Source organism: Robbsia andropogonis, assembly GCF_000970345.1.
GTDB classification, from domain to species: domain Bacteria; phylum Pseudomonadota; class Gammaproteobacteria; order Burkholderiales; family Burkholderiaceae; genus Robbsia; species Robbsia andropogonis.
Map to the genome: position 1 here is coordinate 230,687 of NZ_LAQU01000002.1, position 57,671 is coordinate 288,357.

Genomic DNA, 57,671 nt, shown 5'->3' on the forward strand with positions numbered 1-57,671 from the left:
CGCGGGTCCTGCCTCGTTCATCAGAAAATCGGGGCCTGCAGGATCATTCGCCAAGCCGAGCTTTGCTGCCTTATCGACGAGCGGAATAGCGGCTTGCCGACTTTCGGCGGCCTGGAGCAGTAGCGCATCTTTCTGGGCGTCTTTTTGCGGGTCCTTCTCCATGAGGGCGTGAGCCTGCTTCGCGACCTGCAAGTAGTCTTTCATCTTGCTATCGTAAATGCCCTGCTGCACGGTCATGCGCGGCATGTCAGTGAGGATAATAAGATTACGCATTGCGGACGATGCATCCTGAGCATCGTTCAGTGCCCGTGACAAGGTGTTCGCCTCAGCCGTACCGAAGTCAATACTTTGCGTAAGCGCATCATTGAGTTGCTTTAGCTTGACCACGCCAACGATGGCAACCACCAGAAGCACGCAAAGGACCGCGCCGAAACCCAACGCGAGCCTTGTTCCTACTTTTATACGGGATAAATCCATCATGATTGCTATTTTTTTCGTAGGGATTGTTTGTTTTCCAATGGCGTAATGCCATGCCAATGGTTTACGGCAAAGACTGAACTTTCTTTATCGTCGAACGTCTTTAGGGGACAAAAAAATAAGGCCATGCTGTTGTGTTCACATAGGAGACAGGTACAGCACTGCTAAGTCGTACGACTTGCATGACCATTTACATCCGTAGTTACCTATCAAGCGGTTGCGTAGGCAATCCTTGCTTCCCTGTGCTTACCGTCGTCGGCCGTAGACGAATGTCCCGCAGACGGCAACTGGAATTTAGCTACCGCTTCGACAAGTGCCTGCGCCTGCTGCTGCAGGCTTGCCGTCGCCGCAGCGGCCTCCTCTACCAGCGCTGCGTTCTGCTGCGTCACACTGTCCATCTGGCTCACGGCCACGTTGACCTGCTCAACCCCAACGCCCTGCTCGGTACTCGCCGCGGCAATTTCGGATACCACCGCCGAGACGCGTCCGATGGAAGAAACCAGTGCATGAATACGGCCGCCCGCTTGCTGCGCCAAAGACGAGCCTTCGGTGATTTGAGAGACGCTGGCGGTAACCAGTGTCTTTATCTCTTTGGCTGCACTCGCACTGCGCTGGGCGAGCGCGCGCACCTCGCTTGCCACCACGGCAAACCCACGCCCCTGTTCGCCGGCGCGCGCCGCTTCAACCGCCGCATTTAGCGCAAGGATGTTCGTCTGGAACGCGATGCTTTCGATAACCCCGATGATCTGCGTGACTTCCTCGGACCGAGTGGCAATGGACTGCATTGTCTCCACAACCTGGTCGACTGCCACCCCACCCTGCGTGGCTGATCCGCTCACGTCCTGCGCCAGCCGGTTCGCCTCGGCGGCACTGTGGGAATTCTGCTTGATCGCTGTCGCAAATTGCCCAATCGATGCGGCAGTCTCTCCCAGCGACGCCGCCTGCTGCTCGGTTCTGCTGGACAGATCCTCGTTTCCAGATGCAATTTCGCGGCTAGCCACACCGATCGTCTCGGCGTTCTGGCGTACATTGGCAACAATACTGGAGAGACTGCTGTTCATATTGCGCAATGCGGTAAGTAATATCGCGAGTTCATCGGACCCTTCTACATCAACAACGGATCGAAGGTCGCCCGCCGCGACACGCCGCGCCACATCCAGCGCCTGATCCAACGGACGGGTTATCGACAGAACAATGGCGCGCGCGAACCACGCTGCCAAACAGGCAATTCCGAAAATCGACAACAGTAAAATAGTTTCGGTCCGACGTAAGTCACTGAATTGCGTCTCCAGCAATTCACGCAATACCGTGACGCCCACAGCATTGAACGCAAATTGCGCATCGATTGCCGATGTCATCGCCCGCCGATAGTCGCTTGCACTAAGTGTGGCCAAGTCGGCATTGACGATATTGTCGTCGGCCATCTTGATGGCCGTATTAGCCTGATCCACGGCGGTCTTGAAAGCCATGCCCAAACGATCGCGCAATCTAGGATCGGCTTTGAACGCCTTTCCAATAGATCTCGTCATCTCCTGATGATGCTCGCGCGCACGTTCGATCAGGTTTCGGATGGCTTCGCGGTCGGCAAGCGTAATCGTGCTCGCCGCCAGGACCGCGGTGCCGCGAGCACGTAGTTTTCCAAGTTCTTCGGATGAGGCGGGCAACCCAATCAGCAATCCCGATATCAATTGATAACTGTCCAGGTTCGAGTCCAGACTGAGTTCGTAGTTATCAAGCAAAAGGTCATTTACATCAAACATCTTTGATAACAACGCCGTGTGCGACTTATAGATTTCAAGTGCGTTCCTCGGCGTCTTTATCGAATCGGCTTTCACTGCCGCCCAATCGCGCTGCACCTCGGCGAGTGCGGCAACCAGTTCGGCATTATCGGTTGTTGCAAGCGACTTCTGCAACGTATCAAGCAATTGGTCGATCTGTCGGGCCTTTTCGTCCTGGGCCGCCCCTGCGGAAGGGTCTATTGCTAGCCCGCGATGTTGTTGTATCGCCTGCAACACGGCCAGCCATTGCTGTGCGGGTGCAACTCCGTCCATCTCGTGCCTGATCTGTGCCACCGCTTTATTCGCCTCGCGCCGGTAAAACGCTGTCGGCGCCGAAACAAGGACAAGCGCTATCGTGCCAAGCAAGAAAAACTTCCGCCGCAAGCGTAGTTTTCTCAAAATATTTGTCATTCGAATCTTCTCTTTTTTGCGGGGCAACATGCAAACGGCATGAGAGCCCTTCTTGTAATACATATTATGTATGCCGAAATACTATTCCCGCATGACTGCTTGTTGGACGCGCGCGGCGCATGTCTCGCAAACCCGTCGATCTTGCGTGGCACGTCAATTCTTATACGGTGCCGACTGGGTCGATGTGCCTACGATGATACGGTCTCGCGATCCGCTCATTTCGGATGAAACCTGCCCAGACTCCTTCTTTCGTAAGTCATTCGTAGTCGACGGGTTAACCCCATCAGGCTTCCAGAGCCTCGAAAAAATCGCCGCGTCACCTAGCGGGGAAAAGCCATTGCGCGTGGCATAGCTTCGCGGCAGTTCATCATGAAGCCCACTCCGAAACCAAATTTGGTAATTTGGCAACGAGTACCCCGATATTTGCACCGCTGCGACATGCAATGCATGGCACATTCACGAAGATGAACACAAGGCATCACCCGCGGCTTGCCAGTTGCGAAAATTGTAACGCAGCCGCGGAAAATTGATAGAAGTGAATGCGGTCGTTGCTGCAACACCACTGATAATGACTAGGGAAACCACCATTCTTCAAGCGTCACGCAGCGTTCCATAAAACCGAAACGCCTATGCATTCCATATAAATGGTAAAAATGAGAGGAAAACCTGCATTATGTTCCTGCAAGCAAGTGAGGACACGTAACTCTTACCGAATAAATGCAGCTGTCCATGGCATCTCCAGTTATCAAGATGAGAGGAACAAGATGCTGCCGCGGCAACTCGTCGGATAATATGCGGGCGCGATTCGACATCCCCATGAGCGGTTCATCACGAAATAGCAGCAAGCATGATCAGATCTACTGGTTATTTTCTACCGTTCGGTCACTCGTCGCGCCATCACCGGCGTTGACAACCCGGCGTGGCTCTATCAATAACAGCTTTACCTCGCTGTTTTCGCGAGGCTTGTGTTCGACATCCTTTGGTACCACCGCCATTTAACCCGCGCGCAACACGATCAATCCATCGTCCGCCGACGCGCCGCGAAAATAGATACGCAACGCCACGTCGAGGACGACGAACGTCTCATCAGTATCAGCGCGGCGACGCCATTCGAATTCGCTTTCGACCATCACTACTTTAAATTGGTGGTCGCTCATTCCCGCAACGACACCGTGCTGCTAATACCCTTCAATTTTCCCGATCTTGTCGATTAGATCGATGGCTTGCCATTGGCCGCGCTTCGTTGATAGGTGGCGTGTAGGCTAGGTCCGAACAACACTGACACCTGCTGCTTCCAAGTCGGCGGAGAATGCTTCGCTCGTGTCGCTCTCGACAATGATTGTTTGCGCGAGCGTCACGTCGCCTATAGCATAAGCCGACGCCGCATTGAGCTTTTCCATCGACGCCAGGACGATTGTCTCGGCAGAGCGCGCGGCAAGCGCGCGTTTCACATATGCCTCTTCAAGGTCGCCGGTGCTGAGCCCTTCGGTCAGATGCACGCCAGTCACGCCCATGAAGTAAAGATCCGCACGAATGTGAGACATCGCTTCAATAGCGGCGGACCCCACATTCACAATCGAATGTTTATAAAGTTTGCCTCCAATCATGATGACCTCGATTGCCGGATGATCGACTAATGCGACGGCGACTGTTGGGCTATGCGTCACGACGGTAGCCGACAGTGTGTGCGGGATATGCCGGACCAACTCCGCGGAAGTAGTGCCCCCGTCAATCACGACGACCTGACCCGGTGCGATCATCGATGCGGCGACACGCCCAATAGCCGTCTTTCCCGAAGCGTCCATCGCGCGACGCGCTGAAAATGGCGCGACGGCAGGCGAAGCGGGGAGCGCTCCGCCGTGTACGCGCTGAAGCAAGCCTTCCGACGCAAGTTCACGCAGGTCGCGTCGTATCGTGTCTTCCGATACCTCAAATGTCCCGGCGAGGTTTCCTGCCAGGACTTGCCCGTTTTTCGCGAGCATATCGAGTATCAATTTCTTCCGCTGCGACGTCAGCATGATTTTGCACGTTTTATCTTGATATTGCATGAAGTTGCACGATATCATAAAAGCACTCAACACAGAAGGAGAGTGCCATGACCCCAACACGCGACCGCGTACGTATTATCGATTCGGTGACCCTGTCGGATGATTGGTATGTGCTGAAGAAAACGACATTTGATTTTCGTCGCCGCGACGGAACCTGGCAGCGGCAGAACCGGGAAACCTACGATCGTGGCAACGGCGCGACCATCCTTCTCTTTAACCGCGCCCAACGGACGGTGATACTGACACGCCAATTCAGGTTTCCCGTTTTCGTGAACGGCCACGACGGTATGCTGATCGAAACCGCAGCCGGCCTGCTTGATAACGCGTCGCCGGAGGAACGCATCAGGGCTGAGGCAGAGGAGGAAACAGGCTATCGCGTGCAACACGTTCGCAAGGTATTCGAGGCTTACATGAGCCCTGGTTCCGTAACAGAAAAGCTTTTCTTTTTCACGGGAGAATACGATGCGTCGGCTCGGGTCAGTCCCGGAGGCGGCGTGGAAGCCGAGGGCGAGGACATCGAAGTAATAGAGCTTACGATAGACGATGCACTGTCGGCGATAGCCCGCGGGCAGATTGTCGATGGGAAGACGATCATGCTACTGCAGCATATTGCATTGGGAGAGTTAGCGGAGCCCCCATTCAAATCCGCCCCCACTGATAGCCAACCTCGAAGTAATAGCCCCAACCCGTAGAGCGATTCTGGAAATTTCCGCTACCGAAGTTCAAAACCGAGCCGCTCCACTGACCACCGTTGTGGAAGTATCGGGCCACCGCTACCAGACGTAAGTGCTGATAGGAATAGATCAGCGCGTTCGTCTCGACAAATGCGTTGTCAGTGCGCGTGTTACCTCCCGTTTTCTCTTGCAGCCGTGATCCAAAGTCATAGTTGAAAAAGCCTGAATAGCTCCAGTCGCCCCCCAGGTAATGACCAATCGGATAGAAGTAGTTCATCTGGTAACGGTAACCGTCCCATGAATACTCGTTAGCCGCGCCATAGTTCTGCCAATTACGATTGACGTAGAGGTTCGCCGAAAGAGAAAGGGGCGTGTGCGTGTCGATGTCGGTACCGAGCCCTATATATAGAGTATTTTGCTCGTCCGCGCGGCTTCCTCCCTGTTCATAAATCCAGTCTGACGCCAGATAGATATGCTTGAAAGGGCCAAAGCGAAACGCTTTTCCTGCAAGCGTATCAAGCGCGACACGGGGTTCCTGCTCACTGAAAAAAGGCGGCCCCTGGTCCCAGAGCCCCGACGTATTTTTTGTGCCCGCATTGAATACCTTCAACACATCCACGTAGCCGTAGAGGTTAAACGGTCCCTTCGTACCAAAATATTCATATTCGAGATAGGTATTACCGGTGCGATACGGTCCAAACCGCGTCAGGCTGCTGTTGATGATACTGACCGTGTTATGTAGCCAGGGTCGATTCTCAACGGCCGGTTCGGCAATCGCGGGAAGCGGCGCCGTGCTGTCTGGATTTTGCTTCGCTTCCGCGCTTTCGTGAGGCGACGCGCGCACCGTATTCGGTGATGCATTCTTTGCCGTATCGCTTGCAGGCAGGCCAGCCTCGGCGGCGTTGCCGCCGTCATCGGGTGACCCTGTTGCCCACGACGGGGCCGACACTAGTGCGCATGCCGCGAGCAAACTACCGGACGCCGCGGTCCGCACGATATTGACAGACGTTTCTGAATACTGTGCCCACATTACTTCGCATACACGTTTCATAGCCCGCATACGTGTTCTCCGATAGCAAGAAATAATCGTGCTGATTGTTGATGTATGTTCCGCACCAGGAAAGACGGTTGTCCGTACCGCAGTCAATACCGACTATTGCTTACTGATTCTGTCGTCAATGCAAGGACAGAAAGATGCCGGCAATTGCCGCACTCATCAGATTTGACAAGGTGCTCGCGGCGACCACTCGCAAGCCGTAGCGCGTCACTTCGGCGCGACGTTCGGGCGCGACGGCGCTGAAGCCGCCAGCAAGAATTGCGATCGAGGAGAAATTCGAGAAACCACACAAGGCGAATGAGACGATGGCGATCGTTCGGGGATCAAGTACCGTCAAGCCCGCGGCGAGGACGTCATTGGCGCTCTTCAAATACGGCGACAGGTCGGCATAGGCGACGAACTCATTGAGAATCATTTTCTCACCAATGAAATTGCCTGCGATCTGGGCGTTTTGCCAGGGCACGCCAATCAGCCAGGCAAGCGGCGAAAAAATATGGCCAAGAATGCCTTGCATTGTCAAATTCGAATAGCCAAACAGACCCGCGACGTTGCCAATCATGGCGTTCAACAGCGCAATCAATCCGATAAAGGCGATCAGCATGGCCCCCACGCTCACCGCGATTCGTAGACCGGTCATCGCGCCGGACGCCGCCGCGTCGATTACATTCGCCGAGCGGTGTTCGCCCGCCGTCAGGTGCGTGAAATCCGCAGTGCTGGTTTCCGTGGTGGGGAAAATGATCTTCGCAAATAAAAGGCCACCAGGAACTGCCATGAAAGACGCCGCGAGCAGATATTCAAGCTTGACACCCAGACCGATATAGCCAACAAGGACCGAGCCGGCAATCGAGGCCATGCCACTCGACATCACCGCAAACAGTTCCGCGCCGGTCATACGAGAGATGAACGGCTTGACGAATGCGGGGATCTCACTCTGACCGATAAAGGTTGTTGCAACGGCGGAACACGCCTCGATACGACTCACGCCTAGCAGCTTGCCGAGTATCGCGCCTACAACATTAATGACCCATTTCATGATGCCGATGTGATACAGCACCGCGATCAGCGCCGTCACGAAAATGATCATCGGCAGCACACGCAGCGCGAAGATGAAACCGTGACCACCAAAGAGTTGGAACATCTTGTCGTCAACCAGCCCGCCAAACATGAACGACACGCCGTGGTTACCCATCTCCAACACGTCGTTGACCCCGCGCGCCGCGCTCGAAAGCGCCGCGCTACCCTGCGGCAGAAACAATACAAGCGCGCCAACCGCAACCTGGAGCAGCATTGCAGCCAATAAAGTACGCATCCGGATCGCCCGCCGATTGACGGACAGCGCATAAGCAATAACCAACAACAGACCCATGCCCACCAAACTACGCAGAATATCCAAAACGTGCTCGCATCGAAAAAGAGAAAAGGCGAGCGCGGCGAAGCCGCACGCTCGGGCAACGTACCTGCCATGAATGAGTGGACGTCAGTTGTCCACTCACGGGGTGGATGATGTGTCATCCTCAGGCACACCGTCTTTCCAATGCGGCCAGTCTTTTACGATTGCGTCGACCAACGGCTTCCCCGCGCGATACAGGTTATCGACGGCAGGCACGAAACCACCCTGCTGCTGGTAATCCAGCAAATTGTTGACGTTCGATCCACCTGGCGGCGGTCGATCGAAGTCCGAGCCGGTGCGTAGCACGGCAACACGTCGGGTGTCGGCCAATCCCGCCGCGGCGCCGCGCTTGATCACCTCGAATGTCGCGTTGTCTTCCTGCTGCGTGGTGCAATACACCCCTCGCCCATCCGTCAGCAGTTTCGTCCAGTCTCGCGCACGCTGTCCGAGCGCAGTTCCCGAGAACCAGGTGTCACCCGACAGCGTATCGCACTGGATCACGCTTGGCGGTTGATTGGCCGGCGCACCAGGGTACTTTGCTCGATAGGCTTGCGCCTCCACGCTATCGGTCAGCACCGCGTTGCGCGACAAAGCATACGCGCGCTGCAGTAAAGCCTCATCGAGCTGGAACACCTCAGTGCGATAATCCAGAGGCGGTTTTTCCGTGCCGCTTTTTGTATTTATACCGAGATAGCCCGACTGCCAATTCGCCGGAATTTCTCGCGCGTCGATCTCCCATTGAATGCCAAAGTCCACGAGATAGCGCGCCCATGCGGCCGAGCCAAGCGTACCCTGTGCGGGGTCGATTCCAGCTATTCCTGCGATCAGGAAATACGTCTTGCGCAGGTCGAAGCGCCCCGAATACAGTAATGCAGCCATTGATGCGGCTGCGTTAGCGTGCCCCATGCCAGTGGTAAGCACACAGACATCATCCCGCGTGCAATGCACATCAGGGTAGTCCGGTGACAAACCCGCGACGCGAATAGCTCGCGTCTTACCCAAGTGGTCGAGCCAGACCTTTCCCTCTGGGCCGAACATCGAAACGATCAGCACTTTTACCGGCTGTCGCACCGGCGCCTTTGGCGCGGCATAGGCGCTAGCGCCGAGAAACCAGGCCATGCATGTGACGCCGAGTGCGTGGATCAAGGTATGTCGCTTTATCGAACCGAACACAACCATCGTTTACTTTTCCCATAATGAATTGATAAACAGTAATCCTAATCAGAATGTTTTTTTATAAGCTTAATGTAAGGTTTAGCACGGGTGTTATGTTTGCGTCACGTTAAGCAAGCATGGTGCCACCAATCGCGAATCTATCTGTTTTCAAGCAAGGGAATAGTCCGAGCTGACGCAGTTGCCAACAACGCCCTACATTTCGTTCGTTAGATGACCCGATTTGGCACATGAAATTGCATCGGATGCACTTCGTCGGTGCGAGTGCCCGATTGCCGTGCGCGTCAGGCATACCGGCATAGCCCGTTTGATGCGTTAGCGCTTGAAAGTATCCGCAAGAAGATGCAATGGGATCTTGTGAAAGATCATGGGAGTCTTGCCCGACTTGCGGCTTAAGCATGTAGTAGTTCGTCCGGACTTCCATGCTTATGCTGTGATGTGGTGGTCACTCCCAAGTCAGCCCGAGCACCCGCGTCAAGACAGCTTGGGTGCAAATAGTAGGCGCGAATCGGTTAAAGTATTGAGCCCAACAATCGGGTGATCGATGACGAGCAAGCGCAAAGACAAGCCGGGGCTGTTTGATGGTCGCCATTTTGATCGAGAAATCATCGTTCTGTGCGTGCGCTGGTACCTTCGCTACAAGCTCAGCCTACGCGATCTAGTGGGAATGATGGCAGAGCGCGGTTTATCGCTGGCTCACACCACCATCATGCGCTGGGTGAAACGCTTTACCCCGGAGTTCGTTAAATGCTGGAGCCACATCGCGATCCGCGCAGGTGGCTCGTGGCGAGTCGATGAGGCCTATATAAGGATTCGTGGCAGATGGGTCTACCTGTACCGGGCGGTTGATCGAGATGTTCAGACAGTGGACTTCTTACTCCGGGCCAAACGCGATGTAGTCGCAGCCAAAGCTTTTTTCGCAAGGCGATCAGGCACCAGGGTCGGCCACCAGAGACTATCACGCGCGATGGTTACCCAGCATCGCACCGTGCGATGCGGGAGATGAAGACCGATGACCTACCGCTTGAAGGCATGACGGTCCGCTCCTCGAAGTACCTGAACAACGTGATCGAGCAGGACCATCGAAACATCAAGTCGAGAACGAACGTGATGCTCGGCTTCAAACGGTTCAGAAATGCCGTGGTAACGATCTCGGGCATCGAATTGATGCATTGCATTCGCAAGGGCCAGTTCAATCTGACCAAACTCGTCCTCAAGGATGCCCCTCTGCTTGCGGTATGGAATGCTGTACCGTCTGCTTGATAAGATATCCTACAGGTAAGAACGTTCTCAACACTCTTACCTATTTGCACCAGAACCGTTTTGGGATGTCCCGCGCAATCTCGCTCATCAGAATGCCGCCTCGTCATAAAGTCCTGATACGCGTCTTACGTGCATCCGTCATCAGGCCAAATATGCTCGCCATGACAACACGTCAGATTTTATAACAACCAATATCGGGGGGTTGCAGTGACCGGTTGAATCCGCCGCCGTTAAAAACGGGGGACTACCGAGAATTTTCACCAGATGGCATTTACTCAAATAAAGACTTCGAAAAAGGCTACAACTTTTCGGAGGCACTGGAGTTTGGCTAGTGGAAGCACGTGCCAGAATGATCAATTGTTTCATTTTATCTAAATCAGAATGAAGATATCCGACGCAACCTCATCCGATGGATGTTCTGATATCCGGCACAGGGAATCACCGCTGCCGGAGTCAACCCCTAAGCTATCGCCGGAAACTCGCCGATTCGACCCCCTACTACACCCGTTACAAAGTCATAATCATCGCAATCCGGACACGATAATGATCGCGAAAAACAACGTGATGGAGTGGCAGCGTGTTGCTTGCACGCCTGGTTCGATGTTGCAGAACGTTGAAATACGCCGTGCAAAAGGTCTGCTGAACCTCACCGGGTCATCTGATTTTGCTATCGGTACACGCAGCCAGACGCAGAAAAGAGACCTGCAACGCACGGTCGCAGCTGTCATCATGGCCTACAACGAGGTAGCGGCCGAAGCTGGCGCACCGCTTATCACGATTCACGAAAACCACGTGAAGGGTGATGGAAAAGTGTATGAGGACAGGAAAATTCCACGCGCGTCCAACGAACGTGACTACGACTATTACCACACGTTGGGCGTGAATTACGCAGATAATGGCCGGATGTTGCCTCACTATCATCTTGAGTTCGGCAAAGCACTGAACAAACAAAACGTTGGTGCGGTGCTATGGAATCTACACAGGATCGGCCGTGACGTGTTAGGCGGAGAAATTCTCCACCCAAACGACATTGCTAACATACTGAACAAGCTCCCTGAAGGACAGATTCTTCCAGGACTCGATGCGCAGAAAGTGGGTGAGCGGCGTCAATTGTTACCGAATGAATTAGCTACGCCTAAAGATCGTGCGAATAGTAGGGATACGCTTGAGTCGGCGTTCATCGCGCTATCGAGTGCCAACACCGAGATCGCGTCGAAACACCCTTCCCTTCGCAATGCGCACATGAATTCGTTTCGTATTGCCGAACCCATGTTCGAATGTTTTTCTTCAGGCCATACAGCGCTAATTGATGATCTTCAAAGAATCGAGAACGCATCGATACACGGTGACGGCTTGGGGGTAAGCGATTTGATGTCGATTCATCAAGGTTTAAAGAAAGCTATGGCCGAGCTGGGCGATTTTTCCGGTGGGACAGCGCAAGAGCGAGACGCACTAGCCGTTAGGTTGAACGCAGCAACAGGAAAAATAAAACGACTTTTAAAAACGTCGAGCGTGCCGCTTAGGGGCGAGCAATCACATTAGATGGTTCTGTCGCCGACATCTCCCCTTTTTCAGTAGCACTCGGCTCTAGAGTCCGGGGGCACAGCGACGAAGCCCCCGCGGCGGTTCGTCCCGGACTCGCTCAGCGTCGATCAAAATATATCGTTTCGTTGACGTCTCCATTTTGTCATGCTGGTATACCAGTCATCGACCACCCGGAGACGCCGACGCGTGCACATCGAAGAACAAAACGAAATCGATCCCGGAGACGCATATACGCGGCTGCGTCACCTCATTGTGAGTGGCGAAATTGCACCGGGAACACCTGTCTCGGAACGCGGGTTATCCGAAAAATTGCAAATCGGTCGTACCCCGGTTCGCGAAGCGGTGAAGTCGCTATCGCGTGACGGTTTGCTCGAAATAGTACCGATGCAAGGCACTTTCGTGCGCCAGATGTCGCTTGCCGATCTGTCGGAAATTCACGAAATGCGGGTCGCGCTTGAGGGTATGGCCGCATTTCTGGCTGCGACGCGCGGCGATCTGGCGCGACTGGAGACCGTGGCCGAGCAGCTGAGAATTCTTGCCTCGCATGCACCGTTCGATTCCGTCAGATCCCAAAGCCTGGGTTGGGCTTATCACGACGCGATGTTCTCGGCCACGGACAATGCGCGCCTGCAGCAGGCGTATCGCAATCTGCGTGATCAAAGCGGACTCGTGCTGCAAAAAGTCGTGGATTACGACGCCAACGATGCATTCCAAGCCCTGCAAGAACACTTGGCGCTGCATGCGGCCATCGTCCGTCGTGACGGCGACGCGGCCCGCCGCATTGTTTGGGAACACCTCGAACATGCGATGCAACACCGATTTCGCTATCTGTCGCGCACCGGCGCGACACGCTAAGCACTCATCCTACCTATTCGACGAGACGGATCATGATTCGGCAACAACGGCGCCCCATCGCGCTACCGCTGCAAATGCTTATTGGCTTGGCTTTAGGGATGATTTTTGGTTTTGTGCTGCCACATTGGGCGAAAGCGATCGAGCCAGTGGGTGCGGCCTTCGTACAGGCGGTCAAGATGGTGATCGTGCCGCTGGTATTCACGGCGATTACGCTGGGTGTGTATCAGATGGGAAACCAGACACGCGCGCTTGGCCGTGTCTCTGCGATCAGCCTGGCGTATTTTTTCATTGCCACCTTGCTTTCGATCGCCTTGGGGCTACTACTTAACGGTGTGTTTCACCCCGGCATGGGTGCGAATCTCGCTGATGCGGCCACGCCGGCGAAGGCTATCGCGACATCGATCGACTGGACAAAGTTCTTCCTGGATATGATTCCCACGAATATCGTGGTCGCTATGTCCGGCGGAAATATGCTACCGGTGTTGGTGTTTTCTGTCTTGCTCGGTCTTGCACTGGCCTCCATCGGTGAGCGGGCGCTGCCGTTGGTGAACGTTCTGGATGCGTTGATGGCCAGTGTGTTCAAGATCACCGCGTGGGTCATCGCGCTGTCGCCTGTCGCGATTTTCGCAATTGTCTCCTGGTTGTTCGCGAGCAAGGGGCTTGCAACGCTTTTTGCACTCGCCAAACTTGTGGCGGTAATGTATCTCGGATTGGCAATTCTGCTGCTCGTTTTCTTTGGGATATTGCGCTTGATCGGCGAAAAGCCGTTGAAGACGGTCAAGCAGATCAGCGAGCCGTTTTTGTTGGCCTTTGCCACGCGTTCCTCGGAAGCCAGTCTGCCGCTGCATCTTGAAAAGCTGATCGCAATGGGCGTTCCGAAAGCAGTGGCATCGGTTGTCCTGCCGCTGGGCTATGCGTTCAATCGTGACGGTTCCATCATGTATTTCGCGCTGGCCGTGGGCTTTCTAGCGGATGCCTACCATGTGCCGATGGACTGGCATATGTTGTTGTCTATCACGATTGTGACAACGCTCGCCAGCAAGGGCAGTGCCAATGTGCCGTCTGGTGGTCTCGTGGCCGTGGCGATGGTCTTGTCGACGATCGGCGTGCCGCTGGAAGCACTTGCCGTGATTGCCGGCGTGGACGCCTTCCTGGACATGGGACGCACGGCTATGAATGTCTTTAGTAACACAGTGGCGGTGAAATTTGTCATGAAGTTCGCCGGGATCCCTTACGATGCGCCCGAGCCGATCCCATCCGTATCATCCAATCCCTTGGCCCCCGCCATTGCGCCGGCGTCGCTGGGCAAGTAAGCCCCCTTGTATCGAGGGGACGGCGGTAGATGAACGATTGGAAAACAATGACTGAGATACTTGACAATACCCCTGTACCCGTCGGCGGCATCAGCCACGACGGCATCGTCGATCTTCGCAGCGATACGGTGACGCGACCGACTGACGCCATGTGGGAGGCGATGAAGACCGCAACGTTGCGGGATGACACGCTTGAGGGTGATCCGACCGTGGCCTTGCTCGAGCACGAGGCAGCCCTGACGCTAGGGAAGGAAGGCGCTCTGTTCGTGTGCAGCGGTACGATGGGCAACACGATTGCAACATTGGTGCACGCGCCACGCGGTGGCGAAGCCATTGTCGATGCGCACGCGCATATGGCGCATTCTGAGGGTGGTGCGCTATCGCGGCTTGCAGGATTGTTCTGTCGGATGGTGCCGTCGACGCGCGGCGAAATGGATCTGGCCGTACTCGCGGATGTGGCACGCGGTGGCTTTTCACGCTATGGCGAACCGACGGCGATAATCGCGGTGGAAACCACACATAATGCATCCGGTGGGTATGTACCATCCATGCACTATATGCAAGGGATTGCGTCGCTGGGAGCCGAGCGCGGCATTGCGATCCATATAGACGGTGCTCGCTTGTTTAATGCCGCTGTCGCGTTGCGGCAACCCGTCTCGGCATTGGCTGGATGTGCGGACAGCGTCACATTCTGCTTGTCCAAAGGTCTGGGCGCGCCGATGGGCGCAATTCTCGCGGGCGATGCTGACTTTATTTTGCGCGCACGGACCCTGCGGCGCCAGGTCGGGGGCGGCTTGCGTCAGGCGGGCATCATGGCTGCGGCCGGACTGGTGGCGTTGAGAGAGATGCCCGCGCGTTTGCAGGAGGATCATGACCGCGCCCACCGCCTCTGGAACGGGCTGGCACATACGAATCGAATCGAACGGGACGATATCGCGCCACAAAGTAATATCGTTCGCCTGCGTGTTCCGGATGGTCGGGCCGAGGCCTATTGTCAACGCCTGGCCACGGCGGGCATCCTGGTCCGCGCCAACGGTGCGCATGCGATCAGAGTAGTGACGCATCGTCATGTCACGAATGCTGGCATCGATCAAGCGATTCATGCCTTCCGGGCTTTGTAGTCGACGTTGCGTTGGACAGCGCGTTTCATCGGTTACCGGCTCCATTTTCCCGCTCACCTTGCCTGCGCTTACCCCTCTTATGGGCCGCGCCGCCTATTTGCACCAGAGCCCGAAGAAAGTCAAACAATCCTTGGGGGCATCGTCACGCGTCGCACAGTAATGATCTGGTTCAACACGGCCTGGACCCGAAGGAGACATTGAGCCACGCTGTCTGGATGACCGCTCTCGGCATCAGTGGACGGTTGCCTGTTCCCGAAGTCCGACCGCATTCAAGCCCGAACCACGACACACCGCTGGCGTATCGCCTGCGTTTAGAAAGCGATTCAACCACTGCCGTTATTGCTAGAACCGAATGGTCTTAAGAAACCGGGCAGATCACCGCGTCCATCGCCTTCTCAATACTGGACGCGCCCGACAAGCGCGTGAGGGTCGAGCGCCCGCTGGACTATGCCGGACGCAACCTGTACTACGGGTGGCACGAATTTTCGGTAATAAGCCACATTACCGGGGCCAATCCCGTGTTCTGCACTAAAGCTACCACCATGCCGAAGTACCCTTTGATAGAGTTCTCGTCGTAATACGATTTGCCGCATCGGTCCGTATTGCTCGATGAGGGCCAGTGGAATCGCAATGATGAGATGACAGCCACCGTCACCGAAATGACCGAACTCGTAATAGCCCAGCGACGGATGTTGCGCGGCAAACCATTGCGCTGTTTCGACAAGAAACGGTGCAAGCGCACCCCGCGTGAAGGATATATCGAATGACAAAGGCAACGCATCTTGCGCGACTGCGAGTGGCAAACTATCGCGGATGCGCCAGAAGCGTTCGCTTTGTGCAAAGACAGCATCAAGGACTGCATGATTGTCGACGAGCGCTTCTACCACCTCAAGCGCACGGGCCTCAAGGAGCGAATCGAGGCCAGGCATCCCACTCGCGATCTCGACAAGTACAAAACATGCCGCGTCACTGTCGGCAAAGGGTGTGGTGATATGAGGAAACGCCGCGGCGACGCGCCTCAGCGCGGTCGCCGAGATGAATTCGTAGGCGGACAGCAATTCGCCGAACGCCGCCTCGAACGCCATGAGCGAGCTTGTCGCCGCTTCGTACGATGCTAGCGCGATGAGCAATGTATGCGATGAACGCTCGATCGGCGCGAGTGAAAACGACACGGCACTGATGAGGCCGTTGGCCCCGCCTGCGCCAATAAATAGCTGCTTCAGGTCCAGCCCGACATTATTCTTGCGCAATGCCGCAAGCAGATCTAGTACGCTGCCGTCACGATCCGCGAGTACGGCTTCCACACCGAGCACATTGTGTCGTGTACTGCCATACTTGACCAATCTACTGCCCCCCGCATTCGCACCGACCAGGCCGCCCACACAGGGGTCACTCCCGAGATCGATCGGCAGGCACAGTCCGGCGGCTTCAACATGCCGGTTCACTTCGGACAGGAGTGCACCCGCTTCGACCGTAATGCTACGATTCACCCGATCGAAATGGCGGATTCGTTTCATCCGTGTAAACGACACGACACATTGCGCACCGCTTCGATCCGGGATAGCGGCGCCGGTAAGGCCGGTTCGCTCGCCTTGCGGCAATAGCGTGACGCGATGCGCGACGGCGGCACGCACGAGTGCGCTCAGCTGCGCCACGCTATCAGGCAGTGCAACACCGAGCGCGTTCCCCTGGTAGTGCATGACATCGGTGAGGTATGGCGCGCACGCCTCGCCGGTCAACCACGCACCCGGGGGCAGCGCTGCCGCAAGCGCGTGGTTGGCGGACCGCGCGGTGTCGAAGGCGGTACCCATTCTTAGCTGGCCGCTACCGCTTGGCGGCGCAGCCGGCCTCGGACCAACACCAACGCGAACAGCGGTACGACGCCTCCCAGAATTGGGCTATGGCGCATCAAAATCGAAACCGCCAGCGCCACGAGCGTCACGGCTATCATTACCATCGATAGAAAACGCGTACGCTCCCGATCGGCGGCGGCGCAGTCGATAAAGCCGCCGTTATTCCACACAGTCTGCAGAATACCCACTACGAGCACGCACACCAGCACGGCGGCCGGCCCGAGTTCTTCTCCCCACAGGCGACTTGCCGCAGCGGAAGTAAAGGCTAGCACGCCCCCAATCACCAGATAGAGATCGACGCCGAGCGCGATGCTGTTGCCCTTGTGGCGACGCAACAGCCACAAACCATGCAGCACCGCCAGTACACCTCCGATAAGAAACGCATGCGTCCAGCGCTCGTCAGGTTCTCCTGGCCCAAGGCGACCGTAGAACAGAAACACGATGGCGGGCAGGAAATTACTCAAGTGAGACAAATAGTTGGTAACGGGGTTATGCGATTTCATCAAGGTCCTCCTTCGGATAAGACATGCAATAACGTTTATGCGTCGTGCCAGCGGAACATGCGCGCGGCAAGCAGCATGAAAATCAGTGTGCTCACCGCCATGCCGAACAGTTGCGGCAAGAAACTGGCATAGTGCCCACCGTCCAAAAGTACGCCGCGCAATGTCACGGCAAACTGGTTAACCGGAATGAATTTAAGGCCGTCCTTCAACCATTCAGGAGCGCCGTGCATTGGAATCGTCAGATCGCTAAGGAACAGCAGCGGGTAATAGGTGATGTTGCACGCCAACTCCGCCGCCGCGAGCGACTTCGCGCGGCTCGCCAGCAACACGCCGAAACTGAGCACCATCGCCGCGCCCAGCGCCACGATAGGAAGCGCGCGCAGTCCAGCACTGCTCCACAGCGGTAGCGCGATACCGAAAGCAAGACGCGCGACCAGGAACAGCACGATCGCGGAAAGCGCCATCATGATCATCCGCGCGGTGATCAACGCGGCCAGAAATACGAAACGCGACACCGGAAAGCATACGTAGAGCTTGAAGGTGTTGCGCTCGCGCAGTGCTGCGATGGCGGTAGCGGTGGAATTTAGGCCAATCGTCATGAACGACATCACAAGAATGCCTGTAACAAAGAACATGCCGTAATTGAACGGGCGTTGAAAGGGCACGGTATTCTCGAACCGCACAAGGTCGGCGGAGACAATACCTTGTTGCCGTGCGGCGCACCGCGCAAGCGCCATTTCTATCAGCCGCGCTGCCGCCTTCTCCACGATCGGGCCATTGAAGTCATAGCGGACGATCGACGGTTCGCCGAGGTGCGCGCCGAGTCGAACGATGACGGCATTGGCACCGGAATTGCTCCCGCTCACAAAGCGCACCTTGATCGCATCGCTGCGTGTCAGGCTATCCGTAATCTCGGCACGACAGGCTGCGCTATAAGTCGATTCGCCCGTACCCGAAGGAAGCGGGGTGAATGCCACCTTGACCTCGCCGAGCGAAGAGCCGGCACCACCGAACGCGAACAACATCACGCTCAGCAGGAATACCGGAAACGCCAACGTCCAGAATAGCGACGAACGGCTCCGCAAGAACCCCAGCAATTCGTTGCGGACCAGTATCGCAAATACATTAATCATGACGAAGTCCTTCAGTACACAGACGCAGCAGATCATTGTCGGTGGTAGGCGAGAGCTCAAGGTGCTGAATGCGCTGCTCGCCGACCAATTGTTGTACGTACGGATGCAGCGTGGCGTCGCCGAATACTTCGAGCACGAGCGGTTGTGGCGTACGTACGCCGACTACACCGTCTAGCACTTCGAGCCTCTCCCGCAACGCCGCCGCCTCTCTGTCGTCGCGGCAATAAAGGAGTGCGCGCGCCTCACCAACCAGCGTGGCTTTCAGCACATCTTTCTGTCCTTGATAAGCAATGCCGCCTTGCTTGACCCAGACAATGTCGTCGACAGCGGACAGATCTTCACCGGCATGGCAGATCATTGCGACGCTGGTTCCTTCCGGACGGTCGCGCAGCAGATCCGATACGACGCCGGTATAACGGCGGTCTAGGCCGGTGAATGGTTCGTCGAGTATCAGCAGCTCAGGGCGATGCGCCAATGCGACATACAGGTCTACCCGCTGGCGCTGCCCTTTCGAGAGTCCGCGGCAGGGCTTCCCGATCAGCTCGTCCAACGCGAGCGCTGCGGCGACGGCGGAATCCTGTTTACGATACATCGCGCGATGCAAGTCGACGATCTCGCTGACCTTGGTGTGATCCGCGTACTCGACTTTTTGCAACTGCGCTCCCAGCCGCCGCAGCGCGGAGGGATCGGCAAGAAATTGCCGCGTGGGCATGCCCAGAATCTGGGCGCCCGAACCACGGTTGTGCCGGAAACCGAGCAGCGCTTCGAGCAGCGTGCTTTTGCCGGCACCGTTCGGACCCACCACCGCTGTGATCGCCCCTTTGCGGAAACGCACGTTCGTCGCGCACAAATGGAATTGGCCAGCACTGACGTCGATCGAATCGGCGCTCAGCGCATAATCGTGTACACGATCGCCGTGGCCAAAATCTACGCCGAAGAGGCGCCATGCGTCAAATGATTGCCAAGGAGCGAACGCAAGGCGCAACGACGTAAAGAAAGACTTCGTCATGATCGGGTATCCGGATAGTCGAGCAGCATGACGTGGGTCTGACGCGTCCCGCGATAGGGATTGCGGCCATGCGCGGTCAACAGGTTATCGATCACCAGCACGTCGCCCGTGCGCCACGCGAAGGCGACCTCCTCATGGTCCATCGCGTCATATACGGCAACAAGGTCGTCGTAAGGCATCTCCGAGCCGTCGCCATAGCGGATCTCGTACGGAAATGCGGCACGCGTACCGAACACTCGCTGGAGCTGGCGGTAGCTGAGATCGCCCATTGAACGCGGATTCGGATGTTGCGCGCTGGCCTGATTGAACCATACGATGTCGGCGGTGCGCGGATGCGCGACCATGGCCGGGCCCACGTGCGAGACGGTGATGCTGCCGTCGTCAAGCCATGTGCAGCCGAGTTTGCGCTCCGCGCACAACCGCTCCACCTCGGTGCGCTCGGTGGTGTCGAAAGCCTCGTCCCACGGCCGGTGATATTCGGCAAAAAGTGGGTTTTGGTTAGTGTCGTCGCGACGCTGTGGCGGGGCAAAGTTGCGCAGATACATGACGCCACGCGCGGAGAACCGCTCTCGCACGGCGGCAGGCAGACGCGCGGTGACGCGCCGCATATCGCAGATCGGCGTCTCGCCTCCGGCTTCGGCAGGCACGGAACAGTAAAATGCAAGCAACCGCGGATAGGTCGCCATGTAGGCCATTTCCTGATGCAGGCCTATCTTGAACGGTGGCGGCATCCGCGTCGATTCATACACTTGGTCGGCGATCGCCTTGCGCGGCGCGGCGCCGGCGGTGTAGCCATGCGAATGCGGTGGATAGAGTGCGCCCAGCGTGCCGAACGAGGCGGTATCGGGAACAGCAAATCCGCGCCACAAGATTGCGCCGTATTCGTCGAGCAACGCACCGATGATATCGAGACGCTCGCCATACCACGCAACGAATGCAGTGCTCGAACTTGCCAGCACCGGGTCGCGCGGGCTCACGCACAATGGGAGCGTGCCACACTCCGCGAGGTGCGTACAGATTACATCGCGTGCGCCGAGGCAATTTGCGGCATGTACGAGGCGCGTATCGGCGTAATCGGTGGCGTGGATCGAATCCACGGTGATCCGGCGCGGAGTAGATGCGTTCATGATGTCAGACCAGCGGTGGTTTTTTCAGCAGGATCTCAAAGCCGAGCGCGCCGAGGCCTGTGCTGGGACTGTAAATCGTTGCGACGTCCGCGAGGCCAGCGTCATGGACCAATGCCTTGGCTTCCGCTAGCGTGACCTTTTCCTCAACGTGAGTCGGCGGATAATCGGCTGCCGCCCGCATCTGCGTGAAGCGATCGAGTAGGGCTTGCGGCGCGTCGCGACGCATGTCGTGCACCAGCGCTATACCGCCCGGTGCCAACACGCGAAACATTTCGCGCAGGCTTAATGCCTTATCCGGCAGATGATGCAGCGTTGCTCGGCCGACCGCCATCGTCAGGGTGCCGTCCGCGAGCGGTAGCGCCAGCGCATCGCCGACTTTCATCTCTATGCGTTCGGTTAATCCCAGTTCTTGAATGCGTGGCATGCCTTCGTCCAGCATTTCCGGATCAAGGTCGATGCCGATGAAGCGCCACGCGTGCATCGCCGGATCAGTCGCGAGGCGCACCGGCACGACGCCGGTGGCAGTGCCGATGTCAGCGATATAGCCTGGCGTCAAATCGCGCGCTAGCTGGCGAATTCGGCTTATAAACAGTAGATCCCAAGGTTCCAGGGTCTCGGTGGCGAAGCGGTCGTAGTCGTTCGCGGGGCGTAGATTCTTGAGTAGCATGTATTGTCTTGAATGAACGGGAAAAAGAAGGTCACAACCATCCGACAGGAACGGCGGCCAACAATTTGCGCGCGGTCGCACTGTTGACGCCGAACGCCGGGCGTTTGCGTCGCTCCACCGCATGCGCGGCCATTGCCGCGATGCGGGAGCACAAGCCAATGCCGACGCCCCAAGAGGGCACGATCACCCCGAGTTCAAGCAGCGCGGCGGCGGTCAGAAAATCGATGTTTGGATTCAGTTGCTTGCGCTGCGCCGCCCGGACACAACACGCGTCATACAGCGTAAGAAACGGACCACTGAAGCCCGCATCAACGAACAGCCCGCGCAAATGCGGGGGCCGTGGATCGGCGACAAATAGCGGATGGCCGAAGCCGAAGAGCAAGGTCCCGTCGCTGTCGAGGGCACGATCGACCGCGTCCGCGCCCACGCGTTGCAACCCCTCCGGCAGGTGTTGCAACGCTGTGTGGGAAGCAGCGAGCGCTTGTAGCCAATCAAGCGCTTCACGGGCGGCACCAACGTGTGCCGGACCGCTCGCCATCAAGCCCGCCGCAATCGCCTGGGTCAGCGTCACGCCTGTGCCGATTGCGACGCGCGGCACAAGCACCGTCGGCGTGATGTAACCAAATCCCGCATGCCACGCGACCAGCAAGGCATCCATCACGCGCACAGCCTGTGAATCGTGGCGCGTCGCGCCACTCAATACCAGCATCCGTTGCGCGTGGGTCATGCCCGCCTCGATCCGTTGCGCGCCACGCGATGCCGCGAACGGCCTACCGTTGATCGCCGCATGCAGCAAGAACGGCGCGGCGCTGGCGCACACCAGCAGCGTGTCGAGGTCCGCATCGTCGAGTGACGCGCCGGATGTATCGGCAAGCGTATCGTCGAGACCGCGTAACAGACCCGCGGCGGCGGCAAACACCGGTTCGACCCCTGCTGCACCGAGCTGTGCCGCCAGATCTTGCGCCGCCGAGCCTTGCGCGAGACAAACGCCGATCGCGGCAAGACGCGCGCCGATCGCGGCTTGCTGCACGCCGTCTACCTCCCGGTCAAACCACAGATGGGCAATCGCACCCTCGAACGTCGTCGTGCCGATCAGATCGTTGAGGTTCTTGTCTCGCACCCACAAACCTTCGGGCGCGAGCGTTGCGCCATCGATCTCGGTACCGCGATGGCGCGAAGCGGGGCGACCCAACAGGTTGCGCGGTGCATCGATTGCCCCGTCGGCGTGTTTGGCGGGTGCGACGATATCGGGAGTAGCGATGAACTCGTTCATATCACTCCACCTGGACAAGTTCATCGCTGCTCACGCCGATGGCCGCCTCGCCGATCGACGCTATCGCCCGCGCATGCTGGTCCACGAGCGGCAGCACGTTGGCAAAGAAGTAGCGCGCGCTCTTATATTTACCGCGATAGAACGACGCCTCTGCCGATTCCGCTTCGGCATCGAGGACGGCCAGACGCCGGCTCGCAATGCACGCGGACTCCAATAGAACCCATGCGGACGTAACCAGCCCGAACATGTCGAGAAAACGCGTATAGAACTGGCTGCTGCGATGCGTGTGGCCGTCCTGCACTTCTTGCGCGATATGTGCAAGCGCGACTTCGATCTGATCAGCACCGGCGCGCAACTGCTCGAACAGAGGACGCAGATCGGCGTCGGTGTCACTCTGGCTGCAAGTCGCAAGGAAAACGTCAAGTTCGTCGCGGTAATAGCGAATCAGGCGCGAGTTGCGCCCGAAGCCGAGCTTGTCGCGCACCAGATCTTGCGCCTGGATGTAGTTGGTGCCTTCCCATATCGACAGAATCTTCACGTCGCGCGCGTTTTGCTCGACGGGACTTGCATCGGTATAGCCGAGACCGCCATGCACCTGGATCGCGGTTTCGCAGATGCGCCACGCTTGATCGGAGATGAAGGCCTTGCAGATCGGCGTCAGCAACAATTGCAGCTTGCGGTGTTTTTCAATTTCCGACGGATCCGCGCCGGGCGTCGTTTCAAGAATCGCCGCTCGCGTGGCGGTGGCGGCCAGCTTGCCCAGCAAGCCGCGGCAGCCGTCGACGCGGCTCTTCATGTCGAGCAGCATGCGTTGCACATCTGCGTGCTCGATGATCGCGACACGCGCGGCATTGGTATTCGATGCGCGTTCGATCGGTCGGCCCTGCAGCCGATGACTGGCATAGTCGACGGCATGCAAGTACGCGCTCGATGCGACGCCGACCCCGAACATGCCGGTGCTCATGCGCGCCTGGTTCATCAGTGGCATGAGTTGCAGCAACCCGACGTTACGGCGACTGCCAAGCAGCCAACCGCGCGTCGTGCCGCTCGAGCCAAATATCAGATGGGTGTTCGCGCATCCTTTCAGACCCATCTTGCGCGGCAGGCCGGCACAGGTGATGTGGTTCGATGTGAGTTCGCCGGTACGCTCGTCGGGCCAATAGCGCGGCACGACCAGACAGGACAGCGCGAATGAATCCGGTGCGGCGGTGTCGATGCGACCAAGCACGAAATAGAGCGTGTTTTCAGTTAACTCGTGCATGCCCGCCGAGATATAGACCTTCTCACCGCTGATCGCGTAGACATCTTGTTCGAGCGGTTCCGCGCGCAACGCGACCGCGGTGAGATCAGTGCCGGCTTGCGGTTCGGTGGCACAGAAACAGGCATCCCAGCGATAGCTTTCCAAGGCAGGCATGAAGCTTTTCTGACGCGACGTGCCGTGCATCTTCAGTAGCTTGATGGCCGGGCGTGTGAAGCCGCCGTATGTCATGAACGACGGATTGGCGCCCATGAACATCTCGTAGATCACTTGCGTGACGATGGGGGGCAGGCCATGCTCGGTACCAAACAGCGTATTCGACCACTCGTCGCGAAAGCGCGCCCACAGCGCATGGAAATGCGAGGGGATCTGTACTTGGCCGTCTTCGAGAAGGTGGCACCCTTCTATATCAGACATCTGGTAGCTGTTGCCGAGATCCAATGCGAAATCCCGGGCTCTTTCGAGCAATGCGTCGAAGTGCTCCCGATCATGGGCACTGTAAGGCCCTTGGCCAAGAAAGCGCCGATCCACCTCGAATAGTTCCCAAAGGAAAAAGCGCAGCTCGCGAAGACTGACTTTATAAGTGCTCATACGGTACTTCCTTCGATGTCGAGTACAACACGAAAGCCTCCAATCACGTCGAATACCGCGGCCGCTGCAGCGCCGTGCAGCGCGATGTCCCAGACCAAGGCAGTACGACGTTCCGCGCGATCGAGCGAAGAGGCCAGACGCAGCAGCGAGACCATTGAATCCGCGGAAGACAGATGGCCGCCGAGGTCGTGTCGCACCAGACATTCGCGCGGCACGGCAGTCATGTCCGCGATGTGCACGGCAAGTGTCGGATCGATGCCGGGTGCGACGAACCAATCGATTTCATCTCCTTTTAACCGTGCGTCTTCGAGCGCGCGGCGAATCGCGCGGGCGGCGAGCGGCGCGAGCGCGTCGCGCACCGCGGCGGAACTGCTCGCCCAGGGGTCAGTGATCGCGTCGCCAAACTCAACGGCGACACTGCGTGGACTGCCCCAGACGTTGCAGTTAGACATATCGGTGGCGCGGCGCACCAGAATCGCCGCGGCCGCATCGCTGTAGCCGACCAGATCGCCAAACTGGCGGAAAAACGGATATAGCCACTTATCGCTCAGGATCACCAGCGCTTGGTCGTCGTCGCCGAGCAGGCCTTCGAGCAGTGTCAATGTCGCGTACATGCCGAGCGTGCCATTCTGGCCCAAGGCCAATGGCAGCACATGATTTAAGCCTAGTTCATATTGCATGCGCCCCACCACCGAGTCGCCTATCGCCTCGTTCAACGCACAACTGGCAAGCACGATGTGCGTCGTGCGCGCGAACTGTCCGGAGCCGAGCTGGTCGCGCAAGTCGATCGCCGCGTCGGCCGCGAGATCAGACAAGCTGCGGCCCGGAGGCGCGATGCGCAACACCGGCCGTCCATTCGGCTTCAGATGCTGTATTTCCTGGTCGGTAATCTTGCCGATGCCACGCGGGCGGGCGAAGTGCGCCTGCGGCAGCAACAGGTGCCGGTAGCCAGGATGGCGCTCCTGTGCCTGCACATCGCTAAACGCGTTGGACGGCGGCAAAACGGCAACACCTCCCAACATCGCCAATCTGCCGTTTGCGGCGAGCCCCGATTGCGATCGATGTGCGTCGGCCGATGCGGGAGTATCAAGCATGAGAACGGTCATGCAGTGCTCTCCTCTATGTTTGATGGAGTAAATACGTTGTTATGGCGTGCCTTCAGCGCAGGCCGGTCAATCTTGCCGTTAGGGTTACGCGGCAGCGTGGTTTGCAGGTCAACGATAAGCGGCACCATGTAGCCGGGCAGCGTTTCGCGACACGCACGGATGATGTCGGCCCGTGCCGCGTCGGCATCGAGCGTGGACACCACGCAGGTCGCGATCGCTTCGCCGAGCGCCGGATGCGGGACGCCGAACGCGGCGGCTTCACGAATGTGCGGCAAGGCAAACAGCAAGTCCTCGATTTCGGTCGGACTGACGCGATAGCCGGAAGTCTTGATCATGTCGTCGCTGCGGGCCACGAAATACAGGTAGCCCTCCGCGTCGCGCCGCACGAGGTCACCCGACCAGACAGCAAGGCCCGAGCGCGGAATCTGTTTGTGCATGCCGGGAAAAGGCCTGAAACGGTGTTCGGTAAGTTGCGGCTGGTTCCAATAGCCGAGTGTGACGAAAGCGCCGCGGTGGACCAACTCGCCGGGCTCCTCTGGATCGCATTCGCTGCCGTCCGGACGCAGCACGAGAATCTGTGCATTCGGCACGGCCTTGCCGATCGAGTTCGGACGCGCGTCCACATCGGCAGGCGAGAGATACGTAGAGCGGAACGCTTCGGTCAGCCCGTACATCAAATACGGATCCGCATTCACGTAGAGGGCGCGCAGGCGGCGCAACAACGGTGTTGCAAGATGCCCCCCCGTGTTGGCGAAACGCCGGATCCGAGTGCGTGCCGGGTCGCTCCAGGAGACCGAGGCCAGTTGCATCCACAGCGGCGGCACGCCGGTAATCGAGGTGACGCCTTGTGCTTCGCAATAACGCGGCACATCCGCAGCCTGCAAGAAATCGAGCGGCGTGTAGCAGGCGCCCGCGATCAATGCGCTGGTCAACTGACTGAGGCCGGCGTCGAAGCTCAACGGCAGCACGCCCAGAATCACGTCGGTATGATCGAGGTGCTGATACGACGCGACGCTGTATGCACCTGACACGAGATTGCGTTGGGACAGCACGACGCCTTTCGGCTTACCGGTTGAACCGGACGTGTAGAGGATCGCCGCGGGATCGTCGTCGACTGCCGACAGCGGGCTCCAGCGGTTCCGGTCTTGCGGAACCGCACCACTTGTATCCACGCTGCCAGCCGCCTGCGTCAGCTCTGCGAGTGCTTCGATCAGCAGCACCTTGGGTAAGTCCGTCTCCGTGGTCAGCCACGGCATGCGCTTTAGCCGCTGCGCGCCGGTGATAAACAAGATTGCGCCACTGTCCGTCAGGATGTGCCGGATCTGCGCCTCCTTGAGTTGCGGATTGATGGGTACGAACAATGCGCCGACCGCATTGACAGCAAGAATGGACACCACTGTTTCGTATTGCTTCGGCGCATAGATGGCGACGCGGTCACCGACCACAACGCCTTGTGCTCGCAGCGCACCGGCAACGCATAACACCGCATCCGCGAGTTGTGCATACGTCACCTCGCGCTGGCCGTCGGCGTAAGCGAGGTGTTGCGGCCAGCGACGGACACCGTCTTCGAACACATCGGCGATACCGATCATGGGATTCATGAACGACTCCTTGAAATGCATCTAGGCAGGTTTGATGTAGACATGCGCAGCACCGTGAGACAGGAAATCGCTCATCGTATAAGTGCGGTTGTAAGCGCCGCATTGAGAGAACACCGCCAGGTCACCCGGCTGCGGCGCGGCTACATCCTTACTGTGACCGATCACGTCGGCGCGGCTGCAGGTGCTGCCGACGAACACGGTTGACTGCGCCGCAGCAGCGGCAGCGGTCGAGCGACGCACCAGTCGCGGCGTCTTCAAATGTCGAATCACGGACTCGGTCTGCGCAAGCAGGAAGTTGTGACTGATGCCCCCATCGCATACCGCGATCGTGCGGTTAGCCCAGTGCTTCACCGCCATGATTCGTGTGACGAAGATTCCGGCGTCCGCGAAAATTGCCCTGCCTGATTCGTGTGCGAGCGAGTAGCGCGCCGCCAGCGGCTCGACGGCGGCACGATAGCGCTCGAACGCTTCCAGCTGAACCGGTTGTTCAGGGAAGCCGCCGCCAAGGCTCAACGCTTCGAACGGCGCGCCATTGGTCGATGTTAGGTCGCGGGCGAGCGACTCCAACGCCGCGGGCAAGGCAAGTGTCTCGGGCTCCGTCCCGTCGCCGCGCAAGAACGAGTGCGGGCCGGAAAATACATGCAGACCGTTGACCCGCATGCCGGCCGCCACTAATGTCTGCAGTGACGCTAACGCTTCATTGGATGTCATACCGAAATGGTCATGCCAATTTGAGCGTGAGCGGGCACCTGCCAGATCGCCGGCATTCAGACGCAGCAACAGCTTGCCCAGCGTCGCACCGCCGGCAACTGCCTCGCGGGCCAGAGGAATGAAGCGTGCAACGTGATCGAGGCTGTCGAGCACGAAGTTGCAGCGCGACGCAAGCCCGGCGCGAATGAAATCCTCGTTCATCGACGGGTTGTTCAGATAACGGGGAGCCTTGATGCGGCCGACCACGATGTCAAGCTCTCCGCGGCTCGCGAGTTCGACGCCGTCCTCGTAGGCATGGCCGCAGCGCATCAGCATGTCTTCGTTGGGATTGGCTTTCAACGAAACGATCAACCGTGTGCCGAGTTGCGCCTTCAGTGCGCGATAGCGGGCAATCGCGATCTCGGGTTCGTACACATAGCAAGGCGTCTTGAGGTCGGCAAGCCACGCATCGTCTTGCCCGGCGATCTCGGCGCCCTTTTGGGTTTCACTGTGCATGGCTTACCACCGGATGCAGCGAGACCGCCGCGTACGCGCCACAATTCGACTGCATGATGCCCAGCACGCGCTGACCTTTGTCAATTGCGTCAAGACCGACCTCCGCCATATTGATGGGGAAATCCGAGCAGCATGCGTGGCCGCGTGCGTAGATGTTATGCGTGTACAGCCGGTCGGCCGGCACCCGCATTGCGCGGCACAGGGAGTTCCAGCCGGGCAGATCAGCGTTGTGCGGCAGCAGCAAATCGTAGTCTTGCAGCGCGACATCGTCCAAAGCGACAGCCGCTTCGATCGCCTTGCGCGTATAAGGCCATTCCATCGCGATCAGATCGGCCTCGTTTTCGGCAACCGTATCCGAGCCGCGATACCACTTCGCATGCGTCTGGATAGCGATCTTTCCAAGGCGATTCTTGGTGCTGTTGCGGGTCAGCAGCATCGCCGCCGCGCCGTCACATTGCACACCGGTGACCTGACGCATGCGGAAATCCTCACCGTACACGCGGTCCGACGACACGATGACGGCCGCGTCCATTTGCGGGAAACGGCGCATCAGTGCATGCACTGTTTCGATGCCGGCGGCCACCGATACGCAGTTGAGCTGGGCGACCGAACCAAGCCACAATGGCTTGATGCCAAAGCTCGCCGCAATTTCATGCGGCAAGCTGCGCGGTGCCGGCGGCACGCTGAACTGCTGCGTATGCACATGAACAATCGCGCCGATGTCGGAAGGATTAAGCCGGGCCGTATCAATCAAGCGGCCCATCGCCCCGATGGCCAGATCGGTTTCGCTGATGTCGAGCGCCATATGGAAATAGCGGCTGCCGGAACGGGCAATCGCCGCGGCGCGTTCGGCCGGATAACCACGTTCCGCGGCCCAGGCTTCGATGTCGACGGGTTCGCCCGGCAACTCGTAGGCAGCCTCTTCTATGCCAAGCCACGAGCCGGCCGCGCTATGTGCGGAATGGAAGGTCGTCGTCATGTTTGATCGGATTAATTTAACGGCATGTCGGCGTAGTCGAGCACATCGAGCTTCTGGAAGGTGTCTCGCACGGTTGGCGTCAGCAGGCCCATTTCCCGAATGGTCGGCACCAGGCGTCGGAAAATCGAGCGACGGATCGAACTCGATACCGGTGACTCACGAACCATGGCGCTGCATTCGCGTTTCGACATACCCATCGGCTCCCAGATGTCGTCCGCGGTCAAATGGTCGTACAACACGGAAGCGCCTTCGCAGATGAATTCCTCGCGCTCGCGCAATTCGTAGGAGCTCATCTCCTGGTACACCCGGCACAGCGTGATGCGGCCCACCGCAAAGTGACGAGATTCATCGCGCTGGATGCGCTGGAAGAGATCCTTGATGAACGGATCCTGGCTGTACGCGACCACGCTCTGGAAAATCGACAGCGCGATACCCTCGACCAGCACCTGCATGCCGAGATTGGTCATATCGAGCGCATTGCTGGTAATCGTGTCTTCTAGCAAGCTCTTCAATGAATGGCTCATCGGATAGCGTACGTCGATCTTTTCAACGAGACGCGAATAGGCTTCAACGTGTCGTGCCTCGTCCATCACCTGAGTGGCGGCGCAAAGGCGTGCACTCAGACCATCCTCCGCGGAAGCGAGCTTCGACGCACAAATCAGTGCCGCCTGCTCACCGTGCAAGATCTGCGACAACAGCCAGCCCTGTGCGTGGTGACGCACTTCGCTGCGTTCGCGCTCGTTGAACTTGCTCCACAATTCGGAACCGTAAATCAGTAGGGTCGGGTCGGGCATCCCAAGTGGGTTCGATACGTCAAGCTGATGGCTCCAGTCCACATCGGTCGCGACGTCCCATTGCGCACCTTTGGCCTTCTCGTACAGGCGGTTCAGTGCCGCCTCTCGCATCTCGTAGTCACCTGACATCAGAGCTTCGACTGGCATCGACCAGCGAAGATCCTGGTGATCGGAAAGGGCTATCGTTGCGGTATTCATATTCTGTGCTCCCCGGCTGCGCCGCAGTGTGGGATGGGGTTAGTGGGATGAAAGGGGGCATGACGCAAACCAATACCAAAGTGCGACCAGTCCGAGCGCATGAGTTCATCGAACGGCTCGGTCAATGACTTTGGCCAGACACCGCAATGCACACTGTTGTCGCCGGAAAAGTCAAGATCGCGCCGGATCCTGTCTCCGACCCAGACGACCGGTTCACCACGCGCCGCATGCCAGCGCGCTTCTTTCGAGAGTGATACCCCCAGCAGCACGTCGGCATGTAATAGTGCATCCGGCAACGGTCCGAAGTAAGGCGCGCAGACTTCAATGAACAAGTGAACATCTGCATGGATTTCCCGTCGAATTCGTATGCTCAGCTCGGCGAAAAAAGCGAAGTACTGCAGGTTGTCGAGCAGCACGCGACGCGCGTCTTCCGGCCTGTCCATATGGTCGAAGCAGACAGGTTCGCAAGGGCTTTCAGCCTGCATGGCGCGCGCATAGTCGGCTGCCGTTTCGAGCGGCATGCGATATGCGTTGGCGGGCACGGTAAACAGCCGCTGCGGATAACGGACCATGTGATACACGAGAGGAATCAGCGCAGACATGATCAAAGCTCCAGCGACAGTTGAGCACCGGGGGCAAACCCGACTTCGGCGATCGAGTAATACCCGTTCAGCGCAAGTGAACTAACGATCACGTTCTGACGTATGTCCGCGTCGCGTGCTTCGGCTTGTGCGAGTAGCAGCGCGATCCACGGGTCGCTGCCGAACGAGTGGCCGAAACGCGCATGACCATCCGGGCAAAGCGGCGTCTTGCCGATGGCCGCCAGCATCGCCCGACGCGATGTCGGGGGGAAAAATGGCAAAGCGACGCTCACGCCCGGCCGCTGCGAGTAGAAACCGCGTAGCTCGCGTCCCATTTGCACGACGGCCACTTGTGGTGGCGCTGACATGTTGCGCAGCGGAGCCGCCACGCTGTCTGCAACGTCGACCAGCATGGTGCAAACGCCGAAACCCGAATTACCCCATGCCGGATTACCATGCCAGTAGGTAAAGCCATGCACGTCGACATCCACGATCTGCAGCAGCAACACATGCGAGTTCGACGAGGCAGCCTTCGCGAACGCCCGGCGAAACACGTATCCCCAGCCGGCACATTCGTACGAGCAGGTCATCCATTCGGGCGGATAATCATTTTGTCCGGCAACCCCCTCGATGAACGCGTGATGCTGCGGCGAACCGTTCATCAACAACATCGACAGGATCGTAGAACTGATCACATAGTCGGCGGCGCGATCATGCCCGCAAATGTGTTCGCGTTCTTCCGCGACGAGCATGCCGAGCGCGCGTGCCTCTTGCTCCAGCCTTTTCACCTCGTGTCCGCGCACCGGCTCGATGCGCCGGTAGCGAAGTGCCTGCAACGTCAGCGCCGGACGAGCCGACTCCGTATTGTGAGCGGCAGAATGCTGAAAGGGCGTGGGCATTGGCGACTCAGGCGGCCTGCTGCTGATGACGCAGCTGCGTATCAAGTTGCTGGAGGGTCGTGTACTGCGTGATATTGAGCGCTTCCGGATCGATCGAACCGTACAACTGCTCGCAGAAAACGATCATCTCGACGATGTTCAACGAATCAATGCCCAATTCACCGATACCGGCGTCGGTCGTGACTGTCTCGACATTGAGGATTTTCGCTACCTCGCGAGCAAGGATATCGAGCGAGTCGGCCGGAACGTTTGTGGTTGTCATGTCTAGGTCCTTCAGGTTGAAAATGGCGATCAAGGTTGATCCCTGGATTGCCGGGGTTTAACTACCGGAGTGACTGCGCAAGCTCTTGCGCAGTTCGTGAAAACAGCGATACGAACTGCCTTCCATCTTCGAGAACGCGAGCAGATCACGCTGGTCATCGAACATTGCGACCGCACCGCTTTGCACAAGATTCGTAAGAAATTCATTGGACAACATCTTGATCGCGAGCACGCGCTGCACTTTACGGAAGCTGTAGAGTTCCTGTTGCGTCTGACTGTAAGAGAAATCTGCAATGAACCGATGCAGTTCCTGTTCGGCCCGGCCAAGTACAACGCGGCCTTCGCGCTCCAGCCAACTGATGTGGGCCATCAGCGCGCGTACGAAGTACGGACGCACTACGGTCAGATGTTTGTTGAATACGGTCGGACCACCAATCCTCAACCGGTCGGCCGAACCAACACGCACGTTACCGGTCACGTTGGCGAGTTGCAGATTACCGGCAAGAAAAGGGGCACCGAACGTCTCGCGCTTGAGCGTGCGATACTCGTCTGGCCATACGAGATAAGCCGCCGGAAACATCACACCCGGCAAGCGTGCGGCGATCACGGCCATGCAGTCGCGCTGCGCCTCGATACCCCAGACTTTGTCGACCTTTAGCTGGATACCGCTTTCGTCGGCCGTCGCGCAGGTACGCCACGCGCCGAGTGTCGGCCCACCGCCGTCGCTCATCAGAAACGCGAAGGGATGGCCAGCATCGATGCAGTCAGAGGCTCGCTTGTTTTGCTCCGGAGAGAAGAACAAGCCGAACATGATGCGGATAAACGCACGCATGAACGGTTTGAAGTTGCGATGCAGTCCGTCGCGTTCGATTTCGAGCAATATTCTTTCGGTAAGTGGCGCTTCCTCGTGGCGCAGTAACATTGACGCATCGGCACCGTTATGCGCTACGGGCAAGGCCGACTGCAATCCGATCACCATTTCACTGTCGAGCAGCCTCACGGCGGCGGCTTTGATAAGGGCGCGCGCGGCTGCGGGCGGTGTGCCGAGCACGTCGAGATGACGTAGCACCGCGAAGGCGGTGTTGTCAGCCAGCAGCGTCGCGTCGCGCTGCCTTGCAAACGGTCTGTTCGAGGAAATTTGAGCAATATCAAGCATGGTCATGATGGGAAGAATCCTGATTTAGAACCGCACACGAATGGCGGCGTCAATTTCGGTATCGAGTCCAACCGTCCTGTACTCCGAGTCGGAGCCGGCAAACGCGTGCGACAGCGAAAAATCAACACTCACCCGTCGGTTCACGTCGGCGACTACCTGTGCTATAGCAAGAAGGCCTTTGTCTTGTGGTGAATAAACACCACGTATCGAATATTCGACGGAACCAATTTTCTTTCCGAGCCTGGCGAATAGATAGTCGCGCAGACTACCGTCGACACTTACGTAGTTCGCGGTCGCCTCAAGTCCTTCGAGCGCAGCGCCGGGATCGGTGTGCAGCAATGTGTTATTCGCGTTGATCGCGGCATTCACCTGGCGCCACTGGTGTGCGTCGAAGCGGGCTTCGTCGTGCGACCACTCGACAATCAACGAAAAATTGCCAGGCAACGCGCTTTGCATGCCAACGGCGCTGCGCCACATATACTGTCGGTCGTTGCGGCGGTCGACTGTGCTATAGGCAGAAGCGGAGTCAGGCGATAGATCATCGGCGATGAAAGCCGGCACAGGTCGTGTCGTGCCGCGTTCCATCCAGCCACTTGCATAGACCGTGCTCGAACTGGCGACATCAAACGAGACCGTACCGCCTACCCCGCCGCGCCCCGCGTGGCGACCAGCCAGTAGCGACGAAGATGCACCCGACCAGTTGTAACTAGCACGCAGTAGCTGCGTGGAACCTTCCACCTCGCTGTTGTCGACATCGCTGCGCAACGTGCGGTTATAGCCGACAATGGCCTGCAAAGACGTATTTTCGCCGGCCCACTTGGCTTCAACGAGCGGCGTACCTTCGACATCGCCGTAACGGTCGTAGACATCCGCGGTCGAAGGGCGCTTTTGGAAAAAACCGAGCGGAAAGAACGCCTGTGAAGGGTCGAGCGATTCGATCCGCTTGCCGGCGGTGACGGTGATACCGTTATCGAAAGCGTAGCGCGCGCCGATTTCATTGAAGCGGCTAGATTGCGCGCCGATTGACGGATCCGTAACCAGCACCCGTGCATTCATGAACAGGTTCTCGCCGTCGATCTTGAAGATCGCACCGGCTTCCTGGTGCGAGTGTGGATTGTCGCCTGTCAGGGTGGACAACGTTGCGTCACCATTCATATAGTCGACAGAACGCACATAGCCGACGCCGCTCAGCGTACTCAACTGATCCATCAGCGTTTCTCCGTGCGAAAGGCTGATATGAGCGGCAAACGCCAATGGCACCGCAAGACGTATGAGCCAGCGGGCTTTCGATCTCGCGCATACGAGAAGACGGGTGCGAGACGGAGCATAGCGGTCGGTTCCAATGGCGCGCGCATCAGTTATCATCGGCCAGCGTATCGGGGTTGAACCTGCCCGCGGGGATGCTCTGCGCTTGGCTACCGAGAATGTTGATCACACTGGAGCGTTGCTTCTCGATCTCGTTGTGGTAGGTAATTTTTCTGATGACCTGACGGCCATTCACGACCACGGGCGTACTGAAGTCGGCGCTGCGAAACAGCAAACCGCTGGCAAGGAAGAACTGTGCGCGCAACGGCACCGCGCTACCTGAAACGACCCAAAGCTTGATCTTCGGATACACGTTGTCCGGATCGGTCGCATTCAAATCGAGTTCGGTTGCGGACTGGTCGGCTACCGTCGTCGTACCGGGTACGGCAACGGCCCGATAGCTTGTAGCCCAGTGCGTGCGCGTTATGTCGCTGATCACGACTTCCCCCTGCAGACGCTGCATGCCGTTGATGCGCACGGCACTGTGCGTATTCGGCACATAGAACCAGTGGCCACGGGTCGTCGCCAGATATTTCTGTCCCTGGTTCTCGCCGTTCTGAGTCAGCGCGAGCGTGTCCCCGTTCGCGCGCGTATAGACGACGTACTTCGTATCGTCGCCCACCTGGCCGTCAGTGACGTTGGTAATCTCGATGCGGGTCTTCGTATCGGATGCGGCGCTGCGATACGCATCGGCCCGTGCAAGTATGGCGTTTGCGTTTGTGTCACCGCTCTTGCCGTCATCGGCCTGAGCGAAGGATATAGCGCCCAGTACGCATGACAATGCGGCACAGGCGGCAAGCCGGGGTAGAAAATCAACGCGTGAAGAGCGGAACAACACGCGACACGAGTTCAAGATCGTCATGCCAGTCCTTTAAGGATGTCCTGTTTGGCGAGCCGGGCCGTTGCAAGCACCGCGGCCAGCACACCAAGCACGATGAAAACGCATTCGACAGCACCGACAGCGAGCGGGGATACCGTAAATTCAAGCAGGATGGGTTTCACTCGACCAGGAGGCGGTGGCAAGTGGACCTGCGCATGGTTCACGCCGGCCATCACAAGCACGGCGACAGCGATACCGACGGCAGCACCGAGCAGGCCCAACAGCGCGGTTTCCTCGACCAGCACGGAACGCACCGTCAGGGCCGGCACGCCGAGCGCGCGCAGCGTCGAGATTTCCCGTCGGCGTTCTACGATGCTCATCAGGATCCAGTTACCCATCGAGAGCAGGATCGTAACGCTCAGGATCACGCCAAACACGGAGAACTGGTTGCGATACAGTGACACGATCTGGTGATAAAGCGAGACTAATTGATCCCACGTCCGCACGTCGACGTCGGGCAACGCGCGACGGATTTCAGCGGCCGCTTGCGGTGCCATCGGCGTATGCCGCAGGAATACCGCGATACGCGACGCTTTGTCAGTACGCAGTAATGCTTGCGCGGCGGCAAAGGTGATGTTGACGATCCGTTCATCGAGATCCTTGTTGCCGGTACTCATCACACCTACCACCTGCGCATCGGTCGCATTAATACCGCCATGGGTCGTCGATACCATCAGTTGTACGACCGAGCCGACACGGATGTTCAACTTGCGCGCAAGTTCAGCACCGATCACGATCTCGGTGCCAGCCGAGGACGGTGCGAGATAGCGACCCGAGACAATCGCGTGATAATCTGCAAAGCCCGGCGGCTCGTGATCCGGCTCGATACCTTCCCCGACAGCGCCATAGCTCAGATCGCCGTTCGAAATCAAGCCATCGAAATCGATCTCACGGACGGTAGAGACAACGCCCGACAACGCCGCTATCGCGTGCAGGGCCCTGGCTTGCTCATCGGCGGTGAGGCCATATTGCAGCGGATGATCGCCAATCAGATCGAGGTAGCCGCGATGTAGCACTTGCAGATGGCCCACACCGCTATCGATGGAGCCTTCTCTCACGGCGTCGAACGTCGCGATGACATAGCCAAGCGAAATGCTGGCGGCGAACGCTGTGACGCCGATCATCAACATAGTCAATAACGTACGGCGCATATTGCGCCACAGGTTACGCCACGCAAAAATTGACCAGTTCACGGCTCACCCCGGTTTCAGGTTGGAGGATGCCATCGCGCATTTCTATGCGGCGTGGCAGATGTGCGCACAGGCGCTCGTCGTGTGAAGCAATGAGGAACGCCGTACCTAGCTGCATATTGGTAGCCAGTATCAATTCGGCTACGGCTTGCGCATTTGCACTGTCGAGGTTTGCGGTCGGCTCATCCGCGATCACGATCGCCGGTTCCTTGACGAGTGCGCGGGCCAGCGCGACGCGCTGTTGTTCACCTCCGGAGAGTTGCGTCGGCCGATGCCGCTCACGGGCGGAAAGGCCAACGGCTTTCAGCATGGCACGCGCTTTCTCACGACGCAGCCGCTTGTCGGACAGGGTGAATAAGCCCAACTCCACGTTTTCGAGCGCGGACAGTACCGGGATGAGATTAAAGTTCTGAAACACGAAACCGATGCGCTCGCGACGCACCTTCTCGAGCGCCGCGGGCGTATTGGCAATACCGTGCCCTTCTAGAAAACGCGAACCGCTGGTGGGGGTATCGAGAAATCCGGCCAGGTTGAGCAACGTGCTCTTGCCGCTGCCGGACGGACCGACCAGCGCCACTACGTCGGCGCGGGCGATCTTCAGACTTGCCTGCCTCACTGCAAACAATTCCTCGGAGCCACCGTCATACACGCGCGTGATGTCGCGCAGCTCAAGCGTCGGAGAGTCGTTACGACGTAAGCCAAGGTGTTCGGCGATCATGCACGCGCCCCCGTTGCAGTCAACGCGTTCGCACCGATTGCGCGGGTGATCCCGGACGGCGTCGGGGTGCTTCGCATGGCGGGCACCGTGATAACTTCCAGCCCGCCGCTGGTGTAAAGGTCGCGGCACTTTACCCTCTGCAGTTTGCCGCTCGTAGTACGCGGCAGTGTGCCGGGCTCGACGAAACAGATATCGTGTGCAGCGAAGCCAATGTCCTGTTGCAGCAGCAGCTGACATTCACTGCGCATTTTCGATGTCGCATCGACCGGACGTGCCTCGACCGCGATAACAAGGCGTTCAGTCCCGTTTTCATCGTCGGGCAGACCAAACGCAATGCAGCTGCTCTTGTGAAGCGCCGGATGTTGCGCGAGCGTCTCTTCTATTTCATGTGGAAAGTAGTTACTTCCGCGAATGATGATTATCTCCTTCTTCCGGCCAAGTATGTACAATTGGCCAGCCGATACATAGCCGATGTCGCCGCTCATGAACCAGCCGCTATGATTCAGTGCCGGTTCGATCGAACCATTGCCGGGATTAAGGTAGCCCAGCATTACCGAGCTGCCACGAATCGCGATTTCGCCAGCCATCCTCTCAGTGCATGCATGACCTTGATCATTGACGATCTGAAATTCCATGCCATGGATGGGTGTACCCATCGCCAGCACGGTTTCCGAATTGTCGACCGTACCGATCACATTGGCTTGTTGCCGTTCGATCAATGCCTGCCTGTCAATCTGGTCCACCATGACGTATGGCGCGCCTTCCACGCGGCCGACATGCCACGCCTTATGCATTGAAACCGCAAGGGTCGATTCAGCCATGCCATAGCATGGTTGCAACGCCGACGCGTCGAGTCCGTACGGCGCGAATGTTTCAGCGAAATCGCGCAACGTCGCCTGGTCGACGCGCTCGCCACCGATGAAGATGTTTCTGCAAGCGGATAAATCGACGTTCTGCATGGATGAGGCATTGAAACGCCGTACGCAATAGCGCAACGCAAAAGTCGGAACAGACGTCGTCGTCGCGCGAGTTGCCGCAACCCGTTTGAGCCATCCAAGCGGGTTGCGAATGAAACTGTTGGGCTGCATCATTACCAGCGGCGCGCGATAATGCAGGTTCGACAGCAAGGTCAGCAAACCCATGTCGTGATAGAGCGGCAACCAGGAGGCCGTACCGTCGCCACGCTCGATGTCAAATCCAACGGAGCCGCCGATTCCGAGCACGTTCGACACCACGTTCAGATGACTCAGCACGGCGGCCTTTGGATACGATGTCGAACCCGACGTCAGTTGAACATGATGCGCATCGTGCCCGTGCTTCGACGTGATGACCGGTTGAGTGCCTGCGGCAGCCGCGGCCTGCAATAAGGCATCGTCAACAATGCGTACGCCAGTGCGGGTTGCCAGGTCCTGCATTGCCGCCGCGCCCGTTGGCGATGCAAAGATGAAACGAGGCTCATAAATTTCGCAGGCGACATCGACGACCTGCTTTGCGCTGGCGGTCATTCGCTTGCCTGGAATGGGTACGGTGCAAGGCAAGCCGCCGAGCATCACGCACGCCATCATCGTCACCACATGGTCGACGGACGCCGGTAGCGCCAGCATCACAAGGTCGTCCTGGCGAACGCCCAGCTCGCGCATGGCCCCTGCGCGTTGAACAGTCTGCATGGCCAGATCACGGTAGCTGATGCTTGCTTCATTGCCCGCATCATCAACGAAGGTCATCCGGTTGGCCGCGCCTTTGTCGCACTCCAGCACCTCGAGCAGACGATGAATGGTGGATGCACATTGCATCACATGAACTCCCCTTCTTGCGAATGCTGCGTATAGACAATCAGACAAGGGCGGCTCGACTGCATGGCCGTCGCTGATCAGGCAAGGAGGATTTTTATCAAAAGAGGCCGAGACGACAAACGTTATCTATGCACGTAATGCATGCGTCGAGAGAATGCACAACGGTGATGCGATAAAGGTAAGCGCATGACATGAATACGGGATACATGCCATCGTTTTCTGACAGCCTACCGAACGGATAAGCCTCGCTATAAGCGCGATCCGTAAAAGAGGGCAACTTAATGACGATTTTTTGAATTTTGAAGAAAGACTCGCGACGTCAGGCCCTTGATCGTTCTGTTCAAATACTCATTCAATCAGCTTAATCACGTCCGAATCATCATCAAGTATGTGATCCGTTACTTGGATGATAGGCTGCGGAGAAGATTGAATGGTTGGGACAGCATTCGACAAGACAACTTGATTGACCATGCGATTAATCAAAGGCCGCTTGTCGAGCGCGATGCCGTGGCTGTCCAAGGTTTCATGAATCGATGGATCGCATTGGCTCAGATGCAATGCACCTGCCGGTCCGAGACACGGTTCGCCCCGCGCTTTAAGCAGTTTGTCCCACGCATGACAAGGCCATTCGCCGCACGTGCCGATTTGACTGAATGCAATCGCACGACATGAACGCATGGTGAGGGAGACCGTTTGCTAGCAGCCTGCCGAAACGGACCAGCCTCACTATCAGTGAATCCGCGGAAGAACGAGCGCGAGGATAACGCTGTTCTCGTTCAAAGAAAAACGCGCAACGTCAGACGCTCGATCGGACTTCTTCACGTATCCAGTCGATCAGCTTGGTCACGTCCGAATCATCATCAGGGTCGTTATCCGTCACCAGATAATAGGCTCCTGAGGAGATTGAATGCTCAGGGAATAATTCGACAAGTCGCCCTTGATTGATTAGGCGATTAATCAAAGGCCGCCTGCCGAGAGCGATGCCGTGACCATCCACTGCTGCCTGGATCAATTGGTCGAATTGGCTTAGATGCAACGCCCCTGCCGGTCTGATACGCGGTTCACCTAGTTCTTCAAGCAGGTGATCCCACGAATACCACGGCCATTCACTGCAAGCCCCGTCCAGATGAAGCAAGACCTGCTGTTCCAAATCGGCGCAGGTCCTGATTTCGCGATTGTCTCGTGTTCTCAGACTGGGGCTACAGACTGCGACGACCCGCTCTTCGAAAAGCAGGCGCTCATCCGGGAGATGCATATGGGGCTGCGCATAGCGCACCGAGAGATGAAGACGCTGGCGCTTCATGTCCTGCACTTCATTCGTTGCAGACACGCGTACGTCAATACCAGGATAGCGCATGCGAAATCCGCCAAGACGCGGGATCAACCATAACGCCGCAAACGCAACGGTGGTTGACACCGATATGGAGCGCTGCTCAGAAAGCGACACCAACGAACCTATCGTGGATTCCAGCTCCAGCATTGCCGTAGAGAATGCATGGTACAACGCACGACCTTGCGCAGTGAGTGTAAGTGCACGGATATGCCGATGGAATAGCTCAGTACCTAGTTGATCCTCTAATGCCTTTACTTGTCGACTCACTGCCGACTGAGTGATATTCAGTTCCTGCCCTGCCTTGGTGAAACTAAGATGACGCGCGGCGCATTCGAAGCCGCGTAGAAAATCCAGGGATGGCAGGTTCTTAAGTCGCTTTCGAATTGCCATGCTTCACCCTCATGCATTGAGTTCGAAAAAGTCGTTTGTCGATACGATCGACGGCTACCACAATTTGCATCCGCAACGAACGTTCACCTACCTAGCCAGACGCTCTCGTCTTGTCGATAAGGTCGACGTAGGTCACGCATGTTCGATTAACCCGATCCAGGAGAGATTTTTTGAGCGCGACCGACCAACTTTCTAACAAACCCAAATTAGCTCAGCAGCTAAAAAGTCGTCCTAGTAGCGTCGTCTTTTCTCTCAAGCTAATTGTGTATGTGGTTCTACTGGCACACGGCGTGTCCCTCGCGTTATCCACGAATTCCTTATTAAAAATTTTAGGAATTGTGTTGACAGGCGTCATGTTTGCGCACGGTGTTGAGCTACAACATCAAGCACTGCACTACCAAGGATTCAAAAGCAAGAAATGGAATGCCTTCTTTGGAATCCTGCTTGGGTTGCCCATGCTGGTTTCATTTCACGAGTATCAAGACAGTCATTTGCGTCACCATAAATTACTAGGAACCTCTGAAAACAAGGAGTTTTTCGACTACGGTGACCAATACGGCGGCCGATCGACCGCATCTGTTTTTTTGTGGATTATACGACTAGGAATGATTAAGCACTACTGGAAATTTTTTGTGACAATAGTGAATATCGTATTTTCCAAATCAAATGAAAAGAACTCGAAAGCGATTCGTATGGATTATATGTGCATGGTCTTGGCAATTGCGCTATTATCGGCACTTTCACTTGTTTGTCATTCCACTTTGATTATATGGTCGTGGCTGGCACCGCTGATGCTCGTGGCGGCGCCGGTTCACGCACTGATCGAAATGCCGGAGCATTATCGATGTGACCTGACAAGTACCGATCCCTACCGGAATACACGATCCATCACGAGCAACGCTTTCATGACATGGCTCACCAATGGCAATAATTTTCACGTCGAACATCACATGATGCCCGCGCTCTCCATGGATCGGTTGCATGATCTGCATAGTTCGATCGAACCCAAAATTCATTACTACCATCGCACTTACCGTGATTTTTACAGTGCATTACTGAGAGGCAAGCTCGTGCCGCGCGAACTTGACGCCGGCGCGATACAGAACGTTCTTATGAAAGACGATGAGTCACCGTCCCCTCCTGATGTGCCCCGCTATAATCAGAGCACATGAACCCCTTGCCTTTCGGCAAACGGTCCTCGAAAAGGAGCGTGGGCGTAAAGCAAGTGCAACGATGAGCCAAGCCAACGGCTTTGCGTCCGTGTGCCATGGTCTGGTCTAGGTCGGTGAGTTCCTACAAAGGCGTAACACGGATGGCCTGCACGGGGTTCATCTGGTCAGTTGTCGTAGGTATCTACACGCACGGCGTTCATCGCGGCATGGTCGTCCTGCTCCCGCATGACTTCGATTGCCAGGCACGAGCAGGCTTGTATCCTCGAAGATAGATTTCGGCTCAAGCGCAGGGATAGCGTGAAAGATGTCGCACGCGATTTAGCTTATAGCAGCAGAGGTGCATTTTCTGCTTTATTCAATACACTTCTCGACCAATCACCCAGTCCTTAGCTGGCAAGGAACCGGCTGATATCCTTATCTGTTATTGCCGTTGAAAAATGATCTTGGGGACAAGCCCATCGCGGATGTTACTTGTGCGGTAGCGACGTAGGCCTGAACACATTTGCACTTATTTTGTGAGAAAGATCTGCTTCTTATGGCATTTCTCAGGAAATTCCGTTTAACGCCTTCATCTCTCCGTCGCTGCCTGGAACGCATACGCATACCCATCAAAATAGTCATCACGAACAAACCCCATACTCCGATACAGGCTTTGCGCGGCGGTGTTCGTCTTAGCCGTTTGCAGTGACACCCACGCCACTGATTTCTGTCTGGCGGTATTGATGGCCGCGTCGAGAAGCACACGGCCGACACCCTGCTTTCTATATGCCGTACCTACGAATAGATCATTCAAGATCAGCGCTTCTTGTGCGGACACGGAAGAAAACGTTGGATAGAGCTGGGTGAATCCCGCCATCTCGCCATCGTTGGCAATGGCCACAAGTATCGTCGAGTCCTGTTTCCGAATGCGATCGGCGAGAAACGTATGCGCAAGCGCGAGATCCGGTGCTTTCCCATAGAACTGGCGGTGCGCGTCGAACAGATATGACAAAGGCAGCACATCGTCAGCGTTGGCTGACCTGACCAAAACAGTGTGATTGGTATCCGAATGAATCGTCATGGTTTTACGATAAGCCAATAGAAACGCTTCTTGAGCGATCGCTATCGATTCTATATCGGCCGGCGGAAACCATTAAAGGAACCGTCTTGGCGGCGTACCTTGTATCTGTACACCGCTCCAATCACTATATCAATGCGCACGCTGTTTCCGTTGCAATGCTCGATCCGGCAGTCCGGCCCGCTCCTCCCTTTCGACCGAGGGTGAGGTCGAATGAATCGCAGCGTTCGGATACTGTTCCGGATAAAGCACCGCCTTCGCAATGTCTTCATTAAACGTGCGTGACCATTTTGCGACCACGACGGTGGCAAGACTGTTGCCGATCGTATTGCAGGTGGCGATCGCCATCGACATGAACCGGTACACCCCGAAAATAAGCGCCAGACCTTCGATCGGCAAGATACCCGTTGACGTTACGGTCGCCGCGAAGACCACGAACGAGCCGCCGGACACTGTGGCGGCACCTTTCGACGTCAGCAGCATCAAGAGCAGAAATCCCAACTGATGTTCGAGCGTGATCTGAACGCCGTACGCATGCGCAATGAACATCACCCCCATCGCCATGAAAATCGACGTGCCATCGAGGTTGAACGCATACCCCGTCGGCAAAACCAGGCCCACGGTCTGCTTAGCGCAGCCCATTCGCTCCAACTTGCCGAGAAGTCGCGGCAGCGCACTTTCCGAAGATGCGGTACCCAGAACGATAAAGATCTCTTCTTTGATATACCGCAGGAAACGCCACAGACTCACGCCTGCGAGTTTTGCGATCAGCCCCATCACCACGACGATAAACAGCGCCACCACTGCGTAAAAGCTAAACACCAGTTGTGCAAGTGCGACCAAAACGGCGGTGCCGTTGCTACCGACGGAGTACGCGACCGCGCCGAACGTGCCGAGCGGGGCTAGCTTCATTACCAGGTTGATAAACGAAAACAAGACCTGGGATATCGTGTCCAGTCCTTCCGTGATGCGCGCACGCCGACTTTCGGGAATCGACAGAATGCCAATGCCCACCATTACCGCCAACACGACGACCTGCAGTAGTTCACCTCGCACGAACGCGCCGATGAAGTTATCCGGCACGAGATGCATGACGAAATCAATGAAGCCCTGCGGCGTTGCCTTCGCCAGTGCCGGGGGCACCGTGCCGGCGGTGACATGCGCCATCCCTTTTCCGATCTGCAGTACGTTGCCGGCCACCATACCGGCAAGCAAGGCTATCGTCGATACCACTTCAAAGTAGACGATCGACCGCCAGCCAACCCTGCCGGCGCTACGAATGTCACCGGCTGACGCAATGCCATGCACAATCGTCAAAAATACCAACGGGGCAACCCCCGCCTTGATGAGCGCGAGGAAGATATCGCCAAGCAGTTTCAGTTGCGTGGCGAACTTTGGAAATACGAGACCCATCGCTATCCCAAGCATCAAGGCAAGCAAGACTTGCATGCCCAGACGGCGGTACCAAGGAAGCACTGTTTTCTTTTTGTTACGATGCGCGTCGGCAACAGACGTTTCGTCATTCATCATGTTCTCCTCCATGCCGTCTCTTTAGACCGCCTGGGACAAACGAATAGCCTGATCAACCATGTCAGGTGCTAGTCCCAGATAGTTGGCCGGATCGGTCATCTTCTCGATCTGGTCCCGATTGAAATGCGCCATCACGGTAGTCAACGCGGACAGCGCTTCGGCCAAGGTGCCGCCTTTTTCGTTAACCGTACGGCAGGCATCGTAGACGATGTCATGCGCTTGCTGCCGCCCCGTGAACGGTGCCACCGCCATCATCACCGCCTCGGCGACGATAAGCCCTTGTGAGATCCCCAGGTTATGCTTCATGCGGTCGGCATCGACGATCAGGCCACGCAATGCAAACTTGGCTTGATGCAACGCCCCTGACGTCAAGATGAAGCTTTCCGGGATGGCGATCCACTCGGCATGCCAGGGGCCGGTCGCACGCTCGAAATCCTGCACCATCGCATCGACCATCAAACCGGCATGTTGGCGAACCGCCTTCGATGCGGCGAGCATCAATTCGCTGGAAATGGGATTGCGCTTTTGCGGCATGGTGCTGCTGGCCCCACGCCCTTTCACGAATGGCTCATAGACTTCGGCGAATTCCGTCGACGCCATGATCATGATGTCGAGCGCGATCTTGCCCAGCGACCCGGTAACCAATGCGAGCAGGTTGACCGCTTCGGCAAAACCATCGCGCGCCACGTGCCATGTTGTCGCGGGAACGCCCAACCCCAGCGCATCCGCCAGTGCCTTCTGCACGGCGAATCCCTTGTCGCCAAGCGACGCCAGCGTACCGGCCGCGCCACCAAACTCGACCACCGCCACGCGGGGACGCAGTTCCGCCAGACGTTGCTGATGGCGATCGAACATCGCCAGCCAGATCGCGACCTTATAACCGAACGTCACCGGCAGCGCTTGCTGCAAGTGGGTGCGGCCCGCCATCGGCGTGTCGCGGTGTTTCTTCGCAAGGTCGGCAAGAATGCCTCTGAGCGCGCGAACGTCCGCGGCAACGCTATCGAGCGCATCGCGCACTTGCAGCGAGACCGCCGTATCCATGATGTCCTGGGTGGTTGCGCCCCAATGCACGAAACGACCGGCATCGCCGCACATCGCGACGAGCTGGTGTACCAAGGGCAAGATCGGATAGCCGACGATATCGGTCTCATGTCGCATGTGATCGAAGTCGATCTTATCGATCGTCGATTCGCGCGCAATCACGTCGGCCGCCTCTGCCGGGATGACGCCGGTCTTCGCTTCCGCTCGCGCCAGCGCCACTTCCACGTCGATATAGCGTTGAATCAATGCGTGATCGGAAAATATCCCGCGCATGGCCGACGTGCCGAAGGCGTCGCGAAACAGTATCGAATCCATGACCGTGCTGGCGTAACTAGTCATTCTGACCTCGGTGCAAGTAAGATGAGCCTGGGAATGTCACAAGACAATATGTCCGGACTTATTTGGCTGATCATATATGTCCGGACTTATGCCGTATGCTGTGGAAATCCCTAGGTATGTCCTTCCTCGCATTACCCATTCGATTTATGAAGCGACCGCATTTTGCCCAGATTGCCCGTCACCTGGCCGACGCCATCGCGGACGATGTCTATCCCGTGGGCTCGACACTGCCAACCGAACTCGAACTTCGCGACCAGTTCCAGACGAGTCGACACACGATTCGCGCCGCCTTGCACGAATTGCAGCAGTTAGGGCTGGTGTCGCGGAAGAAGAACGCCGGAACACGGGTCGAATCTCGAACACCGGTAGGTGGGTTCCGGCCCTCCCTGGCGTCAGTCGACGACGTGGTGCAATTCGGCGCCGAGCATCTTCGGCTAGTGCAATCCGTGGAAGAGGTGCCGGCAGTTGGCGAGTTGGCCGGGCTGATAGGCTGTCCTGACGGTGCACGGTGGTTGCGCATTTCGAGCTTGCGCATAGATGGAGATCGCGCAAGTGCACCGATTGGATGGACTGACGTCTATATCAACGCCGACTACACGGACATCGCCGAGGCCGCTCGGAAGGAGCCGGACGTGCTGGTCAGTGCCTTGATTGAAAAGCGCTATGGCACGACCATTCACGAAATTCAGCAGAACGTGCACGCCACCCTGATATCCGATGCCATGGCCGCACGATTGCGCGTGCAAGCCGGCGCCGCGGCGCTTGAGATCGTGCGACGATATTTCGATGCCGATGGCGAGGTATTCGAAGTATCCGTCACCGTCCATCCCGCCGAGCGTTTTTCAGTTTCGATGCGGTTGACGCGGTGATGCGCCGGTGCTGCCAGCGGACTCGCTCGCCTGCATGGCGACCGAAAACCCGAAGGTGTTGACGCCATCAGCGCTGCGCGCCCATGCGCTACCGCCGTGCATGTCAGCCACTGCCTTGACGATGGCGAGGCCCAGTCCGTGATTTTCCCGGCTGTTTGTTCGCGATACCTCGGCGCGATAAAACCGATCGAACAAATGGACAATGGTCGCGGAAGGAATCGCGGCACCGGGATTCGCCACCGCCACCTCGGCATGCGTTTCATTGGCGGTGATCGTCACCGTGATGGCGTTACCCGGCGTGCAATGCTGGATCGCATTCATCAACAGATTGACGAGCGCACGGCCAAACATCGCGGTATCCACCGGCGCCGTGGCATCGCCTTTGAGCGTCACCGTCAGTTGCGCATCTTCCAGCGTCATTTCAAGAAAATCCAACGTCCGTTCGCACTCGGTGGCCAACGATTTCCGTGTCAGCGCGGTGGCCCGATCGCCTTGATCCGCTCGTGCCAGGAACAGCATCGTATTGACGATGTCACGGATGCGGATCAGTTCCTCGAGGTTCGACTCCAACGTGCTGGCCAAATGGTCCGCGCTGCGACTACGTGTCAATGCCACTTCCGTCTGACCGATCAAGATCGTAATAGGGGTCCGCAGCTCGTGCGCCACGTCGGCGTTGAACGCCTCCAGTCGACCATGCGACGCGTCCAGTCGTTCAAGTGCCCCATTGAACGACTCCGCCAGCGCGCTTAACTCCGCCGGCAGCGGCGCGGCCCGCAGACGCTGTGAGCGCGTGTGCGGACTGATGGTCGACGCCTCGCGCGTGAGCCGCGTCAGTGGCGCGAGTCCAATTCGCGCGACCGTGTAACCCAATGCCAGCACGATCAACGTGCCAACGCCATACAACACCCGTAGCGACACGCCGAACGCGTGCATGATGCGCGTTTTCTGCGCGTAGCTGACCGCGACTTGCAACTGGAGTGCCGGTCGCTGGCCGCGCGCCGGCACCGCCACCGTTTGCACAAGTCTGTCCGGACCGCCCGGCACCGCAATCCGCTGGTACCCGGCAGGCCAGGTTCGTAAGATTTCCCCCGTTATGGGCGTGTTGAATCGATAGGCGGGATCAGCACTCGTCACCGCGAAATGCGGCGCTTCCTGCTGCGGCTCACCTTGCGCATCCTCCGGTGCCAGTTCCGCAAGCCGATCACGTGCCATCCTCCAACGTTCCGGGGTGGACGTGTGATACAGCGCCTCACGCGCCACCACGAGCTGACTGCTCAGTAGCTGACGCGTCGAGAGTTCCAGCTGACTGCGCAGCGACATCATCAAGCCAGCACCCACCAGCGTAAAGATCGCCAGCGCCATCAATGCAAACGTGACGGCCAGACGCCGCGAGATCGATGGGCGCCCGAAAACGCGAGAGAGGGCGGAAAATATTGCGCGCTTCATTTAACGGCGCATGTCGTCGGCATCGCGCACTTCGAGCACATAACCCATGCCGCGCACCGTATGCAGCAATTTGGTATCGAACGGGCCGTCCAATTTTGCCCGCAAGCGCTTGATGGCGGTCTCCACGACGTTCGTGTGACTGTCGAAGTTGACGTCCCAGACCGACTCGGCAATGGCGGTCTTCGAGAGAATGTCACCCTGTCGTCGCGCAAGCAAACTCAGTAACTGAAATTCCTTTGCGGTCAAATCGAGGCGTGACCCTTCACGCGATGCGCGGCGACCGATCAAGTCGACGTGCAGGCCCGCGATCGAGATCAGCGTGGGTTCCTGCAACCGGGTACGACGCGCCAGCGCATGCAGGCGCTCAACCAATTCCAGGAAAGAGAATGGCTTTGTAAGATAGTCGTCGGCACCGCCGCGCAGACCGCGCACACGATCGTCGATCTGGTCACGCGCGGTCAGCATGATCACCGGTGTCGCCTTGCGGGTACGAATCGCTCGCAACACGGCGAAACCATCGCGGCCTGGCAGCATCACGTCGAGTACGATTACATCGTACTCGAACTCCAGCGCGAGATGCATGCCCTCATCCCCATCCAACGCGACATCCACGATCCAGCCCTGCTCCGTCAAACCGGTACGCAAATAGTCGACAACCTTCTGCTCGTCCTCGACGATCAACAGCTTCATACCCCCTTCCTCCCCTGGCCCCTACGGCGCCATTTCGGGATGTTACCCCGGACGCGTGATCAACGGTCCGACGCGGCCATTTGCACTGACGATGCCGATGCGGTACCGGCAAGCTCCTGCGTTGTCCAGCCCCCGCCCAATGCCTTGATCAAGTTGACCGCAGTGGTCCAGCGCTGCGCACGAATCTGGGTGGCGGTGCGTTCGCTGGTCAGCAAGGATTGCTGCGCGGCAATCACATCGAGATAGGCGACGAGGCCGCCTTCGTAGCGATCACGCGCCAGTGACAACAAGCGCCGTGCATCGTCGACCGACTGCGCGGCACGCTGCTGCGCCTCACCCAGCGTGGCCAGTCCGGTAACGCCGTTCTGCACTTGCTGGAACGCCATCAGCACTGTCTGACGGTAGTTTGCCTGGGCGGCGCGATAGCCTGCATTGGCGAAATCAATCGATGCCGTGCGGCGTCCGCCGTCGAACAGAACCTGCTTGACCGATGCTCCGAGCGTCCACATCAATTCCGGCGCACTGAACAGGTTGGCAAAGCGGGTCGCCTCCCAACCGATACCGGGCGTCAACGTCAGCGTTGGGAAAAACGCGGCACGCGCCACGCCGATCTTCGCATTGGCCGCCGCCATCGCGCGCTCGGCCGAGGCGATATCAGGACGCCTTTGCAGCAGCTCACTTGGTAGCGCCAACGGTATCGTGAACGGCACGTCAGTGATGAGCGCCGGTGCAATCGTGAAATCAGGGGCCGGTACGCCAATCAGCGCGGCAATGGTATTTTGATATTGCGCGCGCTGATTCTCCAGCAGCGTCTGCTGGACCGCGGTGGCATCGAGCTGCGATTGCTGCTGCATCAGATTGAGCCCGGATACCGCACCGAGCTCGTGCTCCGACTGAACGAAACCCAAGGCCTTGCGTTGCAACGCAAGAGACCGTGCGGTGACGTCCAGCTCGGCGTCGAGTTCCCGCAGCATGAAGTAATTATTTGCCAGATCGGTGGTCAATACCAGGCGCGCGTTGGCGAGGTCCGCCTGCGACTGTTCCGTTGCCGCGGCCGCACTCTCGACGTCCCGACGAATGCGTCCGAACAAGTCCAGCTCATAGTTGAGGGTGGGACCCAGCTTGATGTCGTTCTGCACCGTGTGATGCGTCGGCGTCGCGTAATTCGTGCGCGGCCGATCCTCGGATGTTCTAGCGCGCGAGACACCGCCACCCAAATCGACTTCCGGCATGTCCTGCGCGCCGACACCACGCAAGGTCGCCCTCGCCTGATCATAGTGCGCCACAGCGGCCGCCAGCGTCGCATTCCCAGCCAGCGCCCGTCCTTCCAGGTCAGTCAATACAGCGTCATTAAATGCCGTCCACCAGTCCATTCGCATCGGTGCATGCGACGGCACGGCAGTCAGCCAGTCGCGTGCCGCCTGATTCGCTGGCGCGGCGCTGGGCGCGCCCGGCGCGCTTGTCGCGACGTCCGTTGCGCGCCAAGCGGCCGGCGTGGTGGTATCGGGGCGATGGTAGTTGGGACCGACGGTGCAGCCCATCAGGGCTAATATGCCCACCGTCGTGCCGCACGCGGATACCCGATACATCGTCCGCGCGGCGCGCGGCGCGGCCAGGGCGGCACGTGCGCCCCCCTGGCCGGCCTGCCGACTGTCGGAAGCGTTGCCAAAGCGCCGCATGGGTTTCACGACCGGGCTCCGGCAGATGTCGCCTGAGCGGGTGACGATGCCGAACGCATGGTCGCGGCGGTCTCCACGATATGCACGGGATCACCCTCGGCGATCGAATCGCTCGGGTTCAAGATCAAGCGATCGTGCGGTCCGATACCGCTCTCGATTTCCAGCGACTGGCCGAAGTCCTGCGCAATGACGATCGACTGGAGGTGGACGGTGCCATCAGCACGCGCAATGGCCACTTGCGGACCCTGTGCGCGGAACAGCATGGTGTTCCCCGGGATGACGTATTGGGAACGCACGGCAGCCGGCAGCGCGACCTGCACATAGGCGCCAGGCCGCAGCGTATTCTCTGGATTCACCATCCGGATCTCGATTTGCAGGGAACGCGTGGCGACGTCGATGGCGCCCGCGATATGCGCAATCGTGCCTTCGAACGCGCGCCCCGGCAATTCCGCTTGCGAGATGGACACCACCTGCCCTTGCCGCACACCTTGCGCATACGCCTGCGGCACCTGTACGTAGACGCGCAACGTATCGGTCTGCGCCAGCGCGAACAAGGCACGCGTGCTGTTGCTTCCGCCTCCGCCCGCGTCCACCAGGTCACCCACATCGACATTGCGCTGCGTCACCACACCGGAAAACGGCGCGACAATCCGCTTGAACGACTCCAATTGCTTCAACCGCTGCACATTCGCATCCGCGGCGGCCAGATTGGCAATGCCTTGGGTATAGGCACTTTGCCGTTCGTCCAGCTCCTGCTGCGACACCGCATCACGGTCATGCAGCTTTTGCCATCGGTCGAACGAGCTTTTTGCCAGGCCCAGACTCGCGGCTGTCTGGGCACGTTGCGCCAAGGCCTGTATCAGCTGTTGATCGATTTCCGGCGTGTCGAGTTCGGCGAGCAGTTGTCCCTGCGTCACCCGCGAGCCAATATCGACATAACGTTTCATCAGATAGCCCGATGCACGCGCGTATATCGGCGACTCCACCGCGCCCCGCAAGGTGCCAGGCAGACGGATAGTGCCATTGGCATTCGCTGGCTTGGGGTTCACCACGTGCACGTATTGCTTCGCGTTCTCGACGGTCGCGGCGGCAACCTCGTGACGCTCCTCGAAGTCGGCAACCGCAATCCGCAGCGTGCCCAACGCCATCAGCAGCAGTACCACCGCCGCACTGAATTTTGCGCGGCGCCAAGCGGTCCCGCGGGCAGGTAACACACGGGACTCACCGGGCTCCGGTGCGGATATCGCCAATTCGGCATGGTGTTTTTCATTCATCGTTTTTCACCGCTTGATCAGAGCTCCTGCGTACCGCCGGAGTGGGTTGCCGCCGCATACCCCGGCTGCGCCGGGCCATAACCGCCTCCCGCATCGCGGCCGCCACCGGGACCATCGCCACCGCCGTCGGTGCCGTGCCGCATGCCGCGCCGCGCCAGACGGTCATGAATGCCTGCATAAAGCAACGGCACGAAAAACAACGTGGAAACCGTCGCGAACAACAGACCACCGATTACCGCGCGCCCGAGCGGCGCATTCTGCTCGGCGCCTTCCCCCCAGCCCAACGCCATCGGCACCATTCCGATGATCATCGCGCTGGCCGTCATCAACACCGGGCGAATCCGACTGGCGCCCGCTTCCAGCGCCGCGGTCAAGGCTGGCATCCCCGCCGCCGTGCGTTGCTGAGCAAATGACACCATCAAGATACTGTTCGCGGTGGCCACGCCCATCGTCATGATCGCGCCGGTCAATGCCGGCACGCTGAGATGCGTTCCCGTCAGGAAGAGCATCCAGACGATGCCGGCGAGGGCTGCCGGCAACGCGCTGATGATGATCAATGGGTCGATCCAGGATTGGAAATTCACGACGATCAACAGGTAGACCAGCACGATCGCCATGACGACACCGGCGCCCAGGCCGATGTAGGACGCGCGCATCGTCGCCACTTGGCCGCGCACGGTGATCCGGCTGCCGCGCGGCAGCGTCGCGCGGGCCTTCGCAACGAGTTTGTCGATACGCGACGCCACGCTCCCAAGGTCTCGCCCGTCCACGCCGACGAAGATATCCATCACCGGGCGAATGTTGTAATGGCTGACCACGGCAAAGTCCCGTTGCGCAGATACATGCACCAGATTGCCGAGCAACTGCGAATTCAGCGTGCCGGTACCCCCGGCTGCCGCGCTAGGCGCGACCGGCGTACGCAGCAAGTCATCGACCGACGAGATCCGATATTGCGGCGTGACCACGGCCAGGTTGTATTCCACGCCGTTGCGCGCGTTATACCAGAAGCCAGGCGATGTCTGCGCACTGCCGGACAGCGAGACCAGCACATTCTGCGCGACATCCGTTGCGTTCAAGCCTAGCTGCTGCAGTCGTGTACGGTCCATTTCGAGATGGAGCGTTGGCGCATCCATCCGCTGCTGGATATGCGTGTCGACGGTACCGGGTACATCGCGGATCTGCTTCATCAGTTGTGCCGCGGCATCGAAGTTGCTGCGCAGGTCGTTACCCGAAATCTGCACATCGATAGCGGCGGGCAAGCCAAAATTCAGGATCTGCGTGATGATATCGGCCGGCTGGAAGAAAAACTCGACCCCGGGGAAGCGCTTGGGTAGTTCCACACGCAGTTTTCTGATGTATTCAGCGGTGGGACGGTGATCGTGTGTCAGTGCGATCTGGATCTCACCGTCCAGCGTACCGATCGTCCCGGCATTGCTATACGATAAGTTAATGCCGCTATAGGGCACCCCGAGATTGTCGACGATCGTGCTCAGCTCGTCGGCCGGCACGATCTGGCGCACGGCCTTTTCCACTTCATCGGCGATCCGCGCCGTTTCCTCGATTCGCGTGCCGGTTGGCGCCCGCATATGCAAGCGGATGTTTCCCGCATCCACCGTCGGAAAGAAATCCTGGCCCAACACGAAGACGAGTCCCAGCGAGGCTATGCAGCCTCCGAGAAAAACCGTTGCGAACATCCGGCGGCGTACGAGCAACGTACTTAGCACCACTATATAGCCGCCACGCATCCGCTCGAAGCCGCGGTCAAAGCGGTGATGAATCCGCAAAAACGTGTTCGGGCCACGGCGAGGTCGGGCGTTGAGCGTAGCGTCCGCGTGCCCCGCGGTGGCATGACCGGGTTGTGCACCGGCGAGCGCTGGCACGACGTGGTCACGCATCATCATCATGGCAAGCGTCGGCACCAGCGTCCGGGACAGGATATACGACGCGATCATTGCGAAAACGACGGCTTCCGCCAATGGCACGAAAAGGTATTGCGCCACGCCAGCCAGGAAGAACATTGGCACGAACACGATGCAGATGCAGAGCGTCGACACGAGTGCCGGTACCGCGATTTCCCCCGCACCGTCGACGATCGCCTGACGTAGCGGCGTGCCCATGTGCAGATGCCGCTCGATGTTCTCCAGCGTAACCGTCGCATCATCGACGAGAATTCCCACCGCCAGCGCCAGCCCGCCCAGCGTCATGATGTTGATTGTCTGACCCAGCATGTGCAGCGCCAGCAACGACGACAGGATCGACAACGGAATCGACACCGCGATAATGCAAGTGCTGCGCCAATTGCCCAGGAACAGCAAAATCATCGCCGCCGTCAGCGCGGCAGCCGTCAGTGTTTCATGGATCACACCCTGGACCGCCGCCTTGACGAAAATCGATTGGTCGAATAGCGCGGTGATATTCAAGTCGGCCGGTAGGGTGGCACTGACCCGCGGCAGCATTCTGTACAACGCCTCGACCACCGACAACGTCGACGCGCTGCCGTTTTTCATGATCGGAATCAGCACGCCACGTTGCCCGTTCTGACGCACCACATTGGTCTGCGGATTCGATCCGTCGCGTACATGGGCGACTTCGCGCAGGTAGGTGGTGGCACCGTTGAGCGTGCGCACCGGGATGTCATTCAATTGCGAGATGGTCGGCGGCGAGCCGTTCATGTCGATACTGAATTCCTTCTCACCGATTTTGGCGGTGCCGGTGGGAAGGATCAGGTTCTGGGCATTGACGGCACGCACGACGTCGAGCGGCGTCAGCCCCTTCGCCAGGAGCGCCTGCGGATTCAGATCCACCGCTATCACACGGGTGCGCCCCCCCCATCGGAAATGGAATCGATGCGCCTGGGATTGTCACCAACTGAGGTCGCAGCGTATTGAGCGCGGTATCGTTCAGGTCTTTTTCAGACAGTGTCGAACTGGACAGCCCCAATTGCACCGCCGGAATGCTCGACGCCGAATAACTGACCACGGCGGGGGGTGTGGCGCCAGGCGGCATCTGTTTTAAGATGGACTGTTCAATGGCGGCAATTTGCGCGATTGCCGATTCCAGGTTGGCGTTCGGCTGCAAAAAGACCTTCAGGACCGCAACACCAGGTAGCGACTGCGACTCGATATGCTCGATGTCGTTGACAGTGGTAGTGATCGCGCGTTCGTTCGCCGACGTGATCCGCGCGGCCATATTCTCCGCGCTCAGCCCGTTATAGGTCCAGATAACGCTGACCACCGGAATATTGATATTCGGTAGGATATCCACCGGCGTACGCAGCAGGGCCAACGGCGCCGCGAGCAGGATGATGATCGCCATCACGATAAACGTGTACGGCCGGCGCAGCGCTACATTGACAATCCACATCGGCGGATACGCGGAAGGTGAGACAAACGGGTAGCCAGCAATCCCGGTTGATCCACCACGCGCTCCCCTGCGTGCGTCAACCATCCGGAATGCAAAATAATTGCCTGCATGAAAAAGGAGACGGCATTGCTCACCCAGTGCCTCCGGCAGACGTCGTCGCGGAGGGACGGGCCTGCGTCATCCGCCAGGGCCACATTGCTGCGCCATCTCATATTCCACCCGCGATATTAGCGAAACTCGCCAACCGGTAGATGGCGCCAAAATGGCAATTTTGTCAGGAAAGGGTTGGATGTCGCAACGAGACCACATTGCATCGACTGAGATGGGCGCCGCCGGGGAAAACGCCCGAGGGGAAAGTGCCGCGCGGATCAGCGCTCCCGCCGTGCCATCGAGGACACAGCGGCGTCACCCGCGGGGGCCGACACATCGTCTGGTGGGCGCGACGCCAATAGGCACCGATCCGGGAAGATCGTCGGGGACGCATCGTTTGCACCATCGCCCCCGTAACCTAATTCCATCGAGAGCGCCGCGCTGATGGCACGCAAACGCGCCAGATAATCGGCTACCTTGTCACTGGTGATCTGCGATCCCGCACCAGCGATGCTGAGCGCGGCCGCTACCTCCCCGTCGGCGCCCCATACCGGCACGGCAATGGACACCGCACCCTGCAGCACGTCGCCGGCCGTGATCGCATACCGGTTGCGCGCCACCGCATCCAGTTCCTGGACCACATTCATCAAACCGTTCGCGGGAGCCTGCTGCTTATACCTCGAGAGGAACGTCGCCCGGACATCCTCGGGCGCGAAGGCAAGCAAGACCTTTCCCGCCGCGCCGGCGTGGATCGAGCGCCTGTTGCCAACTGCCTCGATCGGATACGCAACGTCATCGCCTTCGCACCGCGCCACGCAAACGCTTTCCATGTTCTGGCGCACACGCAGTACGATACTTTGCTCGACGGCCTGATGCAGTGCATGCATATGCTTCTGCGCCAGTCGAACCAGCGTGTTTTGCCGCGCGGCGGCTACCCCTAGTACAAACGCCTGCGGTCCGAGTGCATAACGCGCGCTGCATGCATCCTGGACGACAAACAGATGCGACTCGAGCGTGCACAGCATCCGATAGGTGCGCGACTTATTCAATCCGAGCTGTGCCGATAGTTCCGTCACCCCCAATCCGGGATGCTCGGCGACGAAGCTCAACAGCTTCAGCGCGAGATCGATCGACTCAACGATGTAGTTCATAAACGTCCGATAAAACCCAACCCGCCAGCCCAGGCGTTACGTTGTTGTCATAATGTATCAAAAAAGGTTGCGGCACGCGCCCGGACAGCGTTGAAATTCTCATCGATCAGCAAGCGTCCGGTATCGAAAACCGTGACCAATGCATCGACCCACACGCCGCCGCCGATGTCTCGCTGGACATCCGCCGCCAACGGCAGTGTCACCGTCCGATACGCGCCGCTTTGTGCATGGCGCAGCAGCGTCAGTCGGCCCGCCTTCGAGCGCTTGCCCGCATCGGTCGACGGATCCTTGCTGACGCCCTGCCATTCCGGTGCCCCACCTTCTCGCGCGATCCGCACCGCGGAACACTTCATTGCAAAACGTTGCGTGTCGCGGTTGACTTGCTGCAATAAGGCGCCGCCCATGCCGAAGACGATATTGTCGATGGCGTAGCCCGCGGCGTCGAGATCCGCGAGAATGGCATCAATCGATTGCGCATTGATTCCGTCACCCTGCAACAGGCGCACGTGATGCAACACGCGATAGCCTTTGCTGTTGACGCTCGTCCCAAACGACGCTTCCAGGGCGCGAAGCGCCTGCAGCACGATCGTTCTCGGATCGCCCGAATCCGGACGCACCACCAGTGTCGCGCCGGAATCGATGACCGCCTGCTTGAGTTCGCCGCCCCATAGCGCCAGCGCCGCGAACAGATCATACGAATCCGAGACGACAGATACGATCGCACCCGGACGCCCGAAACGAGACAACATGTGACGGTATGCATCAGCCTCACGGTCCCGTCCCCATGCGGTAATCGTGCTGTGCTCGGCAGCCGGTACGGAATAGGCCGCCATACCCGCGTGATAGAAGCCATTTGCCGCCAGCACGCCGAGGACGGTATCCGATCCCATGAAGCTGACCAGGTGCGCGGCGCCGCCTATCGCCGCGGACTCGGCGCTGCTGACGCCCCGTGCGCCAAAATCGTGCAGCTTGAACGGCAACTGCGCAGGATCGTCGCTGGTTTTTTCGAGATAGTGGGCGATGCGTTGCCGGATGTGCCAGCTTTGCGTCGCTACCGTAAT

General features: G+C 58.3%; 47 protein-coding genes and 2 pseudogenes (2 of these 49 running past the window's edge). 8 read left to right on the plus strand and 41 right to left on the minus strand.

The genetic code is table 11. The features are described 5' to 3' along the window. From WM40_RS32235 to WM40_RS02995, 4 genes and pseudogenes are all read right to left on the minus strand, one after another. Window positions 1-537: the 5' portion of a methyl-accepting chemotaxis protein gene (locus WM40_RS32235; protein WP_330218150.1), read on the minus strand. Its footprint begins 1,152 nt before the window's first position; only the first 537 of its 1,689 coding nucleotides appear in the window; its start codon is at window positions 535-537; its stop codon lies beyond the left edge, outside the window. Between the two features lie 149 nt (window positions 538-686). Further along, window positions 687-2,666 carry a methyl-accepting chemotaxis protein gene (locus WM40_RS02985; RefSeq protein WP_162199029.1) on the minus strand — a complete coding sequence of 660 codons (1,980 nt, stop codon included), beginning with the start codon at window positions 2,664-2,666 and terminating at the stop codon, window positions 687-689. 857 nt (window positions 2,667-3,523) lie between these two features. Beyond that, window positions 3,524-3,886: pseudogene (locus tag WM40_RS02990) on the minus strand (cupin domain-containing protein). Between the two features lie 42 nt (window positions 3,887-3,928). After that, a complete protein-coding gene (locus tag WM40_RS02995; protein ID WP_201779115.1) occupies window positions 3,929-4,732 on the minus strand; it encodes a DeoR/GlpR family DNA-binding transcription regulator in 804 nt (267 codons plus the stop codon). Window positions 4,733-4,761: 29 nt separating this feature from the next. On the opposite strand from WM40_RS02995, the gene WM40_RS03000 reads away from it, so the two are divergent. Then, window positions 4,762-5,406, plus strand: a complete 645-nt coding sequence (locus WM40_RS03000; protein ID WP_024905619.1) for an NUDIX domain-containing protein — start codon at window positions 4,762-4,764, stop codon at window positions 5,404-5,406. Here the strand turns inward: WM40_RS03000 and tsx are convergent. The 3 genes from tsx to WM40_RS03015 form a co-directional block, all read right to left on the minus strand. After that, the gene (gene tsx / locus WM40_RS03005) at window positions 5,354-6,448 is read right to left on the minus strand and encodes a nucleoside-specific channel-forming protein Tsx (RefSeq protein ID WP_236693358.1); all 1,095 of its coding nucleotides are present in this window, start codon (window positions 6,446-6,448) and stop codon (window positions 5,354-5,356) included. The two genes, WM40_RS03000 and tsx, sit on opposite strands and share 53 nt — an antisense overlap. 115 nt (window positions 6,449-6,563) lie before the next feature. Next, window positions 6,564-7,838, minus strand: coding sequence for a NupC/NupG family nucleoside CNT transporter (locus WM40_RS03010; RefSeq protein ID WP_046152099.1), 1,275 nt, complete (start codon window positions 7,836-7,838; stop codon window positions 6,564-6,566). 96 nt (window positions 7,839-7,934) lie between these two features. Then, a complete protein-coding gene (locus WM40_RS03015) occupies window positions 7,935-8,954 on the minus strand; it encodes a purine-nucleoside phosphorylase (RefSeq protein ID WP_046152176.1) in 1,020 nt (339 codons plus the stop codon). 598 nt (window positions 8,955-9,552) lie between these two features. On the opposite strand from WM40_RS03015, the gene WM40_RS03020 reads away from it, so the two are divergent. From WM40_RS03020 to WM40_RS03040, 5 genes are all read left to right on the plus strand, one after another. Continuing rightward, window positions 9,553-10,271 (plus strand): IS6 family transposase gene (locus tag WM40_RS03020; protein ID WP_236693359.1). Its coding sequence is split into 2 segments (ribosomal slippage): window positions 9,553-9,916 and window positions 9,916-10,271, totalling 720 coding nucleotides; the frame shifts between segments, so codons are not numbered across the junction. Between the two features lie 543 nt (window positions 10,272-10,814). Then, window positions 10,815-11,813 (plus strand): hypothetical protein, encoded by a 999-nt coding sequence (locus WM40_RS03025; RefSeq protein ID WP_046152100.1) that lies wholly within the window; start codon window positions 10,815-10,817, stop codon window positions 11,811-11,813. Window positions 11,814-12,002: 189 nt separating this feature from the next. Continuing rightward, window positions 12,003-12,671 (plus strand): GntR family transcriptional regulator, encoded by a 669-nt coding sequence (locus WM40_RS03030; RefSeq protein WP_236693360.1) that lies wholly within the window; start codon window positions 12,003-12,005, stop codon window positions 12,669-12,671. A gap of 32 nt (window positions 12,672-12,703) precedes the next feature. After that, the gene (locus WM40_RS03035) at window positions 12,704-13,984 is read left to right on the plus strand and encodes a dicarboxylate/amino acid:cation symporter (protein WP_052738144.1); all 1,281 of its coding nucleotides are present in this window, start codon (window positions 12,704-12,706) and stop codon (window positions 13,982-13,984) included. Between the two features lie 47 nt (window positions 13,985-14,031). Continuing rightward, window positions 14,032-15,105, plus strand: coding sequence for a threonine aldolase family protein (locus WM40_RS03040; protein WP_046152179.1), 1,074 nt, complete (start codon window positions 14,032-14,034; stop codon window positions 15,103-15,105). Window positions 15,106-15,500: 395 nt separating this feature from the next. Here the strand turns inward: WM40_RS03040 and WM40_RS03045 are convergent, their stop codons facing one another. The 24 genes from WM40_RS03045 to WM40_RS03160 form a co-directional block, all read right to left on the minus strand. Further along, window positions 15,501-16,916 carry an FAD-binding oxidoreductase gene (locus WM40_RS03045; protein WP_024904171.1) on the minus strand — a complete coding sequence of 472 codons (1,416 nt, stop codon included), beginning with the start codon at window positions 16,914-16,916 and terminating at the stop codon, window positions 15,501-15,503. Window positions 16,917-16,918: 2 nt separating this feature from the next. Next, on the minus strand, window positions 16,919-17,461 hold the full coding sequence (locus tag WM40_RS03050) for a hypothetical protein (protein WP_046152101.1): 543 nt from the start codon (window positions 17,459-17,461) through the stop codon (window positions 16,919-16,921). Window positions 17,462-17,496: 35 nt separating this feature from the next. Beyond that, entirely contained in the window at window positions 17,497-18,594 is a 1,098-nt protein-coding gene (locus WM40_RS03055) for an ABC transporter permease (RefSeq protein ID WP_024904173.1), read from the minus strand. Next, window positions 18,587-19,603: an ATP-binding cassette domain-containing protein gene (locus WM40_RS03060; protein WP_046152102.1), complete on the minus strand. Its 1,017-nt coding sequence runs from the start codon at window positions 19,601-19,603 to the stop codon at window positions 18,587-18,589. Before WM40_RS03060 ends, WM40_RS03055 begins: the two co-directional genes overlap by 8 nt. Further along, a complete protein-coding gene (locus WM40_RS03065; protein WP_082102400.1) occupies window positions 19,600-20,730 on the minus strand; it encodes a TauD/TfdA family dioxygenase in 1,131 nt (376 codons plus the stop codon). Before WM40_RS03065 ends, WM40_RS03060 begins: the two co-directional genes overlap by 4 nt. 4 nt (window positions 20,731-20,734) lie before the next feature. Next, a complete protein-coding gene (locus WM40_RS03070; RefSeq protein WP_024904176.1) occupies window positions 20,735-21,397 on the minus strand; it encodes a class I SAM-dependent methyltransferase in 663 nt (220 codons plus the stop codon). Between the two features lie 31 nt (window positions 21,398-21,428). Beyond that, complete coding sequence (locus WM40_RS03075; RefSeq protein WP_046152181.1) at window positions 21,429-22,610, minus strand: citrate/2-methylcitrate synthase; 1,182 nt, start codon at window positions 22,608-22,610, stop codon at window positions 21,429-21,431. A 61-nt stretch (window positions 22,611-22,671) separates the two neighbouring features. Continuing rightward, window positions 22,672-24,519: an acyl-CoA dehydrogenase gene (locus WM40_RS03080; protein ID WP_046152103.1), complete on the minus strand. Its 1,848-nt coding sequence runs from the start codon at window positions 24,517-24,519 to the stop codon at window positions 22,672-22,674. Beyond that, window positions 24,516-25,625: a hypothetical protein gene (locus WM40_RS03085; RefSeq protein WP_046152104.1), complete on the minus strand. Its 1,110-nt coding sequence runs from the start codon at window positions 25,623-25,625 to the stop codon at window positions 24,516-24,518. The genes WM40_RS03080 and WM40_RS03085 overlap by 4 nt, the downstream gene beginning before the upstream one ends. Then, on the minus strand, window positions 25,622-27,226 hold the full coding sequence (locus WM40_RS03090) for an acyl-CoA ligase (AMP-forming), exosortase A system-associated (RefSeq protein WP_046152182.1): 1,605 nt from the start codon (window positions 27,224-27,226) through the stop codon (window positions 25,622-25,624). The genes WM40_RS03085 and WM40_RS03090 overlap by 4 nt, the downstream gene beginning before the upstream one ends. Window positions 27,227-27,247: 21 nt before the next feature. Further along, on the minus strand, window positions 27,248-28,432 hold the full coding sequence (locus tag WM40_RS03095; RefSeq protein WP_024904181.1) for a PLP-dependent decarboxylase: 1,185 nt from the start codon (window positions 28,430-28,432) through the stop codon (window positions 27,248-27,250). Next, a complete protein-coding gene (locus WM40_RS03100) occupies window positions 28,422-29,411 on the minus strand; it encodes a beta-ketoacyl-[acyl-carrier-protein] synthase family protein (protein WP_046152105.1) in 990 nt (329 codons plus the stop codon). Before WM40_RS03100 ends, WM40_RS03095 begins: the two co-directional genes overlap by 11 nt. 11 nt (window positions 29,412-29,422) lie before the next feature. Beyond that, the gene (locus tag WM40_RS03105; protein ID WP_024904183.1) at window positions 29,423-30,403 is read right to left on the minus strand and encodes a ferritin-like domain-containing protein; all 981 of its coding nucleotides are present in this window, start codon (window positions 30,401-30,403) and stop codon (window positions 29,423-29,425) included. After that, on the minus strand, window positions 30,400-30,975 hold the full coding sequence (locus WM40_RS03110; protein ID WP_236693361.1) for a hypothetical protein: 576 nt from the start codon (window positions 30,973-30,975) through the stop codon (window positions 30,400-30,402). Before WM40_RS03110 ends, WM40_RS03105 begins: the two co-directional genes overlap by 4 nt. 32 nt (window positions 30,976-31,007) lie before the next feature. Then, a complete protein-coding gene (locus WM40_RS03115; protein ID WP_046152107.1) occupies window positions 31,008-31,883 on the minus strand; it encodes a hypothetical protein in 876 nt (291 codons plus the stop codon). Window positions 31,884-31,890: 7 nt separating this feature from the next. Beyond that, a complete protein-coding gene (locus WM40_RS03120) occupies window positions 31,891-32,145 on the minus strand; it encodes an acyl carrier protein (RefSeq protein ID WP_024904186.1) in 255 nt (84 codons plus the stop codon). Window positions 32,146-32,202: 57 nt separating this feature from the next. Then, window positions 32,203-33,306: a hypothetical protein gene (locus WM40_RS03125; RefSeq protein ID WP_244141692.1), complete on the minus strand. Its 1,104-nt coding sequence runs from the start codon at window positions 33,304-33,306 to the stop codon at window positions 32,203-32,205. Between the two features lie 18 nt (window positions 33,307-33,324). Beyond that, complete coding sequence (locus WM40_RS03130) at window positions 33,325-34,572, minus strand: hypothetical protein (RefSeq protein WP_024904188.1); 1,248 nt, start codon at window positions 34,570-34,572, stop codon at window positions 33,325-33,327. A gap of 82 nt (window positions 34,573-34,654) precedes the next feature. Then, complete coding sequence (locus WM40_RS03135; RefSeq protein ID WP_390174013.1) at window positions 34,655-35,458, minus strand: outer membrane lipoprotein-sorting protein; 804 nt, start codon at window positions 35,456-35,458, stop codon at window positions 34,655-34,657. A 5-nt stretch (window positions 35,459-35,463) separates the two neighbouring features. Further along, window positions 35,464-36,678, minus strand: a complete 1,215-nt coding sequence (locus WM40_RS03140; RefSeq protein ID WP_046152108.1) for an ABC transporter permease — start codon at window positions 36,676-36,678, stop codon at window positions 35,464-35,466. Then, window positions 36,650-37,393, minus strand: coding sequence for an ABC transporter ATP-binding protein (locus tag WM40_RS03145; RefSeq protein ID WP_024904191.1), 744 nt, complete (start codon window positions 37,391-37,393; stop codon window positions 36,650-36,652). Before WM40_RS03145 ends, WM40_RS03140 begins: the two co-directional genes overlap by 29 nt. Beyond that, window positions 37,390-39,186, minus strand: a complete 1,797-nt coding sequence (locus tag WM40_RS03150) for an AMP-binding protein (protein WP_082102403.1) — start codon at window positions 39,184-39,186, stop codon at window positions 37,390-37,392. The genes WM40_RS03145 and WM40_RS03150 overlap by 4 nt, the downstream gene beginning before the upstream one ends. Window positions 39,187-39,534: 348 nt before the next feature. Then, window positions 39,535-39,864 (minus strand): hypothetical protein, encoded by a 330-nt coding sequence (locus tag WM40_RS03155; protein ID WP_024904193.1) that lies wholly within the window; start codon window positions 39,862-39,864, stop codon window positions 39,535-39,537. Between the two features lie 118 nt (window positions 39,865-39,982). After that, a complete protein-coding gene (locus tag WM40_RS03160) occupies window positions 39,983-40,909 on the minus strand; it encodes a LysR substrate-binding domain-containing protein (protein ID WP_024904194.1) in 927 nt (308 codons plus the stop codon). Window positions 40,910-41,079: 170 nt separating this feature from the next. Here WM40_RS03160 and WM40_RS03165 point away from each other — a divergent pair, with 170 nt between their 5' ends. Next, on the plus strand, window positions 41,080-42,081 hold the full coding sequence (locus WM40_RS03165) for a fatty acid desaturase family protein (protein ID WP_024904195.1): 1,002 nt from the start codon (window positions 41,080-41,082) through the stop codon (window positions 42,079-42,081). A gap of 568 nt (window positions 42,082-42,649) precedes the next feature. Here WM40_RS03165 and WM40_RS03170 read toward each other — a convergent pair. From WM40_RS03170 to pcaB, 3 genes are all read right to left on the minus strand, one after another. Then, window positions 42,650-43,141, minus strand: a complete 492-nt coding sequence (locus WM40_RS03170) for a GNAT family N-acetyltransferase (protein WP_046152109.1) — start codon at window positions 43,139-43,141, stop codon at window positions 42,650-42,652. Window positions 43,142-43,270: 129 nt separating this feature from the next. Beyond that, window positions 43,271-44,668, minus strand: a complete 1,398-nt coding sequence (locus tag WM40_RS03175; RefSeq protein ID WP_244141691.1) for a cation:dicarboxylate symporter family transporter — start codon at window positions 44,666-44,668, stop codon at window positions 43,271-43,273. A 21-nt stretch (window positions 44,669-44,689) separates the two neighbouring features. Beyond that, window positions 44,690-46,048: a 3-carboxy-cis,cis-muconate cycloisomerase gene (gene pcaB, locus WM40_RS03180; RefSeq protein WP_046152110.1), complete on the minus strand. Its 1,359-nt coding sequence runs from the start codon at window positions 46,046-46,048 to the stop codon at window positions 44,690-44,692. A 146-nt stretch (window positions 46,049-46,194) separates the two neighbouring features. Here pcaB and WM40_RS03185 point away from each other — a divergent pair, with 146 nt between their 5' ends. Then, window positions 46,195-46,917, plus strand: a complete 723-nt coding sequence (locus WM40_RS03185; RefSeq protein ID WP_046152111.1) for a GntR family transcriptional regulator — start codon at window positions 46,195-46,197, stop codon at window positions 46,915-46,917. Here the strand turns inward: WM40_RS03185 and WM40_RS03190 are convergent. The 7 genes and pseudogenes from WM40_RS03190 to WM40_RS03220 all read right to left on the minus strand — a co-directional run. Then, on the minus strand, window positions 46,891-48,363 hold the full coding sequence (locus WM40_RS03190; protein ID WP_024904199.1) for a heavy metal sensor histidine kinase: 1,473 nt from the start codon (window positions 48,361-48,363) through the stop codon (window positions 46,891-46,893). The two genes, WM40_RS03185 and WM40_RS03190, sit on opposite strands and share 27 nt — an antisense overlap. Further along, complete coding sequence (locus WM40_RS03195; protein ID WP_024904200.1) at window positions 48,364-49,053, minus strand: heavy metal response regulator transcription factor; 690 nt, start codon at window positions 49,051-49,053, stop codon at window positions 48,364-48,366. A 59-nt stretch (window positions 49,054-49,112) separates the two neighbouring features. Then, complete coding sequence (locus WM40_RS03200) at window positions 49,113-50,642, minus strand: efflux transporter outer membrane subunit (protein ID WP_046152187.1); 1,530 nt, start codon at window positions 50,640-50,642, stop codon at window positions 49,113-49,115. A gap of 95 nt (window positions 50,643-50,737) precedes the next feature. Then, on the minus strand, window positions 50,738-52,006 hold the full coding sequence (locus WM40_RS03205; protein ID WP_046152112.1) for an efflux RND transporter periplasmic adaptor subunit: 1,269 nt from the start codon (window positions 52,004-52,006) through the stop codon (window positions 50,738-50,740). A gap of 17 nt (window positions 52,007-52,023) precedes the next feature. Further along, window positions 52,024-55,369: pseudogene (locus WM40_RS03210) on the minus strand (efflux RND transporter permease subunit). Window positions 55,370-55,737: 368 nt separating this feature from the next. Then, a complete protein-coding gene (locus tag WM40_RS03215) occupies window positions 55,738-56,610 on the minus strand; it encodes an IclR family transcriptional regulator (protein ID WP_024904204.1) in 873 nt (290 codons plus the stop codon). Window positions 56,611-56,657: 47 nt separating this feature from the next. After that, window positions 56,658-57,671: the 3' portion of a nicotinate phosphoribosyltransferase gene (locus tag WM40_RS03220; protein WP_082102413.1), read on the minus strand. The gene runs 564 nt beyond the window's last position; only the last 1,014 of its 1,578 coding nucleotides appear in the window; the start codon falls outside the window, past its right edge — the gene reads right to left on this strand; its stop codon occupies window positions 56,658-56,660.

Excerpts from the sequence above, each read along its gene's own strand:
- WM40_RS03190 (WP_024904199.1), bottom strand. The coding sequence starts at position 48,363 with ATGAAGCGCGCAATATTTTCCGCCCTCTCTCGCGTTTTCGGGCGCCCA.
- WM40_RS03175 (WP_244141691.1), bottom strand. The coding sequence starts at position 44,668 with ATGATGAATGACGAAACGTCTGTTGCCGACGCGCATCGTAACAAAAAG.
- WM40_RS03195 (WP_024904200.1), bottom strand. The coding sequence starts at position 49,053 with ATGAAGCTGTTGATCGTCGAGGACGAGCAGAAGGTTGTCGACTATTTG.
- WM40_RS03155 (WP_024904193.1), bottom strand. The coding sequence starts at position 39,864 with ATGCGTTCATGTCGTGCGATTGCATTCAGTCAAATCGGCACGTGCGGC.
- WM40_RS03045 (WP_024904171.1), bottom strand. The coding sequence starts at position 16,916 with ATGGGTACCGCCTTCGACACCGCGCGGTCCGCCAACCACGCGCTTGCG.
- WM40_RS03205 (WP_046152112.1), bottom strand. The coding sequence starts at position 52,006 with ATGAATGAAAAACACCATGCCGAATTGGCGATATCCGCACCGGAGCCC.
- WM40_RS03100 (WP_046152105.1), bottom strand. The coding sequence starts at position 29,411 with ATGACGACGACCTTCCATTCCGCACATAGCGCGGCCGGCTCGTGGCTT.
- WM40_RS03080 (WP_046152103.1), bottom strand. The coding sequence starts at position 24,519 with ATGAGCACTTATAAAGTCAGTCTTCGCGAGCTGCGCTTTTTCCTTTGG.
- pcaB (WP_046152110.1), bottom strand. The coding sequence starts at position 46,048 with ATGACTAGTTACGCCAGCACGGTCATGGATTCGATACTGTTTCGCGAC.
- WM40_RS03090 (WP_046152182.1), bottom strand. The coding sequence starts at position 27,226 with ATGAATCCCATGATCGGTATCGCCGATGTGTTCGAAGACGGTGTCCGT.
- WM40_RS03160 (WP_024904194.1), bottom strand. The coding sequence starts at position 40,909 with ATGGCAATTCGAAAGCGACTTAAGAACCTGCCATCCCTGGATTTTCTA.
- WM40_RS03095 (WP_024904181.1), bottom strand. The coding sequence starts at position 28,432 with ATGCACAGTGAAACCCAAAAGGGCGCCGAGATCGCCGGGCAAGACGAT.
- WM40_RS03170 (WP_046152109.1), bottom strand. The coding sequence starts at position 43,141 with ATGACGATTCATTCGGATACCAATCACACTGTTTTGGTCAGGTCAGCC.
- WM40_RS03015 (WP_046152176.1), bottom strand. The coding sequence starts at position 8,954 with ATGGCCTGGTTTCTCGGCGCTAGCGCCTATGCCGCGCCAAAGGCGCCG.
- WM40_RS03185 (WP_046152111.1), top strand. The coding sequence starts at position 46,195 with ATGAAGCGACCGCATTTTGCCCAGATTGCCCGTCACCTGGCCGACGCC.
- WM40_RS03050 (WP_046152101.1), bottom strand. The coding sequence starts at position 17,461 with ATGAAATCGCATAACCCCGTTACCAACTATTTGTCTCACTTGAGTAAT.
- WM40_RS03215 (WP_024904204.1), bottom strand. The coding sequence starts at position 56,610 with ATGAACTACATCGTTGAGTCGATCGATCTCGCGCTGAAGCTGTTGAGC.
- WM40_RS03000 (WP_024905619.1), top strand. The coding sequence starts at position 4,762 with ATGACCCCAACACGCGACCGCGTACGTATTATCGATTCGGTGACCCTG.
- WM40_RS03145 (WP_024904191.1), bottom strand. The coding sequence starts at position 37,393 with ATGATCGCCGAACACCTTGGCTTACGTCGTAACGACTCTCCGACGCTT.
- WM40_RS03120 (WP_024904186.1), bottom strand. The coding sequence starts at position 32,145 with ATGACAACCACAAACGTTCCGGCCGACTCGCTCGATATCCTTGCTCGC.
- WM40_RS03070 (WP_024904176.1), bottom strand. The coding sequence starts at position 21,397 with ATGCTACTCAAGAATCTACGCCCCGCGAACGACTACGACCGCTTCGCC.
- WM40_RS02985 (WP_162199029.1), bottom strand. The coding sequence starts at position 2,666 with ATGACAAATATTTTGAGAAAACTACGCTTGCGGCGGAAGTTTTTCTTG.
- WM40_RS03060 (WP_046152102.1), bottom strand. The coding sequence starts at position 19,603 with ATGACGAAGTCTTTCTTTACGTCGTTGCGCCTTGCGTTCGCTCCTTGG.
- WM40_RS03085 (WP_046152104.1), bottom strand. The coding sequence starts at position 25,625 with ATGACCGTTCTCATGCTTGATACTCCCGCATCGGCCGACGCACATCGA.
- WM40_RS03105 (WP_024904183.1), bottom strand. The coding sequence starts at position 30,403 with ATGAATACCGCAACGATAGCCCTTTCCGATCACCAGGATCTTCGCTGG.
- WM40_RS03125 (WP_244141692.1), bottom strand. The coding sequence starts at position 33,306 with ATGACCATGCTTGATATTGCTCAAATTTCCTCGAACAGACCGTTTGCA.
- WM40_RS03025 (WP_046152100.1), top strand. The coding sequence starts at position 10,815 with ATGATCGCGAAAAACAACGTGATGGAGTGGCAGCGTGTTGCTTGCACG.
- WM40_RS03200 (WP_046152187.1), bottom strand. The coding sequence starts at position 50,642 with ATGTATCGGGTATCCGCGTGCGGCACGACGGTGGGCATATTAGCCCTG.
- WM40_RS03040 (WP_046152179.1), top strand. The coding sequence starts at position 14,032 with ATGACTGAGATACTTGACAATACCCCTGTACCCGTCGGCGGCATCAGC.
- WM40_RS03110 (WP_236693361.1), bottom strand. The coding sequence starts at position 30,975 with ATGGTCCGTTATCCGCAGCGGCTGTTTACCGTGCCCGCCAACGCATAT.
- tsx (WP_236693358.1), bottom strand. The coding sequence starts at position 6,448 with ATGCGGGCTATGAAACGTGTATGCGAAGTAATGTGGGCACAGTATTCA.
- WM40_RS03115 (WP_046152107.1), bottom strand. The coding sequence starts at position 31,883 with ATGCCCACGCCCTTTCAGCATTCTGCCGCTCACAATACGGAGTCGGCT.
- WM40_RS03150 (WP_082102403.1), bottom strand. The coding sequence starts at position 39,186 with ATGCAATGTGCATCCACCATTCATCGTCTGCTCGAGGTGCTGGAGTGC.
- WM40_RS02995 (WP_201779115.1), bottom strand. The coding sequence starts at position 4,732 with ATGATATCGTGCAACTTCATGCAATATCAAGATAAAACGTGCAAAATC.
- WM40_RS03035 (WP_052738144.1), top strand. The coding sequence starts at position 12,704 with ATGATTCGGCAACAACGGCGCCCCATCGCGCTACCGCTGCAAATGCTT.
- WM40_RS03055 (WP_024904173.1), bottom strand. The coding sequence starts at position 18,594 with ATGATTAATGTATTTGCGATACTGGTCCGCAACGAATTGCTGGGGTTC.
- WM40_RS03065 (WP_082102400.1), bottom strand. The coding sequence starts at position 20,730 with ATGAACGCATCTACTCCGCGCCGGATCACCGTGGATTCGATCCACGCC.